Source organism: Streptomyces abikoensis, from assembly GCF_014648775.1.
Taxonomy (GTDB): domain Bacteria; phylum Actinomycetota; class Actinomycetes; order Streptomycetales; family Streptomycetaceae; genus Streptomyces; species Streptomyces abikoensis.
In genome coordinates, this window is record NZ_BMRT01000001.1 from 629,513 (window position 1) to 686,977 (window position 57,465).

The window sequence follows — 57,465 nt, forward strand, 5'->3', positions numbered from 1 at the left end:
TTGACCAGCGGGAAGACGACAACGTTCACATTGTTCAGCAGCGCGTGCACCTCGGCGGCGGTGAAGCTCTTGCCTCCGTAGCGGAGACCTGATCCGGACTTGTACGCCTCCAGCAGATCGGCGGCGAAATCGACGAGGATCTCGCAGCTTCCCCACTCCCGGGCGTGGACTCCCCCGATGAGCACGACACAGTCACGGCCGTCGGCGGACGGCGCGCCCACGCGCAGCGCGTGACAGGCGACGCCCTCGATCGACGCCTCGGGAAGCTCCACGAGTTCGCAGAGATCGGAGTAGGCGTGCGACAGGTTCACCGCCGCCGAGTCGACTTCGGCGATGTTGAGGTACGTCATCTCAACGCTCCCGCCTCTCGTCCTTCGTCTTCTCCCCGAGCCCCTGCGGAACCGCGTCGGGGGCCGCGAACCGGTTTCCGGTGCCCACTTCCGCCTGCCGGGCCCGGCCGGTGGCGGTCGCGTCCTTCAGGACGTGCACGGTGACGCCGTCACGCCCGTCGATCTCCAGGGCCTTCCGCTCGGTCACATAGGCCTCGATGCTCACCTCGTCCCCGGGGCCGCCGGTGCGGCGCGGGCCGCCGCCGATGTCCGGCCGTTCCTCCCGGAGCGTGGTGTGCAGCGTCCTGTCGTCCTTCGCCGTCACGCGTACGTGGAGCGTCCTTTCCCGGTCAGCCATGTCGGCTCCTTTGCGTCGCAGGGAGAACGTGCTGCTCGAAGGGGTCCGGGACCTGGCCGCCATGGCCTCCCAGAAGTCCCGTAGTTCCTTGCACGTCATGCCCTGCCAGGGCGCGCGCTTGCGGCGCGCCCAGGACAGGGGGTTCGCATAGCTCAGCCGGCGGTACGGACGCAGCAGCGCCTGCTGCTGCCGGCAGAACGTCTCGCGCAGTTCCGCGCGCGGCAGGGAGCCCATGGCGGGGTAGGGGCACAGCTCGAAGGGGCAGTCGCGCAGGCAGGCGCTGCCCGGTGACGCGTGCTCGGCCATGCCGACGGTCCGCTTGGGGTCCAGGGGCCGGCGGTCCTTGGTGAGGCAGGGCGGCAGTTCCGACCTGTTCGCGCGCTTGAGGCGTGTTTCCAGCTCGTCCACGTTCTCCTTGTCGCGCTCCGTGAGGTTGAGGAGGAGGATGACGTCGGCGAGCAGTTGCTGGGCACGCGGGTGGAGGGTGGTCCATCCCACCGACGGCGGGATCCAGAGGTTGTGCTTGCGGTAGGCGCCGGGGTCGGCGGGCGAGGAGCCGATGTTGCCGACCGTTCCCATCTCGTCGATCCAGACGAACCGCTCGGGGTGACCGCTCTGCAGGGCGAGCACCGCCAGGTTCGCCGCTTCGGCGACGAAGGGATGCAGCCGGTCTCCCTTGGGGGTCCGGTCCTCGTCCTGGTCGCGGCCGTGCGGGTCCCGTCGGGTGCCCGCCATCTCCAGCCAGCGCCGCACCGCCTGGACCGGATCGGCTTTCGCCCGCGCGTGGTCACCACCGGGCTTCCCGGGCCGGCTTCTCGTCGAGCTGTCCGGGAGCTCCCACAGACACAGCGCCTGGATGAGTATCACCTGGGCGAACCAGGAACGGGCATGGGCGAGCATGCCCTCCGCCTGTGCGATGAGGAATTCCCGGGCCTCCTCGTTCACGTGCGGATGCAGTTTCCGTCGGTTGGCGGCGCTCTTGAAGCCCTGGGCCAGGGCGATCTCCAGGGAGAGCGGCAGATCCGCCTGGTGCGAATGGGTGTGTTCCGGCTCCAGATGGCCGAGCCAGAGCCGGACTCTTTCCTTCGCCTGGCTTCGGTGCGCTTCCCCGACGGATTCGGTCATCAGCGGCACCAGCCAGGCCCGCATGACGAACTTCCGCCAGATCTCGGCCCGGCGCTCGACGCTGTCCTTCTCGAACTTCGCGTATTGTTCGCGCACTTGATCGTTTCCGGCCATCTGCCGGAGATAGAACTCCCGGGTCCGGTGTTCCACGTACGACTCGTCCCGGGTCTCCCTTCCGTACTGCACCCAGGGGTCGTCGTCCCGGGACATCTCCTCCTTGGGCGGCAGCGGGAACATGTTGCGCAGGGCGTCGAAGGCCAGGTCGCCCCCCGCGCCCATCTCCTGTGCGATGGCGAGCCTGATGGGGTAGGAGGGCTCGACCGTGGCGATGGAGAACAAGGCGCCGTAGCCGTTCCGGACCCGGTCGGCGACGGCCTCGCCGGAACCGGCCCCGGCGATCGCCCGGAGGACCTCGCCGGACCGGTGCACCAGCGTGAGCTTCGCCCCTTCGATGGTCCTGGGATCGCCCGACCTGATCCACTTCCAGCGCCGCTGGACGGCCCGCGCGACGGCCCGGAGTTCGGTGCCCTTCCCGACCTGATCGATTTCGAGGGCGGCGGTGTACATCTCCAGCGCCTTGGGATCCGTGCGGTCCTCGGCCGCGCGGAGCAGCCGCCGGACGACGTCCGCCCAGTCGACGGCTCCCCACCGGGGGGCGTGCCGGCCCGCCCGGGATCTGAGGACGATCCCGATGAGCAGTTCCCTCCCCGGCCCCGGCTCTTCGAGCGCCTTGGAGAAGGACTCCCGGCCGGAGACGTCGAAATAACCGGCACCGAGGTACGCCTGGACGATGCTGTGCGGGAAGCGGACCCGATTCCCGTGCGCCTCCACCAGACCGAGCTGTTCGCCCTGGGTGGCGCACAGGGCCAGGAGCACCCGGCACTGGCGCATGTCCCCGCACACGGGGCAATGCACTCCCAGCCGCTGCGAGAGCCGCTCCCAGATCCCCGGGAATCTCGATTCCGGGTCGTGGTCCTTCCCGATCAGTTCGTCGAACCCGACCTCCAGCCGGTCCCGCAGCAGCCCTATCCCGGCCAGCGCGGAAATGACCTCGATGGTGGTCTCACGGTCCTCGGAGGACAGCGCGATATTGCCCCGGACGTGCCCCGCGCTCAGGGCGCTCCGCCAGGTCTCCAGCAATTGCAGCCGCAGACCCAAGCGGTCGGAGTCACGGGTGTCCAGTTTCTCCGGACCCTTGGCTCCCGCCAGGTGGTCGAGCAGGTGGTTGTCCCGTAGCTGCCGTGCGATCTGGAGGTAGAGGGGGGATTCCGCCACGCAGGCCGTTTCGACGATCCAGTCCAGCCGGTGGTCGTCCTGGTCGGCGCCGTTCCTCTCCAGATATTCCAGCGCCGCCTCCTCGCTGAGGGGCTCCAGATCGATGGTCGCCGCCTGGGTGTTCTCCAGTGGCGAGTGCGGTCTGGAGGCGATGACGAGGGGGAGCTTCTGGCGCCGCGCCCGCTCGATCGCGTGCCGGATCTGGATGTCCCGTTCCTTCTGCTCCTCGCCTTCGGCGAAGGTCTCCTCAAGGCCGTCGGCCAGGATCACCACTTTGTCGTCGATGCACAGTTGCCGCCACACCCGCTCGCTCTGGTGGCTGGACAGCACACCGCGGTCCACCAGCTCGGCGAAGCGCTTCATGCCCATGTCGTGGAAGTCCAGCCGTGCCCCGTCCAGTTCGGCGTCCCGCAGCCGTACCGGCACGGGGGTGGCCCCTTTCCGGGCCAGCAACTCCGTGAGCTGGACGAGCACGGACGTCTTCCCGCTGCCCACACCGCCGACCAGCAGATAGGGCCGTCTGGTGCGCCGGTCGCGCAGGGCCCGCGCGATGACGAGGCACACCTCTTTCCGCCCGACCACGTCCTCCATCGTCGGACCGGCCGTCGGGACCAGCCGACGGGCGTCCTTCTTGGCCGTCTTGTTCAGCGGTCGGCGCACCAAGGCGTACTGGACGATCAGAAAGAGGCAGGTCGCCAGCCCGATGCTCAGGAACGGCCCCAGAAAGCCATACACGACCGTGCAGCCATTGTTGGCCCCGCCCTTCTCGCACCATCGCTGCATGGGGGACTTGCGGTGGGTGACCATTCCGTACGCGCCTTCGACGACCCAGGCCAGGAGGACCAGACAGCCGAGGTAGGAAAGACGCTGGACGAACGTCTTCATCGACGGCTTCGCCCACCACCGCCGGGCCGGCGCCACCATGCTGCGGGCGGCCATGTGGACGCGCAGCCTTCGGACGGACCGCTCGACGGCGCCGGCCGCGCGGCGCAGCCCGCGCCGGACCCGGACCAGGGGCGGCCTGCTCGGCGGTGCGACTTTTCCCTTGGGGTGTCGGATGGCGTAGTTCATGGTGCCTCAGCCCTTGCCGATCGGCCCCGGTCCCTCCGTCCCTTCCCTCCGTCCCTTCCATCGTGCGCTGGGCCTCCGTCGCTGTCGAATCCCGGGCGCCGCAACGACCGAAGCGCCCGTTCTTCATGCCTCCGAGTCGGAATTTCACCCCTTCGGAGTAATTCGGCCGGACAAGTGGAAATCCGGGCCACCGCCCCCGCAAGATCCCCGTCGTGAATGGATGGCGCCGAACGGCACGGACCGGATGCGCGACCCTGGCGGTCGCCTTCGCGACGGTGGGGGCCGGGGTGCTCCCGGAGCCGCCCGACGCCGGGGGGCCCGCGAGCGGGATCGTCGTCACCGACGATTTCGTCGAGTCCCGGACCGCCGAAACCTTCGTGCACGCCGGGCCCGACTGCCTGTTCGCCCGCGCGGAGGGCGCGCTCGGCGTGTCGTTCGCCTCCCTCTGCCCGGCGACCCCGGCGCCACCGCCGCCCCCGCCTCCTCCCCCGCCGCCGGCTCCCTCACCCACCCCGCCGGTGCCGCTGAAGGCCGCGCCCGCCCCGCTTGCGTCACCCGAGCCGCCGGGCAAGGAGCCCCCGCCACCGGCCCCCGCTCCCCCGGCCCGTCCCGCGCCCGCGCCCCCACCGCCGCGCGCGCCCGCCCCGGCGCGGCACGTCGTGCCCCGGCCGTACCACCAGGCCGTCACCAAGCCGGCGAAGAACGGGGCTTCGCTCGTCACGCTCATGCTGGTGATCACCGCCCCCGCCGTGCTCGCCGCCGCCCTGCTGCGCCCGCGCGGCAGCGGCGGCGGGGGCACCGGGGGCGGCGGCAGCTGACCACCCGGTTCCGACCCGCCGACCCTCCTTGGAGGTATCCCTTGTCCGAGTGGCTGATGCTGGCCCTCGCCATGGCCGCCGCGTGCGCGGTCGTCCTGTCGATCACCGTCCTGAAGCAGCGCCGGATCAGTGCGGACGACAACCCGCACGAGACCCCCGACGTCATCGAGTACATGACCATGATGGTCGGGGTGGTCTACGCCATCGTGCTGGGTCTGGCCATCGCCGGTGTCTGGGAGGCGCGCAACGGCGCGCAGGACACCGCCCGGGCCGAGGCGCAGGCCCTCCACGAGGTGAGCGAGCGGGTCCAGGCGTACTCCCCGGCGGCCCGCGAGCAGGTGCGCGCCGACGTGAGCTCCTATGTGAGCTACACGGTGAAGACGGAGTGGCCGTCGATGCTCAGGACGGGCGAGCTCACCGACAAGGGCACCGAGCTGCTCGACAAGGTGCGTGCCGACCTCACCTCGTACCAGCCGCGCGACGATCACGAGGCCCAGTCGTACCAGCCGTTGCTCGACCAGATCGGCGCGGCCGACGCCGCGCGCAACGCGCGGGCGGCCAACGCCGGGCCGACGATGCCGGGCGTGGTCTGGTTCGGGCTGATCGCGGGGGCGCTGGTGGCGGTGGGGCTGATCTTCACGCTGCAGATCCGGCGGTCGCCGCGCGAGTTGCTGCTCGCCGGGCTCTACAGCGCGCTGATCGCCTTCCTCCTCTTCCTCATCTGGGACTTCAACTCGCCCTTCGGCCATGCCGTGGCCGACACGGCGGGCCCGTTCAGCGATCTGTTCTCCCTCTGACGGGCAGGTGGCGCCCCGGCGAGGGCGGCCCGGACGGAGCCGAGGTCGTCCTCCGCTGGCGGGCCCGTCAAGGGGAGCGGACAATTGTGCGGATGCTCCGGCGCCGCGCGCCTGACGGTCCTGCCCTGGTCGCGCCCCCGGAATGACCGGTTCGAGGCTAGGTTCCCCGCACGTCGACTGGTGCCGCCGTTTTGGGGGTACTGAGCAACGGACGGGAGGTAGTGAGCGTGACCGACTGCTTTGCTGACAGGGAAGGCCTCACCCGGCCGGTCGGTGAATCGGAAGCCGACGCGTATGTGCGCGGCATCTCATTCAAGACCGGCCCGCCCCGCCTTCTCGGTGTCGAACTGGAATGGCTCGTCCACGATCTGCACGACCCCACCCGCCCCGTCGCGCCGCACCGGCTCGCGGAGGCCGCCGACCGGGTGGGCGCACTGCCGCTGAGGTCGCTGTTCACGGTCGAACCGGGCGGCCAGCTGGAGTTCAGCTCCCAGCCCGCGGAGTCCCTCGCCGCCTGTGTCGCGGACGTCTCCGCCGATCTCTCCCTCGCCCGCGCGGAGCTGCGCGAGCTGGGCCTGACGCTGGCCGGGTACGGCAAGGAGCCGTGGGGCGAGCCCCCGAGGGTCCGCAGCACCCCTCGCTACAACGCGATGGAGGTCTACTACGACCGCATCAACGGCGCCGGGCGCAATGTCATGTGCCGCACGGCGTCGGTGCAGGTCTGTGTGGACGCCGGGTACGAGGGGCCGGGGCCGCTGGGGTATCTGCGGCGCTGGCGGCTGGCCCATCTGCTGGGCGCGGTGCTGTCGGCGTCGTTCGCCAACTCGCCGCTGCTCCACGGCCGCCCGTCGGGCTGGCGGTCGAGCCGGCAGGCCTGCTACGCGCGGATGGATCCGGGGCGGACGGTGGCCCCGCCGGACTGGCACGATCCGAGGGCGGCCTGGGCGGCGTACGCGCTGGACGCGAAGGTGATGTTCGTCCGGTCCGAGGACGAGCCGTGGGCCGTGCAGCAGGGGCTGCCGCTGCGGCAGTGGACGCGCACCGGGCAGCCCCGGCAGGCCACGGCCGACGATGTGGCGTACCACCTGACCACGCTGTTCCCGCCCATAAGGCCCCGGGGCCACCTGGAGCTGCGGATGATCGACGCGCAGCGGGGCGAGGACGGCTGGATGGTGCCGCTGGCGGTCACGGCGGCGCTGTTCGACGACCCGTCGGCGGCGGAGACCGCCTACCGGGCGGTCAAGGGGCTGGGCGACGTCCCGGGCCGGGAGCCGCCGCCGAGGAACGCGCTGTGGCGGCGGGCGGCCCGGCACGGGCTGGCCGATCCCGAGCTCCACGCGGCGGCGGTGGCCTGTTTCGCGGCCGCGCGGGAGGCGCTGCCCCGGCTGGGGGCGCCGCCCCGGGTGCTCGACGCCGTCGAGGAGTTCACCGGCCGGTATGTGGAACGGGGCCGTTGTCCCGCCGACGATCTGCTGGATCTGGTGGGGGCACGGCAGGGGGGCGGGTCGTGAGGCCCGCCCCCGGGTCCGGCCCGGCCGCCCTGCGGGAGCGGGCCGCGAGTGCCCTGCTCGCCGCTCGCGCGCGCACCCGCGCGCTGACGACTTGTGTGGACGAGCGGGAGCTCGTCGCCCAGCACTCCCCGCTGATGTCCCCGCTGGTGTGGGATCTCGCCCACATCGGCAATCAGGAGGAGCTGTGGCTGTTGCGGGCCGTGGCCGGGCAGGAGGCGCTGCGGCCCGAGCTCGACCCGGTGTACGACGCCTTCGAGCATCCCCGGGCGGAGCGGCCGTCGCTGCCGCTGCTGCCCCCGCGCGAGGCCCACGCCTACGCTGCCGATGTGCGCGGCAGGGTGCTGGACGTGCTGGAGCGGGCGCCCGTGGAGGGCGGGGGGCCGCTGCTGGCGGGCAGCTTCGCCTTCGGCATGATCGCGCAGCATGAGCAGCAGCACGACGAGACGATGCTCATCACGCATCAGTTGCGGGCCGGCCCGGCGGCGCTGACGGCGCCCGAGCCGCCGTCCGCCGCGCCGGACGCGGCGCTGCTGCCGGCGGAAGTGCTGGTGGAGGGCGGCCCGTTCACCATGGGCACATCCACGGAGCCCTGGGCGCTGGACAACGAGCGGCCGGCCCACCCCCGGCTGGTGGCGTCGTTCTTCATCGACACGCTGCCGGTGAGCAACGGCGCGTATCTGCGCTTCGTCGAGGACGGCGGTTACGCGGACCCGCGCTGGTGGCGTCCGGAGGGCTGGGAGCAGGTGCGCCGCCACTCCCTGGTGGCCCCGCTGTTCTGGCGGCGCGAGGGCGGCGCGTGGCTGCGGCGGCGGTTCGGGGTGACCGAGCCCGTGCCGCCCGACGAGCCGGTGCTGCACGTGAGCTGGTACGAGGCCGCGGCGTACGCGGCGTGGGCCGGGCGGCGGCTGCCCACGGAGGCCGAGTGGGAGAAGGCCGCCCGGCACGACCCGGCCTCGGGGCGCTCCCGGCGCTATCCGTGGGGCGATGACGATCCCACCCCCGAGCACGCCAACCTCGGCCAGCGCCATCTGCGTCCGGCGCCGGTGGGCGCCTACGCGCGGGGTGCGTCCCCGCTGGGGGTGCGGCAGCTGATCGGGGACGTCTGGGAGTGGACGGCGAGCGACTTCCTGCCGTACCCGGGGTTCCGGGCGTTCCCCTACCGGGAGTACTCCGAGGTGTTCTTCGGCGACGGCCTGAAGGTGCTGCGCGGTGGTTCCTTCGCCGTCGACCCGGTGGCCTGCCGGGGGACGTTCCGCAACTGGGACCTGCCCGTCCGCCGGCAGATCTTCTCCGGCTTCCGCACGGCGCGCGACGCGGAACCCGTCTGATGTGCCGCCACATCGCGGTCCTGGGCCCCGACGCCCCGCTCGCCGAAAGCCTGACGGATCCGCCGTACTCGCTCGTCCGCCAGTCCTGGGCGCCGCGTCACCAGCGGAACGGGACGGTCAACGCGGACGGCTTCGGCGTGGGCTGGTACGCGCCGGGCGACCCGCTGCCCGCCCGCTACCGGCGGGCCGGGCCCGTCTGGGGCGACGAGTCGTTCGCCGACATCGCCCGGGTGGTAAGGACCCGGGCGCTGCTGGCCGCCGTGCGCGACGCGACGTTCGCGGGCGGGGACGGGGAGGCCGCCGCGGCGCCCTTCGCGAGCGGCCCCTGGCTGTTCAGCCACAACGGGGCCGTCGCCGGCTGGCCCGACACGGCGGAGACGCTGGTCCCGCTGCTGCCGCCGGGCGCGTTGCTGCGGCTCACCGCCCGCTGCGACTCGGCGTTCGTCTGGGCGCTGGTGGAGCACCGGCTGCTGGGCGGCGAACCGCTGGGGCGGGCGCTGGCCGGGACGGTCGCGGCGCTGGCGCGGGCCGCTCCCGCCTCGCGGCTCAATCTGCTGCTCACGGACGGCGCACAGATCGCCGCCACGGCGTGGGGCGATTCGCTCTGGTACCGGGCCGGGCCCGGTGAGCGCACGGTCGTGGCCTCCGAGCCGTACGACGACGCGCCGGGCTGGAGCGAGGTCCCCGACCGGTCGCTGCTGACGGCCGACCGCACCGGCGTGGCCGTCTCTTCTCTCTCCCCACCCACCTCACGCATCGCACGCTTTCCGGATTCCCCGCGCAAGGAGCCCGTTCAGTGAGTCCGTTCGTCCTCACCCGTACCCTCCCCCTCGACGCCACGGCCGCCGCGCTGCGCGCCGACGTCTCCGAGGGCTTGACCCGCTCACCGAAGGAGCTCCCGCCGAAGTGGTTCTACGACGCCCGGGGCAGTGAGCTGTTCGACGAGATCACCCTGCTGCCGGAGTACTACCCGACGCGTGCCGAGCGCGAGATCCTCATCGCCCGCGCCGGGGAGATCGCCGCCGCGACCGGGGCCCGTACGCTCGTCGAGCTCGGTTCGGGCTCCTCGGACAAGACCCGGCACCTCCTCGCCGAACTGTCGGCACTGGAGGTGTACGTCCCCGTCGACGTCAGCGAGTCCGCCCTGGCCGGGGCGGCGGAGACGCTGCTGGCCGAGCATCCGTCGCTGACGGTGCACGCGCTGGTCGCCGACTTCCAGTACGGGCTCGCGCTGCCGGACGCCCCGGGGCCCCGGCTGGTCGCGTTCCTCGGCGGCACGATCGGCAATCTGCTGCCGCCGGAGCGGGCGGTGTTCCTCGCGGGCATCCGCGCGGGGCTCGCCGAGGGCGACGCGCTGCTGCTGGGCACCGACCTGGTCAAGGACGAGAGCGTGCTGGTGCCCGCCTACGACGACGCGCGCGGGGTGACCGCCGCGTTCAACAAGAACGTCCTCACCGTCATCAATCGCGAGCTCGAAGCGGACTTCGACCCCGACGACTTCGACCACGTGGCCCTGTGGGACGCGCGGCGGGAGTGGATCGAGATGCGGCTGCGCGCCCGGGGCCCGGTGGTGGCGAAGATCCAGGCGCTGGACCTGGCGGTCACCTTCGAGGCGGGCGAGGAGCTGCGGACGGAGGTGTCGGCGAAGTTCCGTCAGGAGGGCGTGCGGAGGGAGCTGGCCGCCGCCGGCCTCGATCTCACCCACTGGTGGACCGACCGGGCGGGACGCTTCGCCCTGTCACTGGCGGTACCCGTGTGAGGGGAGGGGTCCACATCCGCCGGTGCCGGTGAGATCACCATCTCATCGCACCGGCGCGCCGGGGCGTGGTTCAATTCCGTGCGTGAAACCGCCCGTAGCCCCCCGCAGATTCGAGTAGCGCATGGTCGAGCCGCTGCGCCCCGGCGACCCCCGGCGTATTGGCCCGTACCGGCTGGAGGGCCGGCTGGGCGCGGGCGGCATGGGGCAGGTGTTCCTCGGCGCGTCGCCGTCGGGCCGGAAGGTCGCGGTGAAGCTGATCCTCCCGGAGCTGGCGAACGCGCCGCAGTTCCGGGCCCGTTTCAAACGCGAGGTCGACGCGGCTCGCCAGGTCGGCGGCTTCCACACCGCCCAGGTCGTCGACGCCGACCCGGACGCCGCGTCGCCCTGGCTGGTCACCGCCTTCATCCCCGGCCCCACCCTGCAACGGACCGTCGCCGAAAACGGCCCGCTCGCCCCCGACGCCGTGCTCCGCCTCGGCGCCGGGCTCGCCGAGGGGCTCGCGGCCATCCACCGCTGCGGGCTCGTCCACCGCGACCTCAAACCCGGCAACGTCATCATGGCCGACGACGGCCCCCGCATCATCGACTTCGGCGTGGCCCACGCCCCGGGCGACGCGATGACCCGCACGGGCTCGGTCATCGGCACGTACGCCTATATGTCGCCGGAACAGATACGCGCCGAGACCGTCTCCCCGGCGAGCGACGTGTTCGCCCTCGGCTCGGTGCTGGCCTTCGCCGCCACCGGGCGCGCCCCCTTCGACGCGACGTCCGTGCCGGCCATCGTCCACCGGGTGACCGGCGAACCGCCCCGGCTCGACGGCCTGTCGGGCGAGCTGTACGAGCTGGTGGCCGCCTGCCTGGCCAAGGAGCCGGCCGACCGGCCGTCCACCGAGGACGTCCTCGAGCGGCTGTCGGTCACGGGCCCCGGCACCGCACTGCCCGTCGCACTGCCCGTCGCGCCACCCGACGCACCACCCGCCTCGCCGCCGAGCACCGCGCCCGTCGTCCCCGGCAAGCCGCTCGCCCGGCGGTCGGTGCTGTTCGGCGGAGCGGCGGCCGCGGTCGCGATACCCGCGTACTTCTTGTGGCCGAAATCCGGTGACGGCGGGTCCGGTGACAGCAAGTCCGGTGGCGACGGGTCCGGTGGGGACGGCAAGGACCCCGCACTGCCCGTCGCACGTCTCTCCGGCCACACCAGTCAGGTGGAGTGCCTCGCCTTCAGTCCGGACGGCAGGACCCTGGCCAGCGGCGACTTCAACGGGACCGTGCGGCTGTGGGACGTCGGCACCGGCAACGCGATCACCACGTTCAAGGGGCAGGGGCATACCGGGTGGGTCATGTCCCTGGTCTTCGGACGGGACGGGCAGACGCTGTACTCCGGAGGCTTCGACAAGACGCTGAAGGGCTGGGACGTGCGCAGCGGCCTGCCGCGCGACGTCGCCTCGTACGACGGCCAGTTCGACAGCGTCGGCTGTCTGGCGCTCTCCCCCGACGGCACGACGCTCGCCGTGGGCGTGGGCAGCAGGGTCGAGTTGACGGACCTGTCCACCGGCCGCCGTACCGTCACCTTCACCGGGCACACCGGCAGCATGCATGACATCGCGTTCAGCCCCGACGGCAGGTCCGTGGCCAGCGTGGCCGCCGACACCAAGGCGAACAGCGTGGTCCAGCTGTGGGACGCCGGCACCGGGCGTGGCATCAAGAGCCTCACCGGTACCGACGGCAAGACCTTCTCCTCGGTGACGTTCAGCCCGGACGGCAGGACCGTCATGGCCTCCGGCACGGGCGTCCACCTGTGGGACGTCGGCACCGGCGACCGCGTCGCGACGCTCACGGACGCCCACCCGTACCTGGAGACGGCGGCGTACCGCCCGGGCAAGGCGGTGATCGCGGGCGCGGGCGGTGTCCGCGAGCCCAACATCAAGGACGGCACCGGCAAGACCGTCAGCCTCTGGGACGTGGCCACCAGACAGGTGACCACCACGCTGAAGGCCGTCATGCCCGAGTCGCGGCACGACACCTCGATCTCGAAGCTGGCGTTCAGCCCGGACGGCAAGCTGCTGGCGGCCGGGGTCAACCAGGTCGGCGCGAGCGACGAGAAGGCCACCTCGATCCAGCTCTGGAAACTCCCCTGACCTCTCTTGACCTCCTTGACCTCCCCTGATCTCCCCCGACGGACGGTATCCATGGACGCGTTGTTGCCCGACGACCCCCGCTCGGTCGGCCCCTACCGGCTGGACGGCCGGCTGGGCGCGGGCGGCATGGGACAGGTCTACGCCGGCACGTCGCCCGGCGGCCGGAGGGTGGCGGTGAAGCTGATCCGTCCGGAGCTGGCCGACACCCCGCAGTTCCGGGCCCGTTTCAAACGCGAGGTCGACGCGGCACGGCAGGTCGGCGGCTTCCACACCGCCCAGGTCGTCGACGCGGACCCGGACGCGGCGTCCCCTTGGCTGGTCACCGCGTTCATACCGGGGCCGACGCTCCACCAGGTCGTCAGGGAGCGGGGCCCGCTCACGCCGGACGCGGTCCTGCGGCTCGGCGCGGGGCTCGCGGAAGGGCTGGCCGCCATCCACGGGTGCGGCCTCGTCCACCGCGACCTGAAGCCCGGCAACGTCATCCTCGCGGAGGACGGCCCGCGCATCATCGACTTCGGCATCGCCCGTGCGGTGGACGCCAGTTCGCTGACCGCCACCGGCGCGGTCATCGGTACGTACGCGTACATGTCGCCCGAGCAGATCCGCGCCGACCGGGCGGGCCCGGCCAGCGACGTCTTCGCGCTCGGCTCGGTACTGGGCTTCGCGGCCACGGGCCACAGCCCGTTCGACGCGCCCACGCTTCTGGCGGTCGTCCAGCGCATCCTGGACGACCCGCCCGCGCTCGACGGCGTCGACGGCGAACTGCGCCGCCTGCTGGCCGCGTGCCTCGCCAAGGAACCGACGGAACGCCCGCCGGTCACCGGCCTCCCCGAACGGTTCGCGGCCGCGGCGGATGAGGAGGCGGCCGTGCCGCCGGAACGGATGGTGGCCCCGGCGCCGGGGCAACGCGGCATGCCGCCGACCCGGGCGGAGGGCGCTACGACGATGCCTCCGGCGGAACACGGGACATCGGAGCGCACGACGCCGTTGCCTCCGGCGGAGCAGGCCATGCCGGTGACTCCGGCGGGGCACAGCGCACCGGTGCACCCGGGGGAACACACCACGCCGCTCACCCCGGGGGGCCGGGCGCGTCCGGCCACCCCCGCGGGGCGGCCCTGGCCCGCGACGGTGGCGGACCCGCGTGCGGGCACCGGCGCGACGCCGGGCGGAGGCGCAGCCGCACAGGCGAACCCGTACGCCGCTACCCGAACGAGCCCGGCGCAGCCCGCGCATGCGGGCGCGGGCGCGACGCCGGACGCAGGCCCAGGTGCGCCCCCGGGCACGGGCGCCGCCGCACAGGCGAACCCGTACGCCTTGGGCGCGGGAGTCGCCCCGGCTGCGGGCCCGGCGGCCCCGACGGCGCCGGCCCCGACCGCCCCCACCCCGGCCGGAGGCCGCAAGGTGTCCCGGCGTGCGCTCCTCATCGGCGGCCTCTCCGTCGTCGCGACCGCCGCCGCCATCGCCGTCCCCGTCGTCCTGCTCGACGACTCGGGCACCCCGTCCGCCCCCGGGGCGGACGGCGCCACCCTCGACGGCGCCTCCAGCGCGCAGGAGCTCGCCTACGGAGCCGACGGCAGAACGCTGCTCGTCTCCGCCGGGGACGGCACCATCTGGACCTGGTACCTGGCCGCCGGGAGCAAGACGACCTCGCAGATCGGCATCCCCAAGTACGAGCAGGCCAACGTGTTCACCCGGGACGGCAAGACCCTCTTCCGGGCGGACGAGAACCGGATCCTGGCGTGGGACGTGGCCTCCGGCCGTACCACCGGCACGTTCACCGGCGTCACGAACTACCGGCTCCAGGACGGCTTCGTCAACTCCCTGGACGTGAGCCCGGACGGCAGGACCCTGGCCGCGAGCACCCCGCAGGGCCTGTACCTGTGGGACATACCCTCGGGCCGCAGACTCGCCGTCCACGAGGACGTGAAGAACGGCCCGGCCGCGTTCAGCCCGGACGGCAAGACGCTGGCGACCGGAAGCCCCCTCCAGCTGCGGCGGATGCCCGACGACCGGACGCTGCTCACCGTCGACGGAACCGAAGGCGGGCGGTATGCGGCCTTCAGCCCGGACGGCCAACTCCTCGCCGCGGTGAACAGGGGCACCATCCTGCTGTGGAACACCGCGTCCCGGCAGGAGGTCGCCACCCTCAAGGGCGACGGGGAACTCATCCAGGCCGTGGCCTTCCACCCGGGTGGCCGGATCCTGGCCGGCGGCGACATGGGCGGCAAGGTCTCCCTGTGGGACACGACATCGGGGCAGGTCACCACCACCTTCGACGCCCACGTCTCCGTCACGGCGCTGGCGTTCAGGCCGGACGGCAAGGCCCTCGCGGTGGGGCTCAGCCACGGCGCCTCCTCCGGTGGCAGGGACACCGTCCGTATCTGGCCGGTGCCCTGAGCACGACCGCGCACGCCACGGTATTAGCCTGCCCGTGTGAGCGAAAACGTGAGCGAGGATGCGAACGAAGGGCGGAACGCCCCCCTGCCGTCCGGTTTCGAGCGCGGCACCGACGGCCCCAGGGTCATCGTCGTCGGTGTCGACGGCTCCGACACCTCCTGGCGCGCGGCCGCCTACGCAGCGGGCCTCGCCCGCCGGCAGAACGCCCTGCTGGCCGTCGTCTACGTCCAGCCCCTCCTCGTGGGCGGGGCCGCCCTGGGCGCCCCGGTGGCGGAGACGACCGAGCAGGTCGCCGAGGAACTGCTGGCCGAGATCCGCGAGACGACCGAACGCCTGCGGGGCGTCCACGAGGTCCGCTGGCAGTTCCACACCTTCCGCGGCGACCCCTACACCGGGCTGGTGGAGACGGCCGACGAGCTGAAGGCGGACGCGGTGGTCGTCGGGGCGTCGGAGCAGGCGGGCCACCGCATCGTGGGCTCGGTGGCGGTCCGGCTGGTGAAGGCGGGGCGGTGGCCGGTGACGGTGGTGCCGTAAGCACCATCCCGACGTGCCGGATCGGCGGTGCCGGGTGAAGCTGGGGTGACATCCCCGCTTGATCACCGACACCACATCGGGAGGCGCCCCATGGGGCGACGCACGTACTCCGCCGCGGCCGCCGTGACCACCGTGACCGTCCTTTTCACCGGAACGGGCACGGCACAGGCGGCCGACCACCGTCCCCGGTTCCCCAGCGAGCGGGAGATCAGGGAATTGTTCGACCGGTGGAACGCCGCCCTGGCCACCCTCGACGCGAACCGCGTCGCCGACCTCTACGCCCCGGACGCCGTCCTGTTGCCGACCGTCTCCGCCGAGATCCGCAAGACCCGGGCGGCGAGAGTCGACTACTTCAAGCACTTCCTGGAGAACAAGCCCGTCGGCAGGATCCAGGAGCGGGTCATCAACATCCTGGGCCGCACGAGCGCCATCGACACGGGCCTCTACCAGTTCACGCTGACCGACAAGCACGGCCACAGGTCCAAGGTCGACGCGCGCTACACCTTCGTCTACAAGCTGCGCGGCGGTAGATGGCTCATCATCAACCACCACTCCTCGAAGCTGCCCACGGAGTAGTTAAAGTCGGGCGATGAACAACACCGCCCTTCTCGTGATGGACGTCCAACAGGCCATCGTGGACATCGCCGACGACGGCTCCGGCTACCTGCAACGGCTGCGCGGCGCGATCGACGGGGCACGGGCGGCGGGCATCCCCGTGATCTACGTGGTCATCGCATTGCGTCCCGGTTTCCCGGAGGTCGGCACGCGCAACAAGCCCCTCGCCGCCATCGCGCGGGCCGGCCTCTTCGTCGAGGGCGCCCCGGGCACCGGGATCCACCCCGAGGTCGCGCCCCGGCCGGGCGAGGTGGTGGTCACCAAGCGCCGGGCCAGCGCGTTCTCGGGCAGCGACCTGGACGTGGTGCTGAGGGCACGCGGCATCGACAACCTCGTGCTCACCGGCATCGCCACCAGCGCCGTGGTGCTGTCCACCCTGTGCCAGGCGAACGACCTGGACTTCGGCCTCACCGTCCTCTCCGACGGCTGCCTGGACCTCGACCCGGAGCTGCACCGGGCCCTTGTCGAGCGGCTGTTCCCGCAGTGGGCGGACGTCGTCACCGTCGACGACTGGCTCAAGACGCTCGGCGCGCGGCCGGTCACACGGTCTTGACCGCGCCCCCGTCGAGGGCGTGGTCGGCCCCGTGGATGCCGGCGGCCAGCGGAGAGGCCAGGTAGGCCACCAGGGCGCCGACGTGGTCGGGGTCGACGAAGGCCCCGGTGGTCGCGCCCATTTCGGCGGGGATCTCCCGCAGCAGCCGCTCCAGCGTGATCCCCCGGGCGGCGGCGAGCTTGGCGCCGAAACCGTCGGGCCCGGCCCACTGCTCGGTGAGCACGGCGCCGGGCGAGACGGTGTTGACGCGCACGCCGCGCGGCCCGTACTCCTCGGCCAGCCCCTTGCCGAAGGTGTTCACCGCGCCCTTGGCGCACGCGTACGGCAACGGCGCCGTGTGGGGCAGCCGGCCGCTCATGGAGGACACGTTGACGACGGCTCCCCGGCGCTCCAGGAGGCTGGGCAGGGCGGCACGGGTGGTGCGGACCATGCTGAAGAAGTTCAGCTCGAACATGTCCGTCCACTGCTCGTCCGTGGACTCCAGGAACGTGGCGGGATGTTCCTTGTCCCCGCCGCCGCCGAGGTTGTTGACGAGCAGGTCGATCCCGCCGAGCTCGGCCAAGGCCCGCTCGACGAACGCCGCGGGGCCGTCGGGCGAGGCGAGGTCGACGGGGACGGCGACGGCACCGCTGTCCCTCAGCCCGTCGGTGACGCCGCGCGCGCCGGCCACCACGCGTACGCCCTCGGCGAGGAGGGCCTTGGTGACGGCCAGGCCGATGCCACGGCTGGCGCCGGTCACCACGGCGGTCGTTCCGGTCAGCTGAAGATCCATGGGAGGGCTCCGTTCGGGGGTGCGGGGCGTGCGGGGCGATCCCTCACACAGTTCGATCGTACGCAATTCTTCGTACAATCAAAATTTGCCCAGTACGAAATCTCTCGTACAATCGCGGCATGGTCAGCTACCACCCCGACCTCGACCTGATCCCGGTCGAAGACGTCCTGGCCGCCCTCGGCAACCCCGTACGGCTGTTCATCGTCCGCGAGCTCGCGGCCTCCACCCAGCCGCGCACCTGTGGCAGCCTGCCCGTGTCCGTCACCAAGGCCACCGCCACCCACCACTGGCGCGTGCTGCGGGAATCGGGCGTCACCCGCGAGCGCCGCGAGGGGCGGACCAAGGTCGTGGAGCTGCGCCGCGCGGAGCTCGACGAGCGCTTCCCGGGCCTCCTCGCCACGATCCTGGCCGCGTCCCCGCCGCGTGCCTCCGATGGCCCACCCGCTTAGCGCCCGCGCCGCCGCTGGGGCACGGTGGGGGCATGGGCAACCACACCTACCGGGTGACCGAGATCGTCGGCTCCTCGCCGGAGAGCGTGGACGCGGCGATCCGCAACGGGATCAGCCGCGCCTCGCAGACCCTCCGGGAACTCGACTGGTTCGAGGTGACCGAGGTCCGCGGCCACCTCGAGAACGGCGCGATCGCGCACTACCAGGTCGGGATCAAGCTGGGCTTCCGGCTGGAGGACACCTGACGCACCGGTCCGCCCCGGCCCCCGTCAGCGACCGCGCCGCCGGTACTCGCGGAGCAGGACGCCCAGAGCCGCGCGCGGAGACGGGCCGGCCGATTCGCGCAGGACCAGGCCGCCCTTCGCCAGCGCCGCCTCGTTCGTGAGGAGCTCCAGCGCGACGAAGGCCCGGACGAAGGCACGGTGAGCGGGCGGCGCCAGCTCCGGCAGCGAACGGCTGGCGAGAAGGTCCCGGCGGCTCTGCTCCAGGAGATCCCGGAGCAGGGCGCGGGAGTGCGGGGTGTCCCGCTTCCGCTCCAGATCCGAGCGGGAGACCCCGTACCGCTTGAGGATCTCCCCGGGAAGGGTGAGCCGGCCGTCCCCGAGGTCCTCGCAGAGGTCGTTGACGAAATCCAGACGCTGGCTGCCGTCGATGTAGGAGCGGCACAGCGCACGGCTCTCCTCGGGGTCGGCGTCGGCCGAGAGGACGAGGCATGCCACGAGCATGAAGGCCGGAAGCGAGTACCCGTCGACGTATCGCTGATAGCCCGCCTCGTCCGCGAACCCCGCGAAGTCCCTGTCCATCGGCGCCCCGGCGAGGAACCGCTCGGTGTGCTCGCGCAGGCCGGGATGGACGGAGGCGGTGTGCAGCAACGGGCGGAGCACGGGGTGAGTGCTGTCACCGACAGCCAGCCCGTCGCGCACTTCCTTCTCCCAGACCGTGAACCGGTCGTCACCGCCCGCCGGCTCGGTGGCACTCCCCTCGGCGAGCAGATCGGTGTGGTGCATGAAAGCCGTTGCGGCGATGACGTGCGGAACGAGCTCGGGGGGCAGCAACAGCCGTACGGCGATGTAGGCGTTCCGCTTGTAGCCCGCCACGAGTTTCCGCTGGCGGGTGTAGTCGTCACGCAGACGTGGGTCATGGATGCCTGCGAGGGTGAGCGTCCTGCCCCACGTGTGCATGCTGATCGTTCTCTCCGGGAGACGGCGATGACAGCCGAGCCTAACCGCCTCCCGCGGAACGCCCTCCCGGGCCGGGGCTCAGGCCGCCGCCGAGCGGCCGACGGACGCCTGCTCGCGGCTGCTCGGCCCCGCGACGACGGCCGCCGGACGCGCGCCGCCGTCCACCGACCGCAGGGCCGCCTTGGCCTCCGACGCGTAGGTGTCCACGTACTCCTGCTCGGACAGCCGCCAGATCGCGTACATGATCTCGTCCGTGACGGCCCGCAGCACGGCCCGGTGGTCCTCCATGCCCGCGTACCGCGAGAAGTCCAGCGGCTCCCCGAAGCGAATGGTGATGGGGACGACGCGCGGCAGCAGTTTCCCCGTCGGCTGGGCCTCGAACGTGCCGATCATCGCGCACGGAATGACGGGCGCCCCCGACTTCAGCGCCATCGCCGCCACCCCCACCTTGCCCTTGTACAGCCGCCCGTCGTGCGAGCGCGTCCCTTCGGGGTAGATGCCGAGCAACTCGCCGGAGCCCAGCACGCCGAGGCCCGTGTCGAGCGCCGCCTGCGCCGCCTCCTTGCCGGAGCGGTCGACGGGGATCGCCCCGATGCCCCGGAAGAACGCGGCAATGAGCTTGCCCTTGACGCCACGACCGGTGAAGTACTCCATCTTCCCGAGAAACCGGATCCGGCGCTTCACCATCACCGGCATCAGGAAGTGGTCGGAGAAGGAGAGATGGTTTCCCGCGATGATGGCCGACCCGTGCGCCGGCAGGTGGTGGAGGCCCTCGACCTTCGGCCGGAAGACCCACCTCAACAGCGGTATCAACACCACGTTCTTGAAGAAGTAGTAGAACACGCAGCAAGCCCCTTGTCCGAGCCGACCTGACCCCCGCGCCGACGCACAGTAGTCGGCTGCGGGGATCATGTGGAGAGTGACTATTCGGCCACTCTCGGTGATACCAGCGGTAGGGGCGGTCACTCGTGCGCGTGCGCCTGCCGCTGATGGACGCCCATGCGGGCGGCTGCGTCACCCATGCTCCGCGCGTCCCCTTGCGCCTCCGCCTCGCGCCGCTGGTCCTTGATGGCGGCGCAGACGGCGCAGCGCGGCGCGGGCGGCCCGGCGGGGCGGGCGAGGAGCTCGGTGGGCTCGGGAGCCCGGATCGCCTCCTTCGGGCAGTCCCACTCGAGCCCCCCGCGAACGGGCCGGAGTTGGACGTCCGGCCCCTCACGCCCCATCAGCTGACCGATCTTGCCGGTGCGCGCGTCCACGACGATGTCGCCGATGCGGAAAGCCATGGCCAAGCCCTCGATTCCTGTCGCGTTCGGTGATCTTTCCTGCACTCCAGGCAACCGGTTGTCAGTGGGCGGCGGTACTGTGGGCCACGGTGGCCGGACTTAAACCCTTTAAACGGGGGCCATGGGCGAGGAGTTGAGTGCCTTGACGAACCGAGTGCCGAATACGGGTCTGGAGCGGCTGTACCGCGAGACCACGTGGACGCTGCGGCAGTTCGCCCGCGAGGTGAACCGCATAGGGACGGAGCGCGGCACCCCGCTCAGGTACCAGGAGCCCTCGGTCCACCAGTGGCTGAGGGGCTACGTCCCGAAGGAGGAGGTCCGCCCGCTGATCCTGGAGGCGCTGTCCCGGCGCCTGAACCGTCCGGTGACGTACGCGGAGGCGGGTTTTCCGGCCCCGCCGGACGGGGCCCCCGGTGGGGGCACGGTCGAGGGGCTCGTCGACCTCGGCCGACAGGACATGGACCCGTCGCGGCGGAGCGTGCTCGGCTACAGCCTCTTTTCGGTGGCCTTGACGGTGCCGGGCTGGCCGGACGTGGTGGGGCGGATGGAGGCCGCGCAGCGCGGAACGATCGGCCGCATCGGAATGCCCGATGTGCAGATGGTCATCGCCATGACCGAGCGCGTCTCGGAGCTGGACGACCAGTTCGGCGGGCGGCACGCGCGCCCGATGGCAGCGGCGTTCCTCGTGAATACAGTCGCGCCCTATCTCAAGGCCGACGGGCCCGAATCCGTGCGCAGAGCGATGATGTCCGCCGCTTCCGACCTCTGTTATCTCACGGGATATATGGCCGTCGATGAAGGACTTCACGGTCTAGCGCAGCAGTACTACCTCAAGGCGCTGCATCTGGCCGGTGCCTCCCAGGACCACCTGACGTTCTGCACGACGCTGCGGGGGATGAGCGTCCAGGCCGTCGATCTGGGGCACGGGCCGCACGCCATGCGGCTGGCCGATGCCGCCGCGGCGGCGTCCCCGCAGGCCGGGCCGCGTATGCGGGCGTTCCTCGCCGGGCAGCAGGCGCACTCCGCCGCGCAGTTGGGGGATCGCAGCACCGCGCTGATGTATCTCAAGGAAGCGGAAATCGCCATGGACAAGGCCGAGTCGCAGGCGACGACTTTCGGTTCCTACAACCCGTCGTCGCTCACCTACCACGTCGGCCAAGTCCGTTACGAACTCGGCGACCTGCGCGGGTCCATCGAGGCGTTGGAGGAGTCCGACCGGCTGCGCCACCATTCTCTGTGGCGCAATCGCGTCCGCTACCTCGCCATGCTCGCCGAGCGGCAGTGCCAGATCGGGCATCTGGAAGCCGCGTGCGACACCTGGGGCAGGGCACTGGACATCTATCCGCTGGTGCAGTCGGGCCAGTGCGACGAGCGCATGACGGAGATGTTCACGCGCATCCGTCCCCACCTCAAGAACCCCCACGCCCGCCAACTCCACGAGCGTGCCCGGTCCGTCGTACCGGCCACGCTCAGCGCGTGACCGTCACTCCTCCGCCGTCGCCGTGGCGAGCGCCTCGTCGCGTACGTCGGGGTGGGCGTGGCGGCGCAGGGCCCGGAGTTGGTCGCGCCAGGGGGCCGACCAGTGGGTGCGGCGGCCTCCCATCGTGGTGAGGGCGACCGCGAACAGGCCGGCGGCGTGGCTCCCGGCGGCGGTCAGGGCGCGGGCCGCGTGGGCGAGTGTCTCGTCGCCGGTGCGCGTGCCCAGGCGCTGGCTGAGCGAGGCGGCCGTACGGGCGGCGAGTGCGGGCCTGCCGTCGTGGCACCGGGCGAGGTGTTCGAGTTGCAGGGTCAGCGCCTCGGGGGCCGCGTGCGGGTCGAGGGTCCGGGTGAGGAGGTCGGCCGCCTCGGGCCCGTAGTCCTCCAGCCGGTGGAGGAGTTCGGCGACCGCCGGCGCCGCTTGCCGTACGGCACGGGGCTGCCAGGTGCTCCTGGCCGCCAGGCTCGCGATCAGGTGCCGGACGCGCCGGCGGGCGGGACGGTCGCGGTCGGGCTCCGCGTCCGGGGTGCCGGGCAGGGCGTCGGCCTCGGCCAGGGCCGTGAGGGTACGGAGGAGCGGGGCGGCGTCCGGGGAGCCGGAGGGTGCCAGGGCGACGAGGTCGCACAGCGCGTCGGCGGCCTGGCGCCAGCTCGCCCGGTTCTCCAGGTCGGTGACGGCGGCCTCCAGAACACGCGCGGCGTCCGGGGACCAGGGCGACCAGGTGCCGAGCGCCGGGTATCCGAGGCGCGCGACCTCGGGGTCGTCGGTGTCGCACGCGGCCCGTACGAGGGCGGCGTAGCGGGGCCGGTGGTGCTCGGGCAGTTCGTGGGGCCGGCTCGCCAGGACGGCCTTGCGGAGTTCGCTCCGCCCGGCCGCCGCCGTCTCCAGCAGCGCCCAGGCGTCTTCGTGCGCGAGCAGACTCTTCGCTACCGCCACGCACGCGGCCCGCACGTCGTGGTGCTGGTCGGGGAGCGCGCACGCCTCGGCCAGGAGTGCGACCGCCTCCGGCGCGGGCAGCGCGGTGGCGGCGAGCCGGGCGGCTTCCTTCCTGCTGGTCACCTTGGTTCCGCTCGTGCTGGTGAGCAGTCGCCCCAGCTCTCCCGCCAGGGTGGAGGGGGCGACGAACCGGCTGGCGCGGGAGGCGGCGGGGATCGCGACCCGGGCGCGGTCCCCGCCGGCGTGGGAGAGCAGCAGCCGCAGATGCGGCCCCGGGGTGTCCGTGCGGGCGAGGGCCGCGAGGGCGGCCTCGGCGAGCGGCACGTCGCTGTTGTCGGCGTAACGCAGCAGCAGTTCGGTGCCGTGTCCGGGGATCCACGCTGCCAGCCGGAGCGCGTAGACGCGCTGGTGGGTCGTGAGGCCGTCGTCGGCCACCGCGCGCTCCAGCAGCCGCGCGGCGGCGGCCTGCTGGCGCGGCGTCCAGCACGCGGTGTCCCGGCAGACGGGCGGGAGCCAGTGGCTGCCCTCGATCAGGAACCGTCCGTACGGGGGCCTGTCGCCCAGCAGGGCGTCCAGCAGATCGGTGCGGCGGCGCACGAGCGTCCGCTGCACGGGGAAGAGCGTGGCGGCGGACGGTTCGAGTGCGAGCAGCTCGGTGAGGCGGGCGTCCCGGGTGCGGGGGTCGTCCAGCCAAAGGGCGGCGGCCTGCTGTCCGTCGTCGGGGGTGCCGTGTTCGATCGCGCGCCGCAGCAGGGCCTGCAGCCCGGGTATGCCGTGGCCGAGCTCCTGGAGGGAGTCGGCGAGCTGGATGGTCTCCGTGAAGTCGGCCCTGTCGGCGGCGGCTTCGAGGGAGGGGCGCAGCGCGGCGAAGACCTCGTGCTCCTGGCCGGGGCGCAGGTCCTCGCGCGAGGGCACGGCGCCCCTCAGCCGGGCCAGGGTGCGCAGCGCCCAGCCCGTCGGCTCGTCGTCCCGGCCGACCTGCTCGCGCAGCAGGGCGCGGGCCAGGGTGCGCAGGGCGTGGCTTTCGGGCCAGGAGAAGTCCCGGGCCTCGACGGTGTCGGTGGTGAGGCGCTCCAGGTGGGGAGCCGCTTCGCCTGCGAACAGCCCGGGCCGGAGCTCGGCGAGCGCGGCCAGGACGGCGGAGCGTACCGGCTGCTGCTCGTTGCGCAGCCGGTCCAGGCCGGCGAGGAGTTCCGTGACGGCGGTGGGGTCGCGGGTGAGGGCCGCGTTGCGCACGAGCAGCTTGTAGGCGTAGGCGCGCTCGGTGGGTTCGGAGCGGCGGGTGGCGGACAGCAGTTCGGGGCGGGCCTCCGTCACCGGCAGGTGTGCCACGGCCGACAGGATCGTCTGCCAGCTGCCGCCGTACTCGCGGGCCTGCTCGGCCATGCGCCGGGCCTCGGCGTGGCGGCGGGCCCGGGGCAGCACGTCGAGGATGCCGTGTGCCAGGGCGGCATGGCTCGTGCTCCGCCCGTCCATCGCGAGGTCGTAGCACTCGGCACGCCGCGACGGCGCCATCATCTTCAGCAGCCGTGCGAGGACGCGGTCGTCACGGCCCATCACCCGGGCGAACGCGTCGAAGCCGGGCGGCCGGTGGCGTACGAACAGCCGCAGCACGCACGGCTTCAGGCCGTGGAGCTCCCTGTCCTCGCGGCCCGGTGCCGTCAGGAGCCGGAGGGTGGCGTCCGGGTCGGCGGCGGCCAGCCGGCCGAGCCGCTGGTGGACGCGTTCGGGCAGCGTGCCCGGGCACAGCCGTTCCAGCAGGTCGAGCACCTTCGAGGGCCGGGTGTCGATGGTGGCCGCCACGATGAACCCGTATGCCTGCCACCACCTCCTGCGGTGGTCCTCGGACAGTTCCGTGAGCCGGCGTTCCGCCTCGTGGAGGACGGCGTCGGGGTGGCGGTCGGCGAGCCTGCTCCAGGGGACGGCGGTGTGGAAGAGGGCGGGGAGCAGCTCCGCGACGGTGGCGTGCCCGCAGGCCGGCAGCAGCTTCGCCGCCTCGGCGTCGCCCCAGCGCTCGCGGACCGGCCGGACGAGTGCCTCCGCGACGGCCGTGCGACGGCCCGCGACGACGGCCCGGACGATCTCGCGGCGGACGGCCAGGGGAGCGTCGTCCAGCGCCGCCACGACGGCGGCATCGGGGATCAGCCCCCGCCGGACGGCGGTGACGGAGTGGCCTCGGACGGCCGGATCGGGGTCGGTCAGCCGGGCCCGCAGCCAGGTGACGTCACGGCCGGCTGTCGCGGCCATGGCCGCGACGCCCCGTTCGTACGTCCCGCGCCCCGACAGTTCGGCCAGCGCGGCGCCCAGTTCCCCGCGCGCGCCGAGCTCGCGGGCCCACAGGGCGATGTGACGCGCCCGCTTGGGGAAGGGCAGGGGGGCGACGGCGGTGAGGAGCGCGTCGGCGAGCGCGGGGGCGGGGTTCTCGATCACGTGGCCGATTCTCGTCGTTCCCGCCCGGATCGCCAAAGAGCGGCCGGACAAAGGCGGCACGAGCGGTAGGGTGCGATGATCCCCGTACGCACGACCGAAGGACCCGCCCGGCCCATGCGCCTCGACGAGCTCGCCGACGTGGGTCCGTTCTTCGCCCTCCGCACCGACAGTACCGGCCGCACCGACCGTACCGGCGAGGGCGGCCTCCCCCTCCTCCACGAGGAGACCGTCCGGCGGCGCATCGCCGTCGTCGGGGAGCGGCTCGGCACGGACGACACACGCGTCGCCGCGTCGATCGCGTTCCAGGGCATCGCCGGGCGGCTGTTGTCGATCGGCCTGGGCTCCGCCGTGCTGACGGGCGAGGTCCCCGACCTCGCGGCAGGCGGCCTCCGCTGGGAGCCCTCCCGTACCGCGCCCGACGACCTGTGGCTGCCGACACCCGTAGCGCTGCCCGGCGAGCACCTCGGCTCAACGGTCCTGCACGGCCTGCTGGTCCCACTCCACGACCACGTCCGCGCTGTCACCCCCATCTCCTCCCCCCTCCTCTGGGGCAACGCGGGCTCGTCCCTCGCGGGCTCCCTGCGCGTCCTCCACTCCTGGCTGCTCAGCCGTCACCGGCCCGAGGACGCCGCCCGCGCCATCGCCCTCACCCGCGCGCTGTTCACCGACCCGCTCCTGCGCGACACCGGCGAGCTGAGCACCACTCCCACCCACACCACCTTCATCCGCCGTACCTGCTGCCTCTACTACCGCGTGCCCGGCGGCGGCATGTGCGGCGACTGCGTACTACGCCACCCGCCGCGTCACTCAGCCCGTCACTCCGCCCGGCGCTGAGCCGGGGGCCACTGCCCCGGGGCGAGCACGCCGAGGACGTACGCCTTGGCCACCAGCGCCGTACGGTTGGGCACCCGCCAGCGGCGGCTGAGGCGGGTGAGGTGGTAGTTGACACCGTCGACGGTCAGCCCGACCGCCTTGCCGATGGCCGCCGTTGTGGCCCCGGCGGCGGCGAGCTCCAGAATCCGCGCTTCCACAGCGCTCACCTCCATCGCCGGGCCGGACGGCGTCGAGGTTTCCGCTGACCGAACGTGCAGCACGGTCAGCAGCGCCGGATACGTCGGGGAGGCGTCCCCGACCGGTTCGACCACGAGCTCGCCCTCGCGGGGGGTGTCCTGTCCGCCCGCCGTCCAGCGCACGTCGATGGCGTAGCGGGACCGGCGGCCCAGGCGCAGCGCCTCGGTGAGCCGGTCGAGCTGGGGGGCGGCCGTGTCGCTGGGACGGAAGAGGTCCAGGAGGTTGCGGCCGCGCACCTGCCCGGGGGCCAGGCCCCACTCGGCCGCCATGGCCGGGTTGACGGCGGTCACCTCGCCGTTCGCGCGGCAGATGGCGATGGGGACGGGCAGCCGGTCCAACAGCATCATGAAGTAGTTGCGCCAGGTGAAGTACGCCTCGTGCTCCGCGCTGTCCACCATTTCCGTTCCCCCTCGTTCGTACGGCGCCCGCGGCCGGCGCAAGAGCGACACGCCACGAGTCACTGCACAATCATGCAGTGAAACGTACCGACGGTTCGGTCCGGGGAGGTGACCCTGAAGTCATGACAGCGACGTCTCTCATCACCTCCGCCGTCCCCCTGATCGACATCACGTCCGTCGGGGCCTCCGACACCCCTCTTCAGCAGGTCATGCGCCTGGCCCGCCGCCACGGGCCGATATTCACCCGGCGGCTGCACGGCGCGGACCGCCTCTTCGTCACCTCCCTCGACCTGGTCTCCGAGCTGGCGGACGAGCAGCGGTTCACCAAGTCCGTGGGCCCGGCGCTGGAGAACGTCCGGGAGTTCACCGCCGACGGGCTGTTCACCGCCTACAACCACGAGGCGAACTGGACGAAGGCGCACGACATCCTGATGCCCGCCTTCGCCCTGGGCTCGATGCGCGCCTACCACCCGGCGATGCTGCGCGTGGCCCGCCGGCTGATCGAGGCGTGGGACGGCCACCTGTCCTCGGGCACCCCTGTCGACGTGCCCGAGGACATGACGCGGATGACGCTCGACACCATCGGGCTGGCGGGGTTCGGCTACGACTTCGAGTCGTTCGCCCGCCCCGAGCCGCACCCCTTCGTCGGGGCGATGGTGCGCTGCCTGGACTGGGCGATGAACAAGCTGGGCCGGGACCCCGACGTGGACTTCACCGCCGAGGACGTGGCGTTCCGGGGGGACGCGGCGTTCCTGGCGGGCGTCGTCGACGACGTCATCGCCGCCCGTACGGCCTCCGGCGACACCCGTACCGACGATCTGCTGGGGCTGATGCTGGGTGCCCCGCACCCGTCCGACGGGACCACGCTCGACGCCGCCAACATCCGCAACCAGGTCATCACGTTCCTCATCGCGGGGCACGAGACGACGTCCGGTGCCCTGTCCTTCGCGCTCTACCACCTGCTCAAGGACCCGGTATCGCTGCGGCTGGCGCAGCGGGAGACGGACGAGCTGTGGGGCGACGCCGAGGATCCCGAGCCGACGTTCGAGGACGTCGGGCGGCTGCGCTGGACCCGGCAGGTGCTGCTGGAGGCGCTGCGGCTGTGGCCGACGGCGGCCGCGTTCACGCGGGAGGCCCGTCAGGACACGCTGCTCGGCGGCCGGTACCCGCTGCGGGCCGGGGAGGGCGTCGCCGTGCTCACACCGATGCTGCACCGGGACCCGGTGTGGGGTGACAACCCGGAGCTGTTCGACCCCACGCGTTTCGACCCGGCCGTGGAGGCGGCCCGCTCGCCGCACGCGTACAAGCCGTTCGGCACCGGGGAGCGGGCGTGCATCGGGCGGCAGTTCGCGCTGCACGAGGCGACGATGCTGCTGGGGATGCTGATCCACCGCTACCGGTTCGTCGACTCCGCCGGGTACCGGCTGCGGGTCAAGGAGACCCTCACCCTCAAGCCGGACGCCTTCACCCTCACTCTCGCCCGCCGTACGTCCGCCGACCGGGCCGTGAACCGGGCGGCGCTGCCGACCTCGGCGCGCACGGAGACCGTCCGGGCGGAGAAGGGCGAGGGCGGGCCCACCCGGGCCCGCGCCGGCACGGGGCTCCTGATCCTCCACGGCTCCAACTACGGCACGTGCCGCGAGCTGGCCCAGGACCTCGCCGACGAGGCGACGCGGCTGGGCTTCGACGCGTCCGCCGCGCCGCTCGACGAGCGTGCGGGGGCGCTGCCCACGGACTCGCCGGTGGTGCTCGTCGCCGCGTCGTACAACGGCCGGCCGACGGACGACGCGGCCCGCTTCATGGAGTGGGCCGAACACACAACCGACGCCGGGGCCGCAGACGGCGTCCACTACGCCGTCCTGGGCGTCGGCGACCGCAACTGGGCCGCCACCTATCAGCGCGTTCCCACCCTCCTCGACGAGCGGCTGGCCGCGCTCGGCGGCACCCGGCTGCTGCCGCGCGCCGAGGCCGACGCGTCCGGTGATCTCACCGGCGCCGTGGCGGACTTCACCCGCGCGCTGTTCCGGACGCTCCTGGACCACCACGGCGACCCGGAGAGCGCGGGGACGGCCGCACCCCAGGCCGCCGACGGCCCCACCTACGAGGTCACGGAGATCTCCGGCGGCCCGCTGACCGCCCTGGCCGAGCGCCACGGCATGGTGCCGATGACCGTCACCGAGGCGTACGGGCTCACCGACCCGGCCCACCCGCGCACCAAGCGTTTCCTGCGGCTGGCGCTGCCGGAAGGGGTCACGTACCGCACCGCCGACCACCTGGCCGTGCTGCCCGCCAACGACGCGTCCCTCGTCGCCCGCGCCGCCGCGCTCTTCGGCGCGGACCTCGACACGGTCGTGTCGCTGCGCCCGCGCCGCGCGGGCCGCGACACCCTCCCCGTCGACCGGCCGCTGACCGTGCGCGAACTCCTCACCCACCACCTGGAACTGGCGCAGCGCCCCACACCTCGCCAGCTGGCGGTGCTGGCGGAGCGCAACCCCTGCCCGCCCGAGCGGACTTCGCTCAAGGCAGTCACCGCCGACGACCCGCGCTCGACGCTGGAGCTGATCGAGGACCACCCCGCCCTGCGCGGCGTCCTGGGCGCGGCGGCCCTGCCGGAGCTCCTGCCGCCGCTGCGGCCGCGCACGTACTCCATCTCCTCCTCCCCCGCCGTGGACGCCCGGCACGCCGACCTGATGGTGTCCGTGCTGGAGGCCCCGGCGCGCTCGGGCCGGGGCGTCTTCAAGGGAACAGGTTCCGGTCACCTGGCCGCGCTGCGGCCGGGCGACACGGTGCTGGCCCGCGTCCAGCCGTGCCGTGAGGCATTCCGAATCCCGATGGACACCCGTACTCCGGTGGTGATGGTCGCTGCCGGAACGGGCCTGGCTCCCTTCCGGGGGGCGATCGCCGACCGTACCGCCCTCGCGGCGGCGGGCACCGAACTCGCCCCGGCGCTGCTCTACTTCGGCTGTGACGCCCCGGAGGCGGACTTCCTCCACTCGGCCGAGCTCCACGCCGCCGAGGACGCGGGGGTCGTCTCCGTACGCCCGGCGTTCAGCGAACGCCCGGAGGAGAGCGGCCCGTACGTGCAGCACCGGCTCGCCGCCGAGGGCGACGAGGTGTGGTCGCTGCTGGAGGCGGGGGCGCGGGTGTACGTCTGCGGTGACGGCGCCCGCATGGCGCCGGGCGTCCGGGCCGCGCTGCGCGACCTCTGCGCCCGCCGGACGGGCGCGGACGCCCGGGCCGCCGACGCGTGGCTGCGCGAACTGACGGACGCGGGCCGGTACGTCGAGGACGTGTACGCGGCGGGGTGAGCCCCGCGCACCTCCATCCCGCCCCGAACCGACCGGCGACGCGGCAGGGCCGCAGCGGCTACGCTGCGGCCTGAGCCGGGCGACGCACGCGGCCGGACAGCGGCTTCACGGGGGACAGGGGAATCGGTGAGCAGGACAAGCATTGGCCGCCGCAGGGCACTGGCCGTCCTGGCCGGCGCGGCCCTGCTGCCGGTGACGGGCTGCGGAAACGACTCGTCACCGCAGGCGAAAGCCTCCGAGCCGCCCCCGGCCGCCCGGTCCGGCCCCGACACCACCATCATGATCATCCGGCATGGGGAGAAGCCGCGCGGCAGCACGCGCGGGATGGACGAGCACGGCGAGCCGGACAAGAAGTCGCTGACGCGGCGCGGCTGGGAACGGGCCGGGGCCCTCCCGAAGCTGTTCGCACCCGCGACGGGTGCCTCCGGACAGGCCGGACTGCCCCGCCCCTCCACCATCTTCGCCGCCGCCGACTACGGCCCCAACGCGGGCTCCCACCGCATGCGGCAGACCGTCACCCCGCTGTCGGAGGAGTTCAGCCTGCCGGTCAACACCTCCTTCTCCGAGACGGAGGAGGCGAAGCTGGCCGCCGCCGCGCTGACGTCGCCGAGCCCCGTCCTCATCTGCTGGGAGCACTCCAGGATCGCGGACATCGTCAAGGGGCTGGGCGCGGCCGGCGCGCCCGGGGTGCCGAAGTCCTGGCCGGACCGGTTCGACCTGGTCTGGGTGCTGACCCGGCGGGGTGGCGTCTGGTCCTTCCGGTCCGTCCCGCAGCACCTGCTGCCCGGCGACGCGGCCCCCACCGAGCCGACCAAGTGACTCCACGTCAGGTGCCGTAGCCTACCGACCGTTCACATCGGCACATGGACGGGGACGAACGGAAAATGACCATACGCAGCGGAATGATCGCGTCCGTGACGGCGGCGCTCCTGGCGATACCGGCGGCGGCGACGGACGCGGCCGCCGCGGAGCCCTCGGCGTCGTACGCGGCCACCACGTCGGTGGGCGTGCACAACGCCTACGAGAAGGCCAAGTACCCCTACTTCGCCGACGCCCTCGACTCCGGGGCCGCCCTCCTCGAACTGGACGTGTGGTCCAACGGCTTCGGCGGTCGCGCCTTCCGCGTCTCCCACGCCAACCCGGTCGCGAACGACAACAACTGCGAGGGCGCCACCTCCGCCGCCCGGCTCCGCACGGGCTCCCGCAACCAGCCGCTGTCCGGCTGTCTCGCCGACATCCGCGCCTGGCACGACGCCCACCCGGACCACCGGCCGGTGCTGCTCAAGGTCGAGATGAAGGACGGCTTCAACGCCAACAGCGGACGCGGACCGGCCGAGCTCGACGCGCTGCTGACGGCGAAGCTCGGCGACGCCCTCTACCGGCCGGGCGACCTGCTCGGCAAGCACGCGAACCTCGACGAGGCCGTCCAGGCCGGCGGCTGGCCCGCGCGCTCGGCGCTCGCGGGCAAGTTCATCGTCGAGCTCATCCCCGGCACGGTCGAGGAGGGCAACCCGGCGGACCGGCTGTGGACGGACCGCGAGTACGCCACGCACCTGCGCGACCTCGCCGCCGCCGGGCGGATCGGGTCGGCCGCAGCGTTCCCGGCGGTGCACGGGGCGGTGGCGGGCGACCCTCGGACGCGGTACGCCGAGGCGTCGATCCGGCCTTGGTTCGTCCTCTTCGACGGGGACGCGGCGACGTATGTGAACGGCGGGATCGATACGGGGTGGTACGACCGTCGTCACTACCTCGTCGTAATGACCGACGCGCACAAGGTTCCTCCGGCGATCGACATCACCCGGCCGACGGAGGCGCAGGCGCGCGAGCGGGTTTCGCTCGTGGCGCGGGCGCATGCGAGTTTCGCCACGGCGGATTGGTATCCGCTGCCGGGCGTCTTGTCGACGGTGGTGTCGCGCGGCTGACCGCCGCCGGGGTTTTCCGCGCCTTCGGCGCGGGTTCTACCCCACCCGCCCGCCCGATTGCCCGGCACGGGTTCCCCAGGCGAGGGGGCGGGCCGGGTGGGCCGGGTGCGGGGTGGTGGGTGGGTTTGTGCCCACCCGTTCCGCCCTGCGGAACGCCTGCCCACAAACGGTGTGAGGGGGCGGGGTGGGGTGGACGGGCCCTGGTAGGGGCGTAAGGAGCTCTTCGCCGCTGGAGCCAAGTACGGGGCAACCCGTACCAAAGTGGCAGGCACCGCGAAGAGCTCAGCCCCGGAAGGGCCCGTCCGCCCCACCCCGCCCCCGACCCACATCACCCGATCAGCCTGTCCCGCGTCCTTGACTCCCCCACGCGCCCACGCGAGCCTCAGGCGCATGACACGTCGCAGGAGAGTGGCGGTGCTCGCCTTGACGGCGATGCTGGGTGCCGGAACGCCGGCAGAGGCGACCGCCCCCGACGGCGACCTCACCAGCCTCGTCAACCCCTTCATCGGCACCGAGAACGAAGGCAACACCTTCCCCGGCGCCGCCATCCCCTTCGGCATGGTCCAGCTCTCCCCCGACACCGGCCACAACACCGGCTACGACTACAAGGACCACCACATCCGCGGCTTCAGCACCGTCCACCTCTCCGGTGTCGGCTGCCGCATCGGCGGCGACCTCCCCGTACTGCCGACCACCGGCGAGGTCACCCAGACGGACAACGCCCGCTACGCCGCCGAGTTCAGCCACAAGAACGAAACCGCCCGCCCGGGCTACTACCGGGTGCGCCTCGGCCCGCACGGCGGCGACGGCGGGATCACCGCCGAGCTGACGGCCACCGCCCGCACCGGACGCCAGCGCTACACGTTCCCCGCCACCGAGCAGGCGAACGTCCTGTTCAACGCGGGCCAGTCGCTGCACCGGCCGGTCTCCAGCTCCGTCCAGGTCGTCGACAACCGCACCGTCCGCACCACCATCACCGGCCGCGGCTTCTGCCAGGACACCCGCCCGTACACCGTGTACACGATCACCCGCTTCGACCGCCCCTTCCACGCCTACGGCACCTGGAAGGACGACCGGGTGACGAAGAACTCGCGCTCCTCCTCCGCCGCCACCGGCCGCAACGGCGCCTGGGTGCGTTTCGACACCACGGACGACCGCGAGGTGGAGGCGACCACGGCGATCAGCTACGTGGACGCGGCGGGCGCGGAGCGCAACCTGCGCGCGGAGGAGGACGACTTCGACCGCACGGCGGACGCGGCGCAGGAGGCGTGGGAAAGACGACTGCGGGACATCGACGTACAGGGCGGAAGCCGCACACTACGCCGCACGTTCTACTCGTCCCTCTACCGCTCCTTCCTCTCCCCCAACATCGGCAGCGACGTCGACGGCCGCTACACCGGCTGGGACCAGAAGACCCACCGCGCCCGCGGCTTCACCTACTACCAGAACTGGTCGCTGTGGGACACGTACCGCACCCAGGCCCAGCTCCTGGCCCTCCTCGCCCCGCGCGAGGCGAGGGACATGGCCCTGTCCGTACTGCGCGTCGACGCGGAGGGCGGCTGGCTGCCGAAGTGGGGCTACGGGACGGTCGAGACGAACATCATGACCGGTGACCCGGTGACGCCGTACCTCACCAACGCCTTCCACCACGGCCTGCTGGCAGGCCACGAGGAGGAGGCGTACCGCGCGCTCAAGCGGAACGCGGACGGGGTGCCTCCGCCGGGGAACCCGGGGGTCGGCAGGGAGGGAAACGCCCAGTACCTGAGGAACGGTTACGTGCCGTACCTGCCCGACCGGCAGCGGAGCAAGCCGGGCGACTCGGACTTCCACGAGGGCGCCTCGGCGACGCTGGAGTACGCGCTGGCCGACGGCACGCTGGCCAGGATGGCGCGGGACCTGGGCCACCGCGAGGACGCGCGCCGCTACACGGCCCGCTCCCGCGACTACCGCAACCTCTACGACAAACAAACGGGCTTCTTCCGGCCGCGCGGCGCCGACGGCGCGTTCGCGGGGTCGGCCGACCCGGCGAAGAGCCCGGGGTTCCACGAGGGCACGGCGTGGCAGTACCAGTGGCTGGTGCCGCAGGACCTGCCGGGGCTGGTGGAGCTGATCGGCGGCAAGGACCAGGCGGACCACCGCCTGGATTCCTTCTTCGCCTACGACAGGCTGCTGACGGACCCGGCGCGCACCGCCCGCGAGGTGTGGGTGAACGGCCCGTACGACTACTACAACGCCGACAAGTACAACCCGCAGAACGAGCCGGACCTCATCGCGCCGTACACGTACCTGTCGACCGGGCGGCCGTGGAAGACGACGGACGTGGTGCACGCGGCGCTGACGCTCTTCACGGACACCCCGGACGGCATGACGGGCAACGACGACCTGGGGACGATGTCGGCGTGGATGGTGCTGTCGGCCATCGGGGTGTACCCGGTGCAGCCGGGGGCGGACGTGTGGGGCCTCAGCACCCCGGTGTTCGAGCGGGTGGACCTGCGGCTGGACCGGCGCTTCTACCCGCGCGGCCGGTTCACGGTGAGCGCGCCGGGCACCTCGCGCACGGACCGGTACGTCCGCTCGGTGCGGCTGGACGGGGAGGCGTACGACCGGACGTATGTGACGACGCGGGCGATCCGCGAGGGCGAGCGGCTGGACTTCCGGGTCGGGCCGCGGCCCGGCGACTGGGGGACCGGCGCCGCGGCGGTGCCGCCCGCCATCGGCTGATCCCCGGGGCCGGTACGGGGCGGCGGCTTCCGTCGGCACCCGCGCCCGCGCCATGATGACGGCGATTCGCCCGAGGGCGAGCCGCCCCCGGGCCGACGAGAGGACGAGGCTATGGCCGGGCTCGGGATGGGGCGTGGCGTGCTGCGCCGCAAGCCGATCGAGACGATCGAGGAGGCGGAGGAAGCGGAGGCGCACGGCGAGCGGCTGGCGCGCAGTCTGGGGCTGTGGCAGCTGACCGCGATCGGCGTGGGCGGCATCATCGGCGCGGGCATCTTCAGTCTGGCGGGCACCATCGCCAACGGTGTGGCGGGCCCGGCCGTGCTGGTGTCGTTCCTGATCGCGGGTATCGCGAGCGCGGCGGCGGCGTTCTCGTACGCGGAGTTCGCGGGGCTCATCCCCCGGGCGGGCTCGGCGTACACGTACGGTTACGCGGTCCTGGGCGAGCTGGGCGGCTGGTTCATCGGCTGGGACCTGCTGCTGGAGTACACGGCGATCGTGGCGGTCGTGGCCATCGGCATCTCGGGGTACATCAACTTCCTGCTCGGGGAGGCGAACGCCCAGCTGCCGGCGTGGATGCTGGGGGCGCCGGGGACGGGGCACGGGCACCGGGTGGACCTGTTCGCGATGGTGCTGTGCCTGCTGATCGCCTATCTGCTGACGATGGGCATCAAGAACGCGGCCCGGTTCGAGACCGTGGTGGTGGGCCTGAAGATCATCGTGGTGCTGCTGGTGATCGCGGTGGGCTTCATGCACATCAAGACCTCCAACTACCACCCGTTCTTCCCGTTCGGGCTGGGCGGCGCGTTCACGGGCGCGGCCACGGTCTTCTTCGCGGTCTTCGGCTATGACGCGATGTCGACGGCGGCCGAGGAGTCCAAGGACGCGCAGCGCCACATGCCGAAGGCGATCATGTACTCGCTGGCGATCTCGATGGTGCTGTACGTGCTGGCCTGCCTGGTGCTGACGGGCATGCAGAACTACAAGGACATCGACAAGGCGAGCGGTTTCTCCACGGCCTTCAAGTCGGTGGGGCTGTCGGGGATCGCGGACGTGATCGCGGTGGGCGCGATCATCGGCATCCTCACGGTGATGTTCACGTTCATGCTGGGAGTCACCCGGGTCTGGTTCGCGATGAGCCGGGACGGGCTGCTGCCGAAGTGGTTCGCGCACACCCACCCGACGCGGCACGTGCCGACGCGGGTGACGTGGATCGTGGGCGTCGCGTCGGCGCTGATCGCGGGGCTGGTCCCGATCGGCGAGGCGGCGGAGCTCACCAACATCGGCATCCTGCTGGCCTTCGCGGTGGTGTGCACGGCGGTGATCGTGCTCCGCTACAAGCGGCCGGAGCTGCCGCGCTCCTTCCGCTGCCCGTGGGTGCCGGTGGTGCCGGGGATCGGGGTGGCGGCGTCGATCTGGCTGATCACCTATCTGGCGTGGCAGACGTGGGTGCGGTTCGCGGTGTGGTTCGTGATCGGGCTGGTGGTGTACTTCACGTACTCGTACCGCCACTCGGAGCTGGCGCACGCCGACGCGCGCGGGATCCCGCAGGACTGAGCGCTCTACCGGAGGTCCGGTACGTCATCCGACGGTGCGTCGTGGCTGGTCGCGCCCACGCGGCGGTAGCCGCACATCGGCACTGTCCCGCGCCCCTTCGGGGCGCTGCCGACCAGGGCGGGACCGCCGACCGCCCCCGTGAGCAGGGCCACCACCGTGCCGGCCGTGAGGAACGCGCCCGCCGGGGAGGCGTCGACGAGCGGCGGGAGGACGAGTATCGCGGCCACGGTTCCCACCCGTGTGGCGGTGTGTTCGACGGCCATCAGCCGCAGCCGTTCCGCCGGCGGGTACGTCCCCAGGCGGGCCCGCATGGTGACGGTCCCGACGGGCACGGCCAGTCCCGACAGCAGGCACAGCGAGCCCAGGACGAGGTCGGAGCCCGCCGCCGCCATGGCGGCGGTCGCCAGGCCGTCGACCGCCCAGGCGGCGCAGCAGACGGCGAGCCAGGCGCGCGGCCGCAGGCCGCCGGCGACCGGGTTGCCGATGAGCGCGCCGATCCCGGAGACGGCGGTGATCAGGCCGTAGGCGCCCGCGCGGGTGTCGTGTCCGTCGGCGAGCAGCGCGGGCAGCCCGATCGTCGTCGCGGCGACGCACAGCGGCAGGGTGCCGTGCACACCGATGGCCAGGCCGATGTCGGGCCGTTCCCGTACCAGCGCGGTGACGCGCACGGCGGGGACCCGTGTGGCGGAGGCGGCCCGGGGAGGCGGGGGCAGGCGCCGGGCCAGGCCGGCCAGGGCCGCCGCCGAGACGGCGAACGCGGCTCCCACGCACGTGAAGAGCTCGCTCTTAGAGACCACCAGCAGCAGCGCGCCCGCGCAGGCGTGGCCGGTGATCCGGGCGACGCGGCTGGTGAGGTCGAACAGCCCGGTGAGCGACTGGACCTGCCCGGCCCGCCCGAGGCCGGGCACCAGCGCCTCGAAGTTCGGGTCGAAGAGCGCCCCGAGCACGCCGAGGACGAACACACCGCCCAGCACGACGGCCGTGCCCCGGGCGTCGGGCGACCAGGCGAGGGGCAGGGCCACGGCGACGCCCGCGCGCAGGGCGTCGACGGCGCCCAGCGCTCCGTAGGAGGCGAAACGGGCGACGACGCGCCGGCCCACGACGCCGAGGACGACGTAGGGCAGCGACTCCAGGAGGGCCACGAGCCCGGTGAGCGAGGCGGACCCGGTGCCCGCCCACACGCTCCACAGCACCGCCATCGCGTACAGCCGGTCCGCCAGCATGGACAGGCTGCGCGCCAGCCACAGGACCAGCACGGGGCGCTGTCGCAAGAGCCGCGCGTACTCCATGTGTCGTCACCGTAGGAGGCGCGGGCAGGAGCGGAGCCGCCTTCGGGCGACAGATCACTCGATCACAGGAGAAGTCATCACATGTGAAGGGTGAGTGTCACTTCAGCAGCCGGGACAGCCGCCGGTCGGCCAGCGGTTTGCCGCCGGTCTGGCAGGTGGGGCAGTACTGGAGCGACGAGTCGCGATACGAAACCTCGCGGATGGTGTCCCCGCAGACCGGGCAGGGCTGCCCGGTGCGGCCGTGCACCCGCAGGCCCGTCTTCTTCTCCGCCTTCAGGTCGGCGGCGACGTGGCCGCGCGAGCGCTCGACGGCCTCGCGCAGGGTGGTCTCCAGGGCCTCGTAGAGCGTGGCGCGCTCGTCGTCCGTCAGGGAGGCGGCGAGTTTGAACGGGGACATGCGGGCGGCGTGGAGGATCTCGTCGGAGTAGGCGTTGCCGATGCCGGCGATGACGCTCTGGTCCCGCAGGACGCCCTTGATCTGCCGGCGCTCGCCGCGCAGCAGCCCGGTGAGGACGTCGGGGGTGAAGCCGGGCACGAGCGGGTCGGGGCCGAGCCGGGCGACGCCGGGTACGTCCTCGGGGGCGTGGACGCAGTACACGGCGAGCCGTTTGTGGGTGCCCGCCTCGGTGAGGTCGAAGCCCGCGCCGTCGGCCAGCCGGACGCGCAGGGCCAGCGGGCCCTTGCCGGGGCGCGGCGGGGTGGCGGGGAGCGTGTCGTGCCAGCGGAGCCAGCCGGCGCGGGCGAGGTGGAAGACGAGGTGGGGGCCGCCGCCTTCGTTCTCGCCGGTGGCCAGGGCGAGGAACTTGCCGTACCGGCGCACGGCGGTGACCTCGCGGCCCTCCAGGGCGGACGGTGGCGGGTCGTACGTCTTGAGGACGCTCACCGCGGCGGGGAGGATCCGCTCGATCGTGCGGCCGACGAGGCGGTCGGTGAGGAAGCCCGTCAGGGCCTCTACCTCGGGGAGCTCCGGCATGGGTCCAGTTTGCACTTGGCGGGCGTTTCGTCGCCGAGTGCGGGCCGGTGGGCGGTTTGTGCCCACCCTCCCCCAGCTACCGCTGGGAGGTGCCCCCAGCCCTGCGGAACGCCTGCCCACAAACCAGGTCACCAGTCGATGCGGTAGCCGGTCAGCCAGTCGCGGACCGGGCGTGCGGATCTGGCCAGGCGGCGTTCCACCTCGGCGTCGCGGGCGCGCCGCTCCTCCGCGGTGACCGGTCTGCGGCGGGCGAGGGCGGCGCTCAGGGCGACGACGCGTTCGACGCGCTCGCGCCGCAGCCGCTCGTACCCGGCGAACGCCCGCGCCGTGCCGGGCAGGTCGCGCAGGCAGCGGGCGAGGACGACGCCGTCCTCGATGGCCAGCGACGCGCCCTGGGCGGCGTTGGGGGCGGTGGCGTGGGCGGCGTCGCCGATGAGGACGGCCCGCTCGTCGTGCCACACGGGGGTACTGGGCAGGTCGTAGCAGTTCACGCCGACGACGTCGTCGCCGGTGGCGGCCACGATGGCGGCGGCGGGGGTGCGGTCGGCGGCGAAGACCTCGGCGAGGCGGCGGCGCCAGCCGTCGGGTGTGGCGGCGGCGAGAGCGGCCCGCGACAGCTCCGGGCCGGGGACGTTGGCGAACCAGAAGGTGCTGCCGTCCGGGGCCGTGGTGCAACCGAAGAAGCCGCCCCGGCCGTAGTACATGCGGTAGGTGCGCGGCGGTGCCGGTTCGGCGGCGCGGGGCCCGGTGCGCCCGGAGACGGTGAACTGGCCGGTGTGGCGGGGTGGTGGCGCGGCCGGGTCGAGGAGGGCGCGGACCCGGGAGCGGATCCCGTCGGCGCCGATCACCAGCGTTCCCTCGGCGTGGGTGCCGTCCGCGAAGGACGCGACCATCCGGCCGTGGGAGCGGGTGGTGAGGCCGACGAGCCGCTTGCCGTGCTCGACGCGGACGCCCTGGCGGGCCGCCTCCTCCCGCAGCACCCGGCAGAGCACGGCCCGGGGGACGGTGCGGGGGCTCAGCCCGGCCTCGCCCGAGCCGGACATGGGCCGCCGGCCGAGGAGCCGGCCGGTCTCGCTGTAGGACTCCACCGTGTCGGCCGGGCAGGAGACCGCGCGGACGGGCCCGTCGGCGCCGATGGCGCGCAGGGCCGCGAGCCCGTTGGCGAAGAGGGTCAGGAACGAGCCGGACGGCCCGGCTCCGGCCGGGACCGCCTCGTAGACGGTCGCGTCGAGGCCGGCCCGGCGCAGGGCCATCGCGGCCACGGGTCCGGCGACGCCGCCACCGATGATCAGGGCATGGGCCATGGTCCGCTTCCGTCCCCCCACACGTCACGCCGGTCGAACACGTGACTAGGACGAAACCAGACGGGGTGGGGCCCGTCCAGAGCGCGTCGCCCGCCGGTCGGCGCCCCGTCAGCGCCCCAGGGCGGCGGCGAGGTACCGCGCGGTGGCGCTCCCGGCGGCCCGCGCCACCTGTTCGGGGGTGCCGGCGGCGACGATCCGGCCGCCCTCCGCGCCCCCGCCCGGCCCCAGGTCCAGGACGTGGTCGGCGCCGGCCACCACGGACATGTCGTGCTCGACGACCACCACCGAATGGCCCGCGTCCACCAGGCCGTGCAGCTGACGCAGCAGCACCTCGGTGTCGGCGGGGTGCAGCCCGGTCGTCGGCTCGTCCAGGACGTACAGGGTGTGGCCCCGGTGGGCGCGCTGGAGTTCGGTGGCGAGCTTGATGCGCTGCGCCTCGCCGCCGGACAGTTCGGTGGCGGGCTGGCCCAGCCGCAGATAGCCCAGGCCGACGTCCTGGAGGGCGCGCAGGCCGCGCCGGGCGGCCGGCACGTCGGCGAGGAACACGGCGGCCGCGTCGACGGTCATGTCGAGGACGTCCGCGACGGTGGCGCCCCGGTGGGTGACCTCCAGCGTCTCCGGGTTGTAGCGGGCGCCCCGGCAGGCGGCGCACGGCGCGTAGGTGCCGGGCAGGAACAGCAGCTCGACGGCGACGAACCCCTCGCCCTGGCACTCCTCGCAGCGTCCCCCGGCGACGTTGAACGAGAACCGTCCGGCGGTGTAGCCGCGGGCGCGGGCCTCGTCGGTGGCCGCGAAGACCTTGCGGACGGCGTCGAACAGCCCGGTGTAGGTGGCGAGGTTGGAGCGCGGGGTGCGGCCGATGGGCTTCTGGTCGACGCGCACGAGCCGGTCGACGGCCTCCAGCCCGTCGGCCTTCCCGACACCTTCTTTAATAAGGGGGGCGGTGCCGTCGAGGTGGGCGGCGACGGTCTCCGCCAGCGCCTGCCCGACGAGCGTCGACTTGCCCGAGCCGGAGACGCCCGTGACGGCGGTGAAGACGCCGAGCGGGAAGTCCACGTCGAGGTCGCGGAGGTTGTGCCGGTTCAGGCCGCGCAGCCGCAGCGCTCCGGACGGTTTCCGGGGCGTCCGGGTGGGGGCGGGCGCCGCCTCGGGGAAGACGAACCGGCGGGTCGCCGACTCCGGTACGGCCGCGAGCCCTTCGACGGGCCCGCTGTAGAGCACCTGCCCGCCGTGCTCCCCGGCCCGGGGGCCGACGTCGACGATCCAGTCGGCGCGGCGCACGACGTCCATGTGGTGCTCGACGACGAAGAGGGAGTTGCCCGCCGCCTTCAGCCGGTCCAGCACGGTCAGCAGGGCGGCGCTGTCGGCGGGGTGCAGTCCGGCGGACGGCTCGTCCAGGACGTACACCACCCCGAACAGCCCGGAGCGCAGCTGGGTGGCGAGCCGCAGCCGCTGGAGCTCGCCGGCGGAGAGGGTGGGGGTGGGGCGGTCGGTGCTGAGGTAGCCGAGGCCGAGCTCGGTGAGCACCTCGATGCGGGCGACCAGGTCGCGGGCGAGGGCGGCGGCCACGCCGTCGTCGCCGCTGTCGCGGGCCGGGCGCAGCGTGGCCGCCAGCGCGGCCAGCGGCAGGGCGGCGAGCTCGGCGATGTCGCGCCCGGCGAAGGTGACGGCGAGCGCCTCGGGGCGCAGCCGCCGCCCCGCGCAGACCGGGCAGTCCGCGCTCACCAGGTGCCGCTCGGCGCGGGCCCGCAGGGCGGCGCTCTTGGAGTCGGCGAAGGTGTGGAGGACGTAGCGGCGGGCGCTCATATAGGTGCCCTTGTAGGGCCGCTGGATGCGCTCGGCCTCCCGGACGGGGTGCACGGTGACGACGGGCTGCTCGTCGGTGAAGAGGATCCAGTCGCGGTCCGCGCGCGGCAGCTCGCGCCAGGGGCGGTCGATGTCGTACCCGAGGGTGTCGAGGATGTCGCGGAGGTTCTTGCCCTGCCACGCGCCGGGCCAGGCGGCGATGGCGCCGTCGCGGATCGACAGCGACGGGTCGGGGACGAGGGAGTCCTCGGTGACGGTGTGGACCCGGCCCAGTCCGTGGCATTCGGGGCACGCCCCGGCGGGCGTATTGGGCGAGAAGGCGTCGGAGTCGAGGCGCTCGGCGCCCTCGGGGTAGGTCCCGGCGCGGGAGAAGAGCATGCGCAGGGAGTTGGAGAGCGTGGTGACCGTGCCGACGGAGGACCGCGAGGTCGGCGCGGAGCGCCGCTGCTCCAGCGCGACGGCGGGCGGCAGCCCGCTGACCTCCTCCACCTTCGGCGCGCCCACCTGGTGGATCAGCCGCCGGGCGTACGGGGCGACGGATTCGAAGTACCGCCGCTGGGCCTCGGCGTACAGCGTCCCGAAGGCGAGGCTGCTCTTGCCGGATCCGGAGACGCCGGTGAAGACGACGAGGGCGTCGCGGGGAATGTCGACGTCGACGCCTTTGAGATTGTGCGTCTGCGCTCCGCGCACGCGGACGTAAGGGTCGTGCATCAGCCCGATACTAGGCGCTCCGCGGGAGTGGACGGCGTCATCCGTGGGCCGGTGGGGGCTGGTCGCGCAGTTCCCCGCGCCCCTTCGGGGCGCGGACCCGCACCGCACGCGACCTCCCACCGGCTGCGAAGCTGACGTCATGCACCACATCCTCGTCGTCGACGACGACCCCACCGTCGCCGAAGTGGTCACCGGCTACCTGACCCGCGCCGGCCACACCGTCACCCACGCCGCCACCGGCGAAGCCGCCCTCGCCGAAGCCGAACGCCGCCGCCCCGACCTGGTCGTCCTCGATCTGATGCTCCCCGGCGGCATCGACGGCATCGACGTCTGCCGCGCCCTGCGCGCGACGCACGACCGCCTCCCGGTCATCATGCTCACCGCCCGCGGCGACGAAGAGGACCGCATCCTCGGCCTCGAAGTGGGCGCGGACGACTACGTCACCAAGCCCTTCAGCCCCCGCGAGCTCGTCCTCCGCGTGGAGTCCGTCCTGCGCCGCTCGGCACCCACGAGCGCACCGCCCCTGCGGGCCGCGGGGCTGGTCCTGGACCCCACGGCTCGCCGCGCCACCAAGAACGGCACCGACCTGGCCCTGACCCTCCGCGAGTTCGGCCTGCTCGCCTTCCTCCTGCGCCATCCGGGGCGCGCCTGCACCCGTGAGGAGCTGATGCGCGAGGTGTGGGGCTGGGACTTCGGGGACGTGTCGACGGTGACCGTCCACGTCCGCCGGCTGCGCGCCAAGATCGAGGACGACCCGGCGAACCCCGCCCTGATCCGGACCGTGTGGGGCGTCGGCTACCGCTTCGAGGCGGCCGGGAATGGGTGACACGCTGCTCATCGCCCTGTTCGCCTTCCTCGGCGCGGCCGCCGCCGGCCTCCTGGGCGCGCTGGCGCTGCGCGCCCTGCGCCACCGCTCGGTGACGGTCTCCCTCGCCGTCGTGGCCGCGGTGTCGGTGACCGCGATGCTGGCCGGGACGCTGGCCGTGGCCCGGGCGATGTTCCTGTCCGCGCACGACCTGACGGTCGTGACGACGGTGTGCGCGATGGCCGCCGTGGTCTCGCTCGCCACGGCCCTGCTGCTCGGCCGCTGGGTGGTGGCCCGCAGCGCCGACCTGACCCGCGCGGCCCGGTCCTTCGGCGAGGGCGGCACGTTCGCCGCCCCCGGCGGCGGTGCCACGGCGGAACTCGACGCGCTCTCCCGGGAGCTCGCCGCCACCAGTGCGCGGCTCGCCGAGTCCCGGGAGCGGGAGCGCGCCCTGGACGCCTCGCGGCGCGAGCTGGTGGCCTGGATCTCCCACGATCTGCGCACCCCGCTGGCGGGGCTGCGCGCCATGTCCGAGGCGCTGGAGGACGGCGTCGCCGAGGACCCCGCGCGCTACCACCGGCAGATCCGCACCGAGGTCGACCGGCTGAACACGATGGTGGGCGATCTCTTCGAGCTCTCCCGCATCCACGCCGGCGCCCTGCCGCTGCGCCCGAGCCGGATGTCGGTGTACGACCTGGTGGACGAGGCCCTGGCGGGCGCCGGGCCACTGGCGCGCGAGCAGGGGGTGAAGCTGGTCGGGAACGGGGACGGGAACGGCGTGGCCGCCGTGCCCGTCGAGGTGGACGGCAAGGAGATGACCCGGGTCCTGGGGAACCTCCTGGTGAACGCCATCCGGCGGACCCCGCCGGACGGCACGGTCGCGGTGGCCGCGCGGCGCGAGGCGGACGCGGTGGTGGTGTCGGTGACGGACGGCTGCGGCGGCATCCCGGAGGAGGATCTGCCCCGGGTCTTCGAGACGGGCTGGCGGGGCTCGGCGGCCCGGACTCGGCCCGGGGGCGCGGGGCTGGGCCTGGCGATCGTCCGGGGCATCGTCGAGGCCCACGCGGGCCGTGCGTCGGTCCACAACGTGCCCGGCGGCTGCCGGTTCGAGGTGACGCTCCCGGCGGCCGGCCCATGAACAACATGAACAAACACCCGTCCCCTGGGCGTCAGCCTGTCGGCCCGCGCCACCCCGTGAAGGGTGATCACGGCCCAACACGCTGACGTGATCAGGGGTCGTGCGTCACGATGCACCCGCCGGGAGAGCGAGCAGCGACGACCGTGGAGCGGGATGGCCATGTCCGACACCGGAGCCGAGTCAGATGTCGACGCCGACCCCCTGCGCAGGATCGCCGCGGCGATCGAGCGGGAGCGGGATCCCTCCACCCGGACGTGCCTGACCTGCGGCGGCCCGGCCCTCGTGGTGGTGCGGGAGGAGTCGGCCGGGAACAGCCCGCCGGTGATCAGCGCCCGGAAGGCGTGTGCGAACCAGGGCTGTGAGCGCCCGTGACCCCGGCGGCGGCCGTCCGCGCGGCCCAGCGCTGCTCGACCTTGGCGAAGCGCCAGTAGCCGAGGGCGAGGGCCCAGACCAGCACGAACAGTCCGACGATGACGAAACCGACGTTGTCGAGGTTCAGCCCGGCGATCCAGCCGGTCACCGCGTCGTCCAGATCGAGCTTCTCGTGGAGCACGCCCACCAGCTCGATGGTGCCGATGAGGAAGGCGACGGCGATGGAGAGCCCGGTGATGGTGAGGTTGTAGTAGACCTTTCTGACGGGGTTGGAGAACGCCCACTGGTAGGCGAAGTTCATGAACGTGCCGTCGAGCGTGTCGAACAGGCTCATGCCGGCGGCGAACAGCAGCGGCAGGCACATGATCGCGTACCAGGGCAGCCCGGCGGCGGCACCACTGCCCGCCATGACCATCAGCGTGACCTCGGTGGCGGTGTCGAAGCCCAGGCCGAAGAGGAAGCCCAGCGGGAACATCTGGCCGGGGCGGCTGATGGAGCGGGTGAAACGGCCGAGGACGCGGTTCATGAAGCCGCGCGAGTCGAGCTGCTTCTCCAGCTCCGCCTCGTCGTAACGGCCCTCGCGCATGGCGCGGAAGACCCTCATGATGCCGGCGAGGGCGATGAGGTTGAGGACGGCGATGAGGTAGAGGAAGCCGCCGGAGACCGTGGTGCCGACGACACCGAGGGTCTGATGGGTGGTGGACTCCTCGTTCATCAGCGTCCCGGCCAGCCGGGTGCCGCCGGAGACCAGCAGCGTCAGCAGGACGACGACGCTGGAGTGGCCGAGGGCGAACCAGAAGCCGACGGAGACCGGGCGTTTGCCGTCCGCCATCAGCTTGCGGGTGGTGTTGTCGATGGCGGCGATGTGGTCGGCGTCGAAGGCGTGCCGCATGCCGAGGGTGTAGGCGGTGACGCCGAGGCCGACGCCGAAGACCTTGGAGCCGACGGTGTAGTGGTTCGGCACGACCAGCAGGAAGAGCACGCCGAAGGCGACGACGTGGAGGGCGACGACGACGGCCAGCAGGCCGGCGGTCCGCACGGTGTCCTCGCGGCGCCAGCGGAAGGCGGGCGCGGACGGATCCGCGGACGGACCCGCGGACGGTTCTGTGGATATGGACATCTTGGGGTGAACGCTCCAGCACCTCGTGGATCATTTCGAGAATGCCGTGGCCGGTCTCCTGGCTTACGGGTGATGGCGTTACCGTCCCGCCTTCCCGGCAGCCGGACGCTGCCAGTGGCTCCGCGTGCCGGGGCACGCGGAAGAGGACGGTCACTCCCCGATCACAGTGGCGAGGGCCGCTCCGGAATCGGCCCACGAGGGCCTCACCGGTCTTCCCGAACACCACGGCCGGGCAACCATAACGTCCCGGCCGAGCCCCGGGGCAAAAATGTGGCACTTGCCATCTCTTCGCAGCAGGGACCGACACTTCGCAGGTGATGGACGCGCGGGTCGGCCCGGTGTACGAGTGCAGGAAGACTCCAGGGACGGACGCGAGAGGGCTGAGCGCCAATGGCGGACACGGCAGGGGACGTCGAGCGGAGGCCCGGGGAACCGGGGGAGCCGGTGGTGCCGGAGGAGCGGGCGGCGTTCGTCCGCCGCATCGGGCTGTTCCAGGCCACCGCCATCAACATGAGCCAGATGTGCGGCATAGGACCGTTCGTCACCATCCCCTTGATGGTGGCCTCCTTCGGCGGGCCGCACGCGGTCATCGGCTTCGTCGCGGGGGCGGTACTGGCCCTGGCCGACGGGCTGGTGTGGGCCGAACTGGGCGCGGCGATGCCCGGCGCGGGCGGCAGCTACGTCTATCTGCGGCAGGCGTTCCAGTACCGGACCGGAAGACTCGTGCCGTTCCTGTTCGTGTGGACGGCGATGCTCTTCATCCCGCTGGCCATGGCCACGGGTGTGATCGGGTTCGTCCAGTACCTGGGCTATCTCTGGCCGGGGATGACACAGACCCAGGGCGATCTGACGGGCCTGGCGTTCGTCGTGGTGGTCGTCGGGCTGCTGTGGCGGCGGGTGGAGAGCATCGCGCGGATCACCGCGGTGCTGTGGGGCGTGATGATCGTCTCCGTCGTCCTGGTCATCGTGGCCGCGTTCACCCACTTCAGCCCGGACCGGGCCTTCACCTACCCGGCGGGCGCCTTCGACCTCACGACCGGTCAGTTCTGGCTGGGCTTCGCGGCGGGCCTGACCATCGGCATCTACGACTACGGGGGCTACAGCACCGTCGCCTACATGGGCGCCGAGATCAAGGACCCCGGACGGACCATGCCGCGGTCCATCATCTACTCGATCCTCGGCATCATGGCCATCTACCTGCTGCTGCAGATCGGCACCCTGGGCGTCGTCGACTGGCGGGAGATGCTGGACCCGGACTCCACGGCCGGGTCCTCCGTGGCCTCGGCGGTGCTGGAGCAGACCTGGGGCAAGGGCGCGGCGGACGTCGTCACCGTGCTGATCCTCATCACGGCCTTCGCGTCCGTCTTCACCGGGCTCCTCGGCGGCTCGCGCATCCCCGTGGACGCCGCGCGGGAGAACGTCTTCTTCCGGCGCTTCGGCGCCCTCCACCCCCGGCTGCGCTTCCCCGTGCTGCCGCTGGCGACGATGGGCGTCGTCTCGGCCGTGGGCTTCCTGATCGGCCGTCATACCGACCTGGCGACGATCATCCAGTTGCTGATGGCGGTCATGGTGATCCTCCAGGCGCTGTCGCAGGTGCTGGCCGTGACCGTGCTGCGGCGCCGGCAGCCGGCGCTGCCGCGCCCGTACCGGATGTGGCTCTATCCGCTGCCGAGCCTGGTGGCGCTGGCGGGCTGGCTGGTGATCTACGGCTTCGCGGACCGCAACTCCCCCGGCCGCCATCCCATCGAGTGGTCGCTGGCCTGGGTGGGCGCCGGGTGCGTGGCGTTCACGCTGTGGGCGGCGAAGGAGAAGGTGTGGCCGTTCGGGCCACGGGAGATCAGCGAGGACTACCTGCCGGGCGGGGCCTCGGCGCGGGGGCTCGCGGCGCCCGTGACCGCCGTCGAGGACAGGCCCGTCGTCGAGGCGGGGGACGACGATCCGGACCCCGGCGCGGACCCCGGTACGGGCCCCGGAGGTGTGGCGCCCACCCCGGCCTGACGGGGCGTCGGCTCCATCGGCCGGGCCGCCCGGACTCCTGCGGTCCGGCCGAACGGTGATAAAACGGCACCCATGCCCGTGACCACTGCCCCTCCCCCGCCCGTCCCCGACGCCCAGCCGCGCAGGCTGCTCTGGCACCGTCTCATATTCGGGCTCTGGTACCGGCCCGTCGAGGTTCTCGACGAGGCGCGGGACCGGAGCGTCTGGGGAGCGGCGGCCTTCCTGTCCCTGCTGTGCGGGGCGCTGGGGACGCTGGCCAACGACTCCTTCTGGGTGCAGTGGGGGGTCAGCCCCCTGCTGGCGCTGGAGGCCATGGCCATCGGCTCGCTGGTGATGATGCTCGCCAGCCTGCTGCTGGGCGCCGCCACCCACGCCATCGCCCGCCGGCTCGGCGGCAACGGCAAGTTCGCCCCCACGGCGAGCCTGTTCGTGGTGCTGTTCTGGGCGAGCGACCTGCCCCGGCTGGTACTCGACACCTGGCTGCCCGCGGGTTCGGTGCCGGTGCGCGCCGCCGCGTCGGTGACGGCGGCCTTCGGCTACGCGCTCGCCACGCTGCTGATCCGGGGTCAGCACCATCTGCCCACCCACAGGGCGGTGGCGGCGGTGAGCCTCCAGATGCTGGCGGCGGTGACGCTGCTCAAGTTCCCGCCCGGCAGCGCCTGAGCGGACCCGCGCCGACGAGGTGACTCGACGAGGTGACGACGAAGGCCCGCCCGGTGCGACGGGGGATGCACACCGGGCGGGCTCGAGGACAGTTCTACCTCATCAAGGATGGGTTATGCATCAAAAACCTGTTCGGCCGCCCGAAGACCACCGGACGGGGAGCGATTTCAGGCCACGTGCGCGAATGGCCGGACGCCAGGTCAGCTCGTCCCTCGGAACGTCGAGTTCCAGATTTTCGAAGCGCTCCAGCAGCGCGGCGAGCGCGGTCTCCGTCTCCATCCGGCCCAGCGCGGCACCCAGGCAGTAGTGGATGCCGTGGCCCAGCGCGAGGTTTCCCGAGCGGTCCCGTCCCAGGTCGAAGCGGTCGGGGTCGGGGAACCGGGCCGGGTCGCGATTGGCCGAGGCCAGCGACAGCAGCACCGTCTCACCCGCCGGGACCGTCACTCCGCCGATCTCCACGTCCTCCACCGGGAAGCGCCGGATCGCCAGCGGAACGGGTCCGTCCCACCGGCTGACCTCGTCCACGACCGCCGCGAGACCGTCCGGATCCTTACGCACCGCCCGCAGCAGTTCCGGACGGTCCAGCAGGGCGAGAACCGTGTTGCCGATGAGATGGGTGACGTTCTCGTAGCCGGCGAACACGATGAGGAACGCCAGGGACGTCAGCTCGTCCCGGGAGAGGGTGTCCCCTGCCTCCTGCACCGCGATCAGGTCCGAGAGCAGGTCGTCGCCGGGCTCGGCGCGCTTGGTCTCGATGAGCGCGGTGAAGAAGGCCATCAGGGAGGCGACCGCCTCCTTCATCAGGTGGGGCCGCGAACGGTCGGGGGTGATCATGGCGTCCGTCCAGGCCCGGAAGTCGACCTGGTCCGCCCGGGGGACGCCGAGCAACCGGCAGATCACGACGACCGGCAGCGGGCCCGCGAAGGACGCCAGCAGATCCGCCCGCCCAGCCGGCTCGACGGCGTCCAGCAGCTCGTCGGCGAACGACCGCACCGGGCCGCGCAGCTTCTCCACCCGGCCCGGGGTGAACGCCTTCACCACCAGCCGGCGCAGCCGGGTGTGGTCGGGCGGGTCCATGTTCAGCAGGTTGGCGTCGAGCGCCGGGGGCAGGGAGAAGCCGCCGTAGTTGCCGGGGAGGGCGTTGCTCCGGTCGAGGGAGAGCCGGGGGTCGGCGAGGGCGGTCCGTACGTCCTCGTAACGGGTGACCAGCCAGGCGGGCTTGCCGTCGGGGCCCTCGAACCGGTGCACGGGGCCGCTCTCGCGGAGCCGGGCGTAGGTGCCGTAGGGGTCGGATATCAGGTCGGCCGTCGAAGGTGGGGTGTCGGTCGGTCGCATGGGATCCGACTCTAGACCGGACCGTCCGGTCCTTTATCGCACAAGCGGCGCCGGATTCCGGCGGATCGTTCGATCCGCCGGAATCCGGCGCCGGCCTGTGTCGTAGGCGGCCTTGACCCCCGTCCAGGGCCGCCTCGTCCATGGGCCGCGCGCCGTCAGGGACGGCGTGCCGCGCTGATCTCCCGTAGTTCGGTGAGCACCGCGTCGACCAGCGGATCGTGGAAGACGTCGGCGACGCGCGCCAGGTGCTCGTGCTCCTCCGCCGGGTCGGCGCTGACGGTCATCACCACGCTGTCGGCGGACGGCCGGGCCACGTGCCCCACGGTCTGGTTGCCCAGGCCCCTGCGGAGCGCGGCGGCCTCCACCACGGCGGCGGTGCGGTGCTCGTCGAGGGCGGCGGCGCCGGCCTTCTCCCGGGCGATCTCCAGGGTGACGGGCTCGACGTGCCGGCGGACGCCGCGCTGGATGTCACGGATCTCGGCCATCTGCCGGTTGGCCCGCCACTCCAGGTCCGCGAGCGGCCAGCGGGCCGTCCAGCGGGACTCGGGGATGGTGACCTCCGGGGCGTGGGCGGTGACCTCCCGCCACAGCGGCTCCAGCCGGCGCAGCCGGCGCCAGGCGGCGGCCCGGGGGCCGACGGCCGGCAGCGAGAAGCCGAGCAGCACCAGGAGCGCGGCCACCGAGGCCGTCATCGGCGCCACCCCGTTGGACAGCCAGTACTGCTCGTGGCCGACCCAGCTCAGGACGAACCCGGCGAGCTTGCAGGCGCAGTACACCAGGCCCAGCCAGCAGCCCGCCGCCAGGGTCCGCAGCCCCTTGGCGAGCCAGGAGCGGCCCAGTTGGGCGGCGTAGCGGGGGCAGAGCGTACCGAGCCCGGCGAGGCTCACGCCGAAGATCAGCAGATAGAGCACCAGGAAGGCGACGACGCCCGGGGCGTCGGCGTAGGCGGTGCTGAAGTCGCGCGGGTGCTCCACGTCGTCCGGGCGGCCGACGAGGAAGCAGCCGATGGCCACGGCCCAGGTCAACCCCACCGCCCAGACCGCGAGGCGGCTGCGCGCGGCGGCGCGGGAGTGGGCCCCCTCCTCGCCCCGGCTGGTCCAGCGCAGCAGCAGCACGGTGGCGCCGGAGGCGAACAGCACGACGGCCGAGTAGAGGAAGACCATCGCCAGGTTCGCCACGCCCGTCAGCCGGTCGAAGGCGCGGTAGACGCTGGGCGCGGAGAACAGGAAGACGATCGGCACGCCGGAGGTCATCAGGGCGGTCAGGCCCAGGTCGACGTTGCCGCGGTCGCGGAACCAGGCCCGGGCCTTGTAGCCGACGATGGCCCAGGTGACGGCGCTGAAGCTCAGGTAGAGGGCGTCGAAGGCGTCAAACACCGGCGCCCCTTCCGTCGGCGGACCCGTCCTGGATCTTCTGCCGGACGTGCTGGAGCGCGGGCCCCAGCGACGCGGCGAGCTCGGCGGCCTGACCCTCCAGCAGGACGTCCTGGCCCGGCGGCGGAGGCACCACCTTGGCCATGAGGAGGGTGCCGAGGATCTCCGTCTCGCGTTCGGTGAGGTTGTCGTAGCAGTGGTGCCGGGCCAGACCCATGGTCAGCCCCATGCGCCGCATGGCGGTGGCCACGTCGACCGAGGGCGTCCACACCTTGAGGGCGTCCTCGGTGACGGCGGGGTCCTGGTCGTGACCGAGCAGCAGGTGGCCGATCTCGTGGAGCACGATGTGGACCTGGTGCCACGGGGAGGTCTTCTGCTCGTAGATGACCCAGTACGCGTCGTCCGTGGTGGCCGTCATACCGGAGACGACGCCGTCCAGGCTCATGGGCACCAGATGGATGGGTCGGCCCACATGGCGCGCGACGGCGTCGCACATGCCCTGGAGATCGGTCGACGCGGGCAGGGCGAGCTCCTGGATGAGCTGCTTGCACCGGCGACGTATCCGTCCCACGCGCATGCTTGCACCGTCCTCGTCCTCGGTACGCCGCCAGTTGGTGAAGAGGCCGTCCTCCGCTGTCACGGTCACGGTCGCTTTCCACCCCCCGCGTCGGGCGGGTCGGACGGAAGGTTCATCTGCTGCCGGAACTGGCTGATGATCGTGGTCAGGCTGTCCTGCACCTCGGGGGGCAGGCCCACCGAGCGCAGGGCGATGGCCCGGACGCGCTGGTCCCTCATCGCGACGAGGAAGCGGACCTCCTCCTCCACGCGCTCGGCCTGGGAGTCCGACAGATCGCCCATCAGGTACCCGACCGGCACGGCGAAGAACTTCGCCAGCGCCCGCAGGACGTCCGGGCTGGGGTTGGCGCGCTTGCCGTTGCGCAGCATCGACAGATACTGCTCGGTGAGCGTGACGTCGCCGTACTCCTCCCCGCGGCTGATCTCCTCGGCCACGTGGCCGTTGGTGTACGGCGCGCCGGGCGGGTGCATGTTCGCGAACAGGTAGTTGAGCCGCTGCGCGAGCGGGCTGCCCACGTCACCAGCCGATGCCGGCCTGTCCCCCCCGTTTGCCATCTGCCCCGTTCCTTCACGCGTGTTGCGTCGCATCGCGGCCGCGGGGCCCGGTGCGACATACGACTCATTACTGCCTTTCACGGCCAGTTAAGTCCGTGGTGAGTCCTTGGTGACTTCGAGGGGCATCCTGTCATGCCCGGAGCGCCGAGCACTAGTCCGTCGGCGGTTACGAGCGGATGACGGACTTAACCACGGGTTGAGGTCGCCCGGGCCGGGGCGGGTTCGCCTACGGTGGGGGCATCAGCGGAAGTGGGGGCGCAATGGCGCGAAAAGGTTGCGGGGGCGGCATGGCAGGCGGTAAGGGCGGCGGGAGCATAGGGAGCCGGGAGCCGGGAGCCGGGAGCCGGGAGCCGGGCTCTCCGGGCGAACCGGGTGATCTGCGCGTTCCGGTGGGGCCGGACGCCCGCCGGTGGCGGACGTTCCCGGGCCGCCGGCTCCTGGTCGCGGCGGCCCGCACCGTCACCTCCACCGTCCGCCTCCTCGACACCCTCCCGGCACTCTGCCGCTCCGACCCGCGCCTCGACGTCGTCTTCGCCTTCGACCCCACCTCCGCCTTCGGCGACGGCGTCCACGACCTCCTCCGCGCCGCCGGCGTCCGGATCATGCCCTGGGGGCAACTGGCCCGTACGGAATGCCATCTCGTCGTCTCCGCCAGCGAGAACATCGACCTGACGCCCGTCCCCGCCGCCTGCCCCGTCCTCGTCCTGCCGCACGGCGTGGGCTTCCACAAGCTCGTACCGGACGCGCGCGGCACCGGCCGGCGCCTCTCCGGGGTCATGGACGACGAGCGCGCCTGGCACACCGTCTCCCACCCCGACCAGATCACCCAGCTCGCCGAGCACCACCCGGCCCTCGCGGCCCGTGCCCGGCTGATCGGCGACCCCTGCCACGACCAGATCCTGGCGTCCCGGCCGCTGCGCGACCGCTACCGCGCGGCGCTGGGGGTCCGGGACGGACAGCGGCTGGTGGTGCTCAGCTCCACGTGGGGCCGGCAGTCCCTGCTCGGCACCGACCCCGGGCTGCCCGCCCGGCTGGCGGCCGCCCTCTCCCCCGACGGCCACCGCGTCGCCGCCGTCGTCCACCCCAACGTCTGGTCGGCGCACGGCCCCTGGCACGTCCGCCAGGTCGAGGCGGCGGCCCTGGACGCCGGGCTGCTGCTCGTACCGCCGCAGCGCGGCTGGCAGGCCGCGCTCGTCGCGGCGGACGTCCTCGTCGGCGACCACGGCTCCGTGACCTTCTACGGCGCGGCCCTCGGCACGCCACTGCTCCTCGCCGCGTTCGGCGAGGAGTCGGTGCCGGGGACGCCGATGGGCGAACTGGGACGCGTCGTCCCGCGCCTCGACCCGTACGCGCCGTTCGGCCCGCAACTGGAGCGGGCCGTGGCCGAGCACGACGCGGAGCGCGTGGTCAAGGTGACGTCCGGCGCCTTCATCGACCCCGGACGGGCGCTGGAGCGGCTCCGGTCGCTGGTCTACGAGCTCCTGCGCCTGCCCGAGCCGGCGGCCTCCGGCCCGCCGCCCCTGTACGCGGCGCCCGAGCCGCGGGCCGAGGGCGGACGGGTGACGGCTGTGTGGGTGCGCACCGAGGTGACTGCCGAGGGGTTGGTGGCGGTGGACCGGCTGCCGGTCGTGGGGGCCGAACCGGAGGAGGGGGACGGTGTGTTCGTCCACCTCGCGTGCGACGAGGACGAGCAGGACCTGCGGCTGCTGGGCAGCGCGTCCGTGATCACGTCCGGGTCGGCCCCGGTGGCCGCGTCGGCCTCGGCCCGGGCCCGCGAGACGCTCGCCCGGTGGCCGGGGTGCCGACTGGCGACGTCGGGGTTCGCGGGTGGGTGTGTGAGTGTGCTGTGGGACGGGCGGGTGGTGGAGACGCGGGCGACGGGCGCGGCGTTGGAGCCGGGAGTGCACGCGGCCGTCGTCTACGGGCTGTTGCGGGCGGGGCGGGAGTTGGACGGGGTGTTCACGGTGCGGGTGGGGGCGCGGGAGGAGGACGTGGTGGTCTCGCCCCGGCCCCGCCCTTCCCCCTGTGCATGACGCGCAGGGGGCGGCCGAGGTCAACGGTCGGCCGACATCCTTCGCGTCATCGTTCATTCCGGTCGCGGCGCCCCCGAGCGGTCGTCTGCGCGGTGAGGTGGCGCAGCAGCCGCACCCACGGAGTCCTCCGCGCACGTGCGCTGTTCGCCGGTTCGAAGGCGTGCGCCGCCCGGTCCAGGCAGTCCTCCAGGAGCGCATCGTGCAACCAGCGGAAGGCCAGCGGCCACCAGAGCCGGGCGCTGCCGTGCAGCCGCACCGCGATGGTGTGGCGGAGTACGGCGCCGCCCGCCTCGGCGGGCTGGACGGTGAACTCGTGGATGCCCTCGAAGCCGCGCGGGGCCGAGAACCGGAACCTGACCCACTGGCCGGGCACGTAGGCCGCGACGGTGTAGCCGATCGGGCCGTGACCGCCCCGCGAGCCGACGCGCAGGCCTCGGTCCAGCACCATCTGCGGCCAGGCCGGGCTCGGCCACAGCGGGTCGTCGGCGCCCGCCAGACCGTCGAGCAGGGCGCCGACCTGCTCGGGTGATGCCGGGAGCCGGCGCTCGTGGACGTTCAGCACGGCCATGGCGTGCCCCTTCCAGAGATATTGGAGACCCTTCTCCAATTGAAATAGAGGGTACTCTCCATTTCATGGCCCGGCCACCCCGCTATGACGAATCAGACCTCCTCGACGCCGCCCTGCGCCTGGCCGCCGCCCATGGACCGGCCGCGGTCACCATGTCGGCGGTCGCCCGCGAGTGCGGCGCTCCCAGCGGCTCCGTCTACCACCGCTTCCCGCAACGGGCCGTCCTGCTGGCCGAGTTGTGGCTGCGCACGCTCGACGAGTTCCAGGCCGGCTATCTCGCCGCGCTCGACTCCCGTCCGCAGCCGCACGAAGCGGGCGGCGCGGCCGCACGCCACGTCATCGCGTGGAGCCGGACGCATCCCGAGCAGGCCGCCGTGCTGCTGCACGGACCCGACGCCTTCGGCCAGGACGAGTGGCCCGACCCGTATGCGCGCCGCTTGGCCGACAGCAACCGGCGGGTTCGTGAGAGGTTGTCGGCGTTGGCCGCCCGGCTCGGCGCCACCGCGGTCGCGGACGTCGAGCGCGTCATGCTGGCCGCCGTCGACCTGCCACTGGCGCTGGTGCGCAGACATCTGCGCGGCCGGACGCCCTTGCCCGAGTTCGCCGAGGATCTCGCGCAGGACGGCGCGATCGACCTGCTACGGGGGCTGGCGGTTTCCCGCGGCGAAGACCAGGCCTAGCGTCCTGTACTCAGCGGATTTCAGGCGCAGGACACCAGAACGAGGGGGCCGAGCAGATCTCGTGCCCGGGCCCGGTCGGTGGGGCCGGCACCGCCGATCCAGCCCGAACAACCGGCTAAAGGCCCGACAGCCGCTCCCGCAGCTCCCCCGCCCGTGGGCTGCCCCCGGCCGCGAGCAGCTCCACCGCCCGCGACAGGTGACCCCGCGCTGCCTCCGCGTCCCCGGACCGTTCCAGCAGGCCCGCCAGTTCCTCCCTCACCTCCGCCTCGTAATGCCCCGCCCGCGTCTTCTCCAGCATCTCCGCCGCCCGCTCCAGCGCCTCCGCGCTCTCCGTGTGGCGGGCCAGCGCCGCGAGCGCCCGGCCCGCCATGCGTACGTCGCCGAGCGCGCTCAGCGCCTCGTACGACTCCGTCAGGGCGGCGAGACCGGCCTCTCGGTCGCCGGAGGCGATGAGCGCCCCGCCCATGAAGAAGCGCGCCAACGCGGCTCCGCGCGGCTCGTCCGCCGCGACGTTGAGGGCCAGGGAGTCCTCGTAGACCCGTACGGCGCGGGCCGGGTCGTAGCGGTCCCAGTAGCGGCCGGAGAACTCGCGTACGGACGCACGCAGGACGGGGTGGCCGGAGGCGTCGGCGAGGACGGTGGCGGTTTCGAGTTCCTCGCGGGCCCGGTCGTGGTCGCCGGTGTCCATGAGGGGGCGGGAGAGGAGGCTGCGCAGGCGGGCCTCGGCGGCCCGGTCGCCGGTGCGGGCGGCGGCCGCGGCGCCGAGGGTGCCGGACTCGATCCAGTCGGCGAGGTGCCGGTGGTGGAGGTAGAGGGCCGTGAGGGACTCGGCGAGCTGCCAGGCGCGGCGGTCGAGGCCGTGGGCGGCGGCGGCCCGCAGTACGGCGAGGGCGTCGGCGCGTTCGGCCTCCAGCCAGTCGAGGGCGGTGTCGCGCGCGCCGGGCCCGGCGAAGGGGTCCTCGTGGCCGGTGAGGAGCTCGTCGTGGTCGGTGATGCGCAGCCGGTTCCCCATGACGGCCCGGTCGGCGAAGGCGGCGCGGACGGTGTAGTGGTCGACGATCCGGCCGAGGGCCGCTTCCCGTTCGGCGACGGGTTCGTCGGACTCGGCGCGGTCGCGGGCGTGCCGCCGGACGAGGTCGTGCAGCCGGTGGCGGTCGCGCACGGCGTCCTCCAGGAGGCTGGCGGCGTCGAGAACGTCGAGGAGCCGCCGCGCGGTGGCGGGGTCGGTGCCGTCGGCCGCGGCGGCGGTCTCCGCGTCGAAGCCGCGGCCGGGGAGCAGGCCGAGGCGGCGGTAGAGACGCAGCGCGTCGGCGGGCAGGTCGCGGCAGGCGATGCCGAGGAGCGCGGACATGCCGTTCGCGGGGTCCAGGGAGAGGGCCGCGAGGCCGCCGCTCTCCGCCTCCAGTTCGGCGGCGAGGGCCGCCACGGTGAGGCGGCGGTGGGTCAGCAGCCGGGCGGCGGCGAGGTGGAGGGCGACGGGCAGGCCGCCGCAGCCCTCGACGAGCCGGGCGGCCGCCTCGGGTTCGGCGGCGATCCGCGCCGGGCCGCAGAGCTCGGCGAGGAGTCTGCTGCCGCTGTCGGCGTCCAGGGGGTCGAGGGGCAGCAGGCGGGCGCCGTCGAGGACCAGTTCACCGAGGCGGCGGCCGCTGGTGGCGAGCACGGCGCTGCCGGGCGCGGCCGGGAGGAGCGCGCTGACGTGGGCGGGGTGGGTGACGTCGTCCAGGACGACCAGGACGCCCTGTTCGGCGGTGCGGCTGCGGTAGAGCCCGGCGAGTTCGCCGAGGGTGGCGGGGAGGTAGCGGTCCTCGACGCCGAGGGCGCGCAGGCAGCGGGCGAGCCCGGTGGAGACGTCGGCGCCGCCGCCCGTGGGGCCGCGCAGTTCGGCGAAGTCGACGTAGAGCTCGCCGCCGGGGTAGCGGCCGCGCGCGGTCTCGGCCCAGCGCCGGGCGGTGGTGCTCTTGCCGACGCCGGGCAGCCCGCTGAGCACGGCGATGCGGGGCGGCCCGCCCGCGTCCGGGTCCAGCCAGCCGTCCATGTCGGCCAGCTCGTCGACCCGGTTG

At 73.0% G+C, this 57,465-nt stretch carries 46 protein-coding genes and 1 riboswitch (2 of these 47 only partly in view); of the genes, 27 read left to right on the top strand and 19 right to left on the bottom strand.

The annotated features are described in order from the left end of the window. Window positions 1–350 carry the 5' portion of a M14 family metallopeptidase gene (locus IE096_RS02750; protein WP_189447980.1) on the bottom strand. The gene continues 739 nt to the left of window position 1, outside the view, so 350 of the gene's 1,089 nt are visible here — the first part of the coding sequence; the start codon lies at window positions 348–350; its stop codon lies off the left edge, out of view. A 1-nt stretch (window position 351) separates the two neighbouring features. After that, window positions 352–4,158 (bottom strand): NACHT domain-containing protein, encoded by a 3,807-nt coding sequence (locus IE096_RS02755; protein ID WP_189447981.1) that lies wholly within the window; start codon window positions 4,156–4,158, stop codon window positions 352–354. A gap of 212 nt (window positions 4,159–4,370) precedes the next feature. Between IE096_RS02755 and IE096_RS02760 the strand changes: the two genes are divergently transcribed. The 11 genes from IE096_RS02760 (at window position 4,371) to IE096_RS02810 (ending at window position 16,604) form a co-directional block, all read left to right on the top strand. Next, the gene (locus tag IE096_RS02760; RefSeq protein WP_189447984.1) at window positions 4,371–4,976 is read left to right on the top strand and encodes a hypothetical protein; all 606 of its coding nucleotides are present in this window, start codon (window positions 4,371–4,373) and stop codon (window positions 4,974–4,976) included. A gap of 41 nt (window positions 4,977–5,017) precedes the next feature. Continuing rightward, a complete protein-coding gene (locus IE096_RS02765; RefSeq protein ID WP_189447986.1) occupies window positions 5,018–5,773 on the top strand; it encodes a bestrophin-like domain in 756 nt (251 codons plus the stop codon). Window positions 5,774–6,069: 296 nt separating this feature from the next. Next, window positions 6,070–7,284: an ergothioneine biosynthesis glutamate--cysteine ligase EgtA gene (egtA, locus tag IE096_RS02770; protein WP_229819871.1), complete on the top strand. Its 1,215-nt coding sequence runs from the start codon at window positions 6,070–6,072 to the stop codon at window positions 7,282–7,284. Further along, on the top strand, window positions 7,281–8,612 hold the full coding sequence (egtB, locus tag IE096_RS02775) for an ergothioneine biosynthesis protein EgtB (RefSeq protein WP_189447990.1): 1,332 nt from the start codon (window positions 7,281–7,283) through the stop codon (window positions 8,610–8,612). The genes egtA and egtB overlap by 4 nt, the downstream gene beginning before the upstream one ends. Then, window positions 8,612–9,412, top strand: coding sequence for an ergothioneine biosynthesis protein EgtC (gene egtC, locus IE096_RS02780; RefSeq protein ID WP_189447992.1), 801 nt, complete (start codon window positions 8,612–8,614; stop codon window positions 9,410–9,412). Before egtB ends, egtC begins: the two co-directional genes overlap by 1 nt. Further along, window positions 9,409–10,371 (top strand): L-histidine N(alpha)-methyltransferase, encoded by a 963-nt coding sequence (gene egtD, locus IE096_RS02785; protein ID WP_189447994.1) that lies wholly within the window; start codon window positions 9,409–9,411, stop codon window positions 10,369–10,371. The genes egtC and egtD overlap by 4 nt, the downstream gene beginning before the upstream one ends. Window positions 10,372–10,492: 121 nt before the next feature. Next, on the top strand, window positions 10,493–12,505 hold the full coding sequence (locus IE096_RS02790; protein WP_189447996.1) for a WD40 repeat domain-containing serine/threonine protein kinase: 2,013 nt from the start codon (window positions 10,493–10,495) through the stop codon (window positions 12,503–12,505). 51 nt (window positions 12,506–12,556) lie between these two features. Further along, on the top strand, window positions 12,557–14,902 hold the full coding sequence (locus IE096_RS02795; RefSeq protein ID WP_189447998.1) for a WD40 repeat domain-containing serine/threonine protein kinase: 2,346 nt from the start codon (window positions 12,557–12,559) through the stop codon (window positions 14,900–14,902). An 84-nt stretch (window positions 14,903–14,986) separates the two neighbouring features. Then, complete coding sequence (locus IE096_RS02800; protein ID WP_126918338.1) at window positions 14,987–15,436, top strand: universal stress protein; 450 nt, start codon at window positions 14,987–14,989, stop codon at window positions 15,434–15,436. A gap of 90 nt (window positions 15,437–15,526) precedes the next feature. After that, complete coding sequence (locus IE096_RS02805; protein ID WP_189448000.1) at window positions 15,527–16,012, top strand: SgcJ/EcaC family oxidoreductase; 486 nt, start codon at window positions 15,527–15,529, stop codon at window positions 16,010–16,012. A 13-nt stretch (window positions 16,013–16,025) separates the two neighbouring features. After that, on the top strand, window positions 16,026–16,604 hold the full coding sequence (locus tag IE096_RS02810) for a cysteine hydrolase family protein (protein ID WP_189448002.1): 579 nt from the start codon (window positions 16,026–16,028) through the stop codon (window positions 16,602–16,604). Here IE096_RS02810 and IE096_RS02815 read toward each other — a convergent pair. Next, window positions 16,591–17,376 (bottom strand): SDR family NAD(P)-dependent oxidoreductase, encoded by a 786-nt coding sequence (locus IE096_RS02815; protein WP_189448004.1) that lies wholly within the window; start codon window positions 17,374–17,376, stop codon window positions 16,591–16,593. The genes IE096_RS02810 and IE096_RS02815 overlap by 14 nt on opposite strands. 119 nt (window positions 17,377–17,495) lie before the next feature. On the opposite strand from IE096_RS02815, the gene IE096_RS02820 reads away from it, so the two are divergent. After that, a complete protein-coding gene (locus IE096_RS02820; RefSeq protein WP_189448006.1) occupies window positions 17,496–17,825 on the top strand; it encodes an ArsR/SmtB family transcription factor in 330 nt (109 codons plus the stop codon). Window positions 17,826–17,857: 32 nt separating this feature from the next. Next, window positions 17,858–18,070, top strand: a complete 213-nt coding sequence (locus IE096_RS02825) for a dodecin (protein ID WP_126917008.1) — start codon at window positions 17,858–17,860, stop codon at window positions 18,068–18,070. A gap of 24 nt (window positions 18,071–18,094) precedes the next feature. Here IE096_RS02825 and IE096_RS02830 read toward each other — a convergent pair whose 3' ends face one another. The 3 genes from IE096_RS02830 to IE096_RS02840 form a co-directional block, all read right to left on the bottom strand. Beyond that, window positions 18,095–19,006: a phytoene/squalene synthase family protein gene (locus tag IE096_RS02830; RefSeq protein ID WP_189448008.1), complete on the bottom strand. Its 912-nt coding sequence runs from the start codon at window positions 19,004–19,006 to the stop codon at window positions 18,095–18,097. 78 nt (window positions 19,007–19,084) lie between these two features. Further along, window positions 19,085–19,849 (bottom strand): lysophospholipid acyltransferase family protein, encoded by a 765-nt coding sequence (locus tag IE096_RS02835; protein ID WP_189448010.1) that lies wholly within the window; start codon window positions 19,847–19,849, stop codon window positions 19,085–19,087. Between the two features lie 119 nt (window positions 19,850–19,968). Continuing rightward, window positions 19,969–20,289 carry a hypothetical protein gene (locus IE096_RS02840; RefSeq protein ID WP_189449721.1) on the bottom strand — a complete coding sequence of 107 codons (321 nt, stop codon included), beginning with the start codon at window positions 20,287–20,289 and terminating at the stop codon, window positions 19,969–19,971. A gap of 121 nt (window positions 20,290–20,410) precedes the next feature. On the opposite strand from IE096_RS02840, the gene IE096_RS02845 reads away from it, so the two are divergent. Next, window positions 20,411–21,769 carry an NsdA family TPR-like regulatory protein gene (locus IE096_RS02845; RefSeq protein ID WP_189448012.1) on the top strand — a complete coding sequence of 453 codons (1,359 nt, stop codon included), beginning with the start codon at window positions 20,411–20,413 and terminating at the stop codon, window positions 21,767–21,769. 3 nt (window positions 21,770–21,772) lie between these two features. On the opposite strand, the gene IE096_RS02850 is transcribed toward IE096_RS02845, so the two are convergent. Continuing rightward, window positions 21,773–25,132, bottom strand: coding sequence for a hypothetical protein (locus IE096_RS02850; RefSeq protein ID WP_229819872.1), 3,360 nt, complete (start codon window positions 25,130–25,132; stop codon window positions 21,773–21,775). 114 nt (window positions 25,133–25,246) lie between these two features. On the opposite strand from IE096_RS02850, the gene IE096_RS02855 reads away from it, so the two are divergent. Next, window positions 25,247–25,966, top strand: coding sequence for a (2Fe-2S)-binding protein (locus tag IE096_RS02855; RefSeq protein WP_189448014.1), 720 nt, complete (start codon window positions 25,247–25,249; stop codon window positions 25,964–25,966). Here IE096_RS02855 and IE096_RS02860 read toward each other — a convergent pair. Continuing rightward, entirely contained in the window at window positions 25,948–26,601 is a 654-nt protein-coding gene (locus IE096_RS02860; RefSeq protein ID WP_189448016.1) for a PAS domain-containing protein, read from the bottom strand. The two genes, IE096_RS02855 and IE096_RS02860, sit on opposite strands and share 19 nt — an antisense overlap. 122 nt (window positions 26,602–26,723) lie before the next feature. On the opposite strand from IE096_RS02860, the gene IE096_RS02865 reads away from it, so the two are divergent. From IE096_RS02865 to IE096_RS02885, 5 genes are all read left to right on the top strand, one after another. Then, window positions 26,724–29,909, top strand: coding sequence for a bifunctional cytochrome P450/NADPH--P450 reductase (locus IE096_RS02865; protein ID WP_189448018.1), 3,186 nt, complete (start codon window positions 26,724–26,726; stop codon window positions 29,907–29,909). A 126-nt stretch (window positions 29,910–30,035) separates the two neighbouring features. Continuing rightward, on the top strand, window positions 30,036–30,728 hold the full coding sequence (locus IE096_RS02870) for a hypothetical protein (protein ID WP_189448020.1): 693 nt from the start codon (window positions 30,036–30,038) through the stop codon (window positions 30,726–30,728). Window positions 30,729–30,811: 83 nt separating this feature from the next. Next, a complete protein-coding gene (locus tag IE096_RS02875) occupies window positions 30,812–31,831 on the top strand; it encodes a phosphatidylinositol-specific phospholipase C domain-containing protein (RefSeq protein WP_229819984.1) in 1,020 nt (339 codons plus the stop codon). 390 nt (window positions 31,832–32,221) lie between these two features. Then, on the top strand, window positions 32,222–34,552 hold the full coding sequence (locus tag IE096_RS02880; protein WP_189448023.1) for a GH92 family glycosyl hydrolase: 2,331 nt from the start codon (window positions 32,222–32,224) through the stop codon (window positions 34,550–34,552). A gap of 111 nt (window positions 34,553–34,663) precedes the next feature. Then, window positions 34,664–36,106, top strand: coding sequence for an amino acid permease (locus IE096_RS02885; protein ID WP_189448025.1), 1,443 nt, complete (start codon window positions 34,664–34,666; stop codon window positions 36,104–36,106). 5 nt (window positions 36,107–36,111) lie between these two features. On the opposite strand, the gene IE096_RS02890 is transcribed toward IE096_RS02885, so the two are convergent. The 4 genes from IE096_RS02890 to uvrA form a co-directional block, all read right to left on the bottom strand. After that, window positions 36,112–37,395 carry an MFS transporter gene (locus IE096_RS02890; RefSeq protein WP_189448027.1) on the bottom strand — a complete coding sequence of 428 codons (1,284 nt, stop codon included), beginning with the start codon at window positions 37,393–37,395 and terminating at the stop codon, window positions 36,112–36,114. A gap of 97 nt (window positions 37,396–37,492) precedes the next feature. Then, the gene (locus IE096_RS02895) at window positions 37,493–38,368 is read right to left on the bottom strand and encodes an Fpg/Nei family DNA glycosylase (protein ID WP_189448029.1); all 876 of its coding nucleotides are present in this window, start codon (window positions 38,366–38,368) and stop codon (window positions 37,493–37,495) included. 128 nt (window positions 38,369–38,496) lie between these two features. Continuing rightward, window positions 38,497–39,672, bottom strand: coding sequence for an FAD-dependent monooxygenase (locus IE096_RS02900; RefSeq protein ID WP_189448031.1), 1,176 nt, complete (start codon window positions 39,670–39,672; stop codon window positions 38,497–38,499). Window positions 39,673–39,780: 108 nt separating this feature from the next. Beyond that, window positions 39,781–42,189, bottom strand: a complete 2,409-nt coding sequence (gene uvrA, locus IE096_RS02905; RefSeq protein ID WP_189448033.1) for an excinuclease ABC subunit UvrA — start codon at window positions 42,187–42,189, stop codon at window positions 39,781–39,783. Window positions 42,190–42,328: 139 nt separating this feature from the next. Here uvrA and IE096_RS02910 point away from each other — a divergent pair, with 139 nt between their 5' ends. From IE096_RS02910 to IE096_RS02920, 3 genes are all read left to right on the top strand, one after another. Continuing rightward, window positions 42,329–43,015, top strand: a complete 687-nt coding sequence (locus IE096_RS02910; RefSeq protein WP_189448034.1) for a response regulator transcription factor — start codon at window positions 42,329–42,331, stop codon at window positions 43,013–43,015. Then, window positions 43,008–44,132, top strand: coding sequence for a sensor histidine kinase (locus tag IE096_RS02915; protein WP_189448036.1), 1,125 nt, complete (start codon window positions 43,008–43,010; stop codon window positions 44,130–44,132). Before IE096_RS02910 ends, IE096_RS02915 begins: the two co-directional genes overlap by 8 nt. Before the next feature lie 159 nt (window positions 44,133–44,291). Further along, the gene (locus tag IE096_RS02920) at window positions 44,292–44,504 is read left to right on the top strand and encodes a hypothetical protein (protein WP_189448038.1); all 213 of its coding nucleotides are present in this window, start codon (window positions 44,292–44,294) and stop codon (window positions 44,502–44,504) included. On the opposite strand, the gene nicT is transcribed toward IE096_RS02920, so the two are convergent. Then, a complete protein-coding gene (nicT, locus tag IE096_RS02925; protein WP_189448040.1) occupies window positions 44,458–45,624 on the bottom strand; it encodes a Nickel transporter NicT in 1,167 nt (388 codons plus the stop codon). The genes IE096_RS02920 and nicT overlap by 47 nt on opposite strands. 31 nt (window positions 45,625–45,655) lie before the next feature. Continuing rightward, window positions 45,656–45,866: riboswitch (cobalamin riboswitch) on the bottom strand. A gap of 148 nt (window positions 45,867–46,014) precedes the next feature. On the opposite strand from nicT, the gene IE096_RS02930 reads away from it, so the two are divergent. Beyond that, window positions 46,015–47,622, top strand: a complete 1,608-nt coding sequence (locus IE096_RS02930) for an APC family permease (RefSeq protein ID WP_189448042.1) — start codon at window positions 46,015–46,017, stop codon at window positions 47,620–47,622. 72 nt (window positions 47,623–47,694) lie between these two features. Continuing rightward, window positions 47,695–48,285 (top strand): YIP1 family protein, encoded by a 591-nt coding sequence (locus IE096_RS02935; protein WP_189448044.1) that lies wholly within the window; start codon window positions 47,695–47,697, stop codon window positions 48,283–48,285. A 120-nt stretch (window positions 48,286–48,405) separates the two neighbouring features. Here the strand turns inward: IE096_RS02935 and IE096_RS02940 are convergent, their stop codons facing one another. The 4 genes from IE096_RS02940 to IE096_RS02955 form a co-directional block, all read right to left on the bottom strand. Then, entirely contained in the window at window positions 48,406–49,620 is a 1,215-nt protein-coding gene (locus IE096_RS02940; RefSeq protein WP_189448046.1) for a cytochrome P450 family protein, read from the bottom strand. A 155-nt stretch (window positions 49,621–49,775) separates the two neighbouring features. Further along, complete coding sequence (locus IE096_RS02945; protein WP_189448048.1) at window positions 49,776–50,996, bottom strand: MAB_1171c family putative transporter; 1,221 nt, start codon at window positions 50,994–50,996, stop codon at window positions 49,776–49,778. Continuing rightward, window positions 50,989–51,639, bottom strand: coding sequence for a hypothetical protein (locus tag IE096_RS02950; RefSeq protein ID WP_189448050.1), 651 nt, complete (start codon window positions 51,637–51,639; stop codon window positions 50,989–50,991). Before IE096_RS02950 ends, IE096_RS02945 begins: the two co-directional genes overlap by 8 nt. Beyond that, window positions 51,636–52,124, bottom strand: coding sequence for a helix-turn-helix domain-containing protein (locus IE096_RS02955; RefSeq protein WP_189448053.1), 489 nt, complete (start codon window positions 52,122–52,124; stop codon window positions 51,636–51,638). Before IE096_RS02955 ends, IE096_RS02950 begins: the two co-directional genes overlap by 4 nt. A 287-nt stretch (window positions 52,125–52,411) precedes the next feature. Between IE096_RS02955 and IE096_RS02960 the strand changes: the two genes are divergently transcribed. Next, window positions 52,412–54,157 carry a hypothetical protein gene (locus tag IE096_RS02960; RefSeq protein ID WP_229819873.1) on the top strand — a complete coding sequence of 582 codons (1,746 nt, stop codon included), beginning with the start codon at window positions 52,412–52,414 and terminating at the stop codon, window positions 54,155–54,157. Window positions 54,158–54,203: 46 nt separating this feature from the next. Here the strand turns inward: IE096_RS02960 and IE096_RS02965 are convergent, their stop codons facing one another. Then, complete coding sequence (locus tag IE096_RS02965; protein WP_189448056.1) at window positions 54,204–54,725, bottom strand: SRPBCC family protein; 522 nt, start codon at window positions 54,723–54,725, stop codon at window positions 54,204–54,206. Between the two features lie 65 nt (window positions 54,726–54,790). Between IE096_RS02965 and IE096_RS02970 the strand changes: the two genes are divergently transcribed. Continuing rightward, a complete protein-coding gene (locus tag IE096_RS02970) occupies window positions 54,791–55,405 on the top strand; it encodes a TetR/AcrR family transcriptional regulator (RefSeq protein WP_189448058.1) in 615 nt (204 codons plus the stop codon). 115 nt (window positions 55,406–55,520) lie between these two features. Here the strand turns inward: IE096_RS02970 and IE096_RS02975 are convergent, their stop codons facing one another. Further along, on the bottom strand, window positions 55,521–57,465 hold the 3' portion of the coding sequence (locus IE096_RS02975; protein WP_229819874.1) for a hypothetical protein. The gene runs 176 nt beyond the window's last position; 1,945 of the gene's 2,121 nt are visible here — the last part of the coding sequence; its start codon lies beyond the right edge, outside the window; it ends in the stop codon at window positions 55,521–55,523.

Excerpts from the sequence above, each read along its gene's own strand:
- IE096_RS02755 (WP_189447981.1), bottom strand. The coding sequence starts at position 4,158 with ATGAACTACGCCATCCGACACCCCAAGGGAAAAGTCGCACCGCCGAGC.
- egtC (WP_189447992.1), top strand. The coding sequence starts at position 8,612 with ATGTGCCGCCACATCGCGGTCCTGGGCCCCGACGCCCCGCTCGCCGAA.
- IE096_RS02790 (WP_189447996.1), top strand. The coding sequence starts at position 10,493 with ATGGTCGAGCCGCTGCGCCCCGGCGACCCCCGGCGTATTGGCCCGTAC.
- IE096_RS02795 (WP_189447998.1), top strand. The coding sequence starts at position 12,557 with ATGGACGCGTTGTTGCCCGACGACCCCCGCTCGGTCGGCCCCTACCGG.
- IE096_RS02805 (WP_189448000.1), top strand. The coding sequence starts at position 15,527 with ATGGGGCGACGCACGTACTCCGCCGCGGCCGCCGTGACCACCGTGACC.
- IE096_RS02810 (WP_189448002.1), top strand. The coding sequence starts at position 16,026 with ATGAACAACACCGCCCTTCTCGTGATGGACGTCCAACAGGCCATCGTG.
- IE096_RS02815 (WP_189448004.1), bottom strand. The coding sequence starts at position 17,376 with ATGGATCTTCAGCTGACCGGAACGACCGCCGTGGTGACCGGCGCCAGC.
- IE096_RS02820 (WP_189448006.1), top strand. The coding sequence starts at position 17,496 with ATGGTCAGCTACCACCCCGACCTCGACCTGATCCCGGTCGAAGACGTC.
- IE096_RS02825 (WP_126917008.1), top strand. The coding sequence starts at position 17,858 with ATGGGCAACCACACCTACCGGGTGACCGAGATCGTCGGCTCCTCGCCG.
- IE096_RS02830 (WP_189448008.1), bottom strand. The coding sequence starts at position 19,006 with ATGCACACGTGGGGCAGGACGCTCACCCTCGCAGGCATCCATGACCCA.
- IE096_RS02840 (WP_189449721.1), bottom strand. The coding sequence starts at position 20,289 with ATGGCTTTCCGCATCGGCGACATCGTCGTGGACGCGCGCACCGGCAAG.
- IE096_RS02845 (WP_189448012.1), top strand. The coding sequence starts at position 20,411 with ATGGGCGAGGAGTTGAGTGCCTTGACGAACCGAGTGCCGAATACGGGT.
- IE096_RS02855 (WP_189448014.1), top strand. The coding sequence starts at position 25,247 with ATGCGCCTCGACGAGCTCGCCGACGTGGGTCCGTTCTTCGCCCTCCGC.
- IE096_RS02860 (WP_189448016.1), bottom strand. The coding sequence starts at position 26,601 with ATGGTGGACAGCGCGGAGCACGAGGCGTACTTCACCTGGCGCAACTAC.
- IE096_RS02865 (WP_189448018.1), top strand. The coding sequence starts at position 26,724 with ATGACAGCGACGTCTCTCATCACCTCCGCCGTCCCCCTGATCGACATC.
- IE096_RS02875 (WP_229819984.1), top strand. The coding sequence starts at position 30,812 with ATGATCGCGTCCGTGACGGCGGCGCTCCTGGCGATACCGGCGGCGGCG.
- IE096_RS02880 (WP_189448023.1), top strand. The coding sequence starts at position 32,222 with ATGACACGTCGCAGGAGAGTGGCGGTGCTCGCCTTGACGGCGATGCTG.
- IE096_RS02885 (WP_189448025.1), top strand. The coding sequence starts at position 34,664 with ATGGCCGGGCTCGGGATGGGGCGTGGCGTGCTGCGCCGCAAGCCGATC.
- IE096_RS02890 (WP_189448027.1), bottom strand. The coding sequence starts at position 37,395 with ATGGAGTACGCGCGGCTCTTGCGACAGCGCCCCGTGCTGGTCCTGTGG.
- IE096_RS02895 (WP_189448029.1), bottom strand. The coding sequence starts at position 38,368 with ATGCCGGAGCTCCCCGAGGTAGAGGCCCTGACGGGCTTCCTCACCGAC.
- IE096_RS02900 (WP_189448031.1), bottom strand. The coding sequence starts at position 39,672 with ATGGCCCATGCCCTGATCATCGGTGGCGGCGTCGCCGGACCCGTGGCC.
- uvrA (WP_189448033.1), bottom strand. The coding sequence starts at position 42,189 with ATGCACGACCCTTACGTCCGCGTGCGCGGAGCGCAGACGCACAATCTC.
- IE096_RS02910 (WP_189448034.1), top strand. The coding sequence starts at position 42,329 with ATGCACCACATCCTCGTCGTCGACGACGACCCCACCGTCGCCGAAGTG.
- IE096_RS02915 (WP_189448036.1), top strand. The coding sequence starts at position 43,008 with ATGGGTGACACGCTGCTCATCGCCCTGTTCGCCTTCCTCGGCGCGGCC.
- IE096_RS02920 (WP_189448038.1), top strand. The coding sequence starts at position 44,292 with ATGTCCGACACCGGAGCCGAGTCAGATGTCGACGCCGACCCCCTGCGC.
- nicT (WP_189448040.1), bottom strand. The coding sequence starts at position 45,624 with ATGTCCATATCCACAGAACCGTCCGCGGGTCCGTCCGCGGATCCGTCC.
- IE096_RS02930 (WP_189448042.1), top strand. The coding sequence starts at position 46,015 with ATGGCGGACACGGCAGGGGACGTCGAGCGGAGGCCCGGGGAACCGGGG.
- IE096_RS02935 (WP_189448044.1), top strand. The coding sequence starts at position 47,695 with ATGCCCGTGACCACTGCCCCTCCCCCGCCCGTCCCCGACGCCCAGCCG.
- IE096_RS02940 (WP_189448046.1), bottom strand. The coding sequence starts at position 49,620 with ATGCGACCGACCGACACCCCACCTTCGACGGCCGACCTGATATCCGAC.
- IE096_RS02955 (WP_189448053.1), bottom strand. The coding sequence starts at position 52,124 with ATGGCAAACGGGGGGGACAGGCCGGCATCGGCTGGTGACGTGGGCAGC.
- IE096_RS02960 (WP_229819873.1), top strand. The coding sequence starts at position 52,412 with ATGGCAGGCGGTAAGGGCGGCGGGAGCATAGGGAGCCGGGAGCCGGGA.
- IE096_RS02965 (WP_189448056.1), bottom strand. The coding sequence starts at position 54,725 with ATGGCCGTGCTGAACGTCCACGAGCGCCGGCTCCCGGCATCACCCGAG.
- IE096_RS02970 (WP_189448058.1), top strand. The coding sequence starts at position 54,791 with ATGGCCCGGCCACCCCGCTATGACGAATCAGACCTCCTCGACGCCGCC.